The sequence below is a fragment of the Pseudarthrobacter sp. HLT1-7 genome (assembly GCF_059383435.1).
The window spans coordinates 1-57,228 of the sequence record NZ_JBWZCH010000005.1; the positions used below are offsets into that span (position 1 = coordinate 1).

General features: G+C 67.7%; 46 protein-coding genes, 1 rRNA gene and 1 riboswitch (1 of these 48 only partly in view). Of the genes, 16 read left to right on the forward strand and 31 right to left on the reverse strand.

Annotated features, from left to right (window positions below):
- Positions 1 to 144 precede the first annotated feature (144 nt).
- Together rrf and AC50X6_RS06195 are read left to right on the forward strand one after the other, a co-directional pair.
- Positions 145 to 261: ribosomal RNA gene (gene rrf / locus AC50X6_RS06190) — 5S ribosomal RNA — on the forward strand.
- Between the two features lie 168 nt (positions 262 to 429).
- The gene (locus tag AC50X6_RS06195; protein WP_494965376.1) at positions 430 to 1,278 is read left to right on the forward strand and encodes an SDR family NAD(P)-dependent oxidoreductase; all 849 of its coding nucleotides are present in this window, start codon (positions 430 to 432) and stop codon (positions 1,276 to 1,278) included.
- Positions 1,279 to 1,342: 64 nt separating this feature from the next.
- Here AC50X6_RS06195 and AC50X6_RS06200 read toward each other — a convergent pair whose 3' ends face one another.
- From AC50X6_RS06200 to AC50X6_RS06215, 4 genes are all read right to left on the reverse strand, one after another.
- Positions 1,343 to 3,190: a putative bifunctional diguanylate cyclase/phosphodiesterase gene (locus AC50X6_RS06200; protein ID WP_494965377.1), complete on the reverse strand. Its 1,848-nt coding sequence runs from the start codon at positions 3,188 to 3,190 to the stop codon at positions 1,343 to 1,345.
- 144 nt (positions 3,191 to 3,334) lie between these two features.
- On the reverse strand, positions 3,335 to 5,437 hold the full coding sequence (locus AC50X6_RS06205) for a putative bifunctional diguanylate cyclase/phosphodiesterase (protein WP_494965378.1): 2,103 nt from the start codon (positions 5,435 to 5,437) through the stop codon (positions 3,335 to 3,337).
- 150 nt (positions 5,438 to 5,587) lie between these two features.
- Positions 5,588 to 7,906: a sensor domain-containing protein gene (locus AC50X6_RS06210; protein ID WP_494965379.1), complete on the reverse strand. Its 2,319-nt coding sequence runs from the start codon at positions 7,904 to 7,906 to the stop codon at positions 5,588 to 5,590.
- Positions 7,907 to 8,028: 122 nt separating this feature from the next.
- A complete protein-coding gene (locus tag AC50X6_RS06215; RefSeq protein ID WP_494965380.1) occupies positions 8,029 to 9,237 on the reverse strand; it encodes a glycosyltransferase family 4 protein in 1,209 nt (402 codons plus the stop codon).
- A gap of 204 nt (positions 9,238 to 9,441) precedes the next feature.
- Here AC50X6_RS06215 and AC50X6_RS06220 point away from each other — a divergent pair, with 204 nt between their 5' ends.
- Entirely contained in the window at positions 9,442 to 10,035 is a 594-nt protein-coding gene (locus AC50X6_RS06220; RefSeq protein ID WP_494965381.1) for a hypothetical protein, read from the forward strand.
- On the opposite strand, the gene AC50X6_RS06225 is transcribed toward AC50X6_RS06220, so the two are convergent.
- The 4 genes from AC50X6_RS06225 to AC50X6_RS06240 all read right to left on the reverse strand — a co-directional run bounded on the left by AC50X6_RS06225 (position 10,032) and on the right by AC50X6_RS06240 (position 14,021).
- Positions 10,032 to 10,283 carry an NfeD C-terminal domain-containing protein gene (locus AC50X6_RS06225; protein WP_494965382.1) on the reverse strand — a complete coding sequence of 84 codons (252 nt, stop codon included), beginning with the start codon at positions 10,281 to 10,283 and terminating at the stop codon, positions 10,032 to 10,034. The two genes, AC50X6_RS06220 and AC50X6_RS06225, sit on opposite strands and share 4 nt — an antisense overlap.
- Positions 10,280 to 11,716 (reverse strand): flotillin family protein, encoded by a 1,437-nt coding sequence (locus AC50X6_RS06230; protein WP_494965383.1) that lies wholly within the window; start codon positions 11,714 to 11,716, stop codon positions 10,280 to 10,282. The genes AC50X6_RS06225 and AC50X6_RS06230 overlap by 4 nt, the downstream gene beginning before the upstream one ends.
- 194 nt (positions 11,717 to 11,910) lie before the next feature.
- A complete protein-coding gene (locus tag AC50X6_RS06235) occupies positions 11,911 to 12,774 on the reverse strand; it encodes an HNH endonuclease (RefSeq protein WP_494965384.1) in 864 nt (287 codons plus the stop codon).
- A gap of 785 nt (positions 12,775 to 13,559) precedes the next feature.
- The gene (locus AC50X6_RS06240; RefSeq protein ID WP_494965385.1) at positions 13,560 to 14,021 is read right to left on the reverse strand and encodes a DUF4383 domain-containing protein; all 462 of its coding nucleotides are present in this window, start codon (positions 14,019 to 14,021) and stop codon (positions 13,560 to 13,562) included.
- Positions 14,022 to 14,208: 187 nt separating this feature from the next.
- Between AC50X6_RS06240 and AC50X6_RS06245 the strand changes: the two genes are divergently transcribed.
- On the forward strand, positions 14,209 to 15,525 hold the full coding sequence (locus AC50X6_RS06245; protein WP_494965386.1) for a cell division protein PerM: 1,317 nt from the start codon (positions 14,209 to 14,211) through the stop codon (positions 15,523 to 15,525).
- Between the two features lie 30 nt (positions 15,526 to 15,555).
- Here AC50X6_RS06245 and AC50X6_RS06250 read toward each other — a convergent pair whose 3' ends face one another.
- Entirely contained in the window at positions 15,556 to 15,996 is a 441-nt protein-coding gene (locus AC50X6_RS06250; RefSeq protein WP_494965387.1) for a hypothetical protein, read from the reverse strand.
- 39 nt (positions 15,997 to 16,035) lie between these two features.
- Between AC50X6_RS06250 and purN the strand changes: the two genes are divergently transcribed.
- Positions 16,036 to 16,614, forward strand: coding sequence for a phosphoribosylglycinamide formyltransferase (gene purN, locus AC50X6_RS06255; protein WP_494965388.1), 579 nt, complete (start codon positions 16,036 to 16,038; stop codon positions 16,612 to 16,614).
- A 112-nt stretch (positions 16,615 to 16,726) separates the two neighbouring features.
- Here purN and AC50X6_RS06260 read toward each other — a convergent pair whose 3' ends face one another.
- Positions 16,727 to 18,079, reverse strand: a complete 1,353-nt coding sequence (locus AC50X6_RS06260) for an MFS transporter (protein WP_494965389.1) — start codon at positions 18,077 to 18,079, stop codon at positions 16,727 to 16,729.
- 175 nt (positions 18,080 to 18,254) lie between these two features.
- On the opposite strand from AC50X6_RS06260, the gene purH reads away from it, so the two are divergent.
- On the forward strand, positions 18,255 to 19,964 hold the full coding sequence (gene purH, locus AC50X6_RS06265) for a bifunctional phosphoribosylaminoimidazolecarboxamide formyltransferase/IMP cyclohydrolase (RefSeq protein ID WP_494965390.1): 1,710 nt from the start codon (positions 18,255 to 18,257) through the stop codon (positions 19,962 to 19,964).
- Positions 19,965 to 19,990: 26 nt separating this feature from the next.
- A complete protein-coding gene (locus AC50X6_RS06270; protein ID WP_494965391.1) occupies positions 19,991 to 21,250 on the forward strand; it encodes a mandelate racemase/muconate lactonizing enzyme family protein in 1,260 nt (419 codons plus the stop codon).
- Here AC50X6_RS06270 and AC50X6_RS06275 read toward each other — a convergent pair.
- From AC50X6_RS06275 to AC50X6_RS06305, 7 genes are read right to left on the reverse strand one after another with little or no spacing between them, the layout of a single operon-like run.
- Positions 21,234 to 22,163: a serine hydrolase gene (locus tag AC50X6_RS06275; protein ID WP_494965392.1), complete on the reverse strand. Its 930-nt coding sequence runs from the start codon at positions 22,161 to 22,163 to the stop codon at positions 21,234 to 21,236. The genes AC50X6_RS06270 and AC50X6_RS06275 overlap by 17 nt on opposite strands.
- A 9-nt stretch (positions 22,164 to 22,172) precedes the next feature.
- Complete coding sequence (locus AC50X6_RS06280; RefSeq protein WP_494965393.1) at positions 22,173 to 23,369, reverse strand: serine hydrolase domain-containing protein; 1,197 nt, start codon at positions 23,367 to 23,369, stop codon at positions 22,173 to 22,175.
- Positions 23,369 to 24,358, reverse strand: coding sequence for a S66 peptidase family protein (locus AC50X6_RS06285; protein ID WP_494965394.1), 990 nt, complete (start codon positions 24,356 to 24,358; stop codon positions 23,369 to 23,371). Before AC50X6_RS06285 ends, AC50X6_RS06280 begins: the two co-directional genes overlap by 1 nt.
- Entirely contained in the window at positions 24,355 to 26,058 is a 1,704-nt protein-coding gene (locus AC50X6_RS06290) for a dipeptide ABC transporter ATP-binding protein (RefSeq protein ID WP_494965395.1), read from the reverse strand. The genes AC50X6_RS06285 and AC50X6_RS06290 overlap by 4 nt, the downstream gene beginning before the upstream one ends.
- Positions 26,058 to 27,011: an ABC transporter permease gene (locus AC50X6_RS06295; RefSeq protein ID WP_494965396.1), complete on the reverse strand. Its 954-nt coding sequence runs from the start codon at positions 27,009 to 27,011 to the stop codon at positions 26,058 to 26,060. The genes AC50X6_RS06290 and AC50X6_RS06295 overlap by 1 nt, the downstream gene beginning before the upstream one ends.
- A complete protein-coding gene (locus AC50X6_RS06300; protein WP_494965397.1) occupies positions 27,008 to 28,051 on the reverse strand; it encodes an ABC transporter permease in 1,044 nt (347 codons plus the stop codon). The genes AC50X6_RS06295 and AC50X6_RS06300 overlap by 4 nt, the downstream gene beginning before the upstream one ends.
- 2 nt (positions 28,052 to 28,053) lie before the next feature.
- The gene (locus AC50X6_RS06305; protein WP_494965398.1) at positions 28,054 to 29,916 is read right to left on the reverse strand and encodes an ABC transporter substrate-binding protein; all 1,863 of its coding nucleotides are present in this window, start codon (positions 29,914 to 29,916) and stop codon (positions 28,054 to 28,056) included.
- 227 nt (positions 29,917 to 30,143) lie between these two features.
- Between AC50X6_RS06305 and AC50X6_RS06310 the strand changes: the two genes are divergently transcribed.
- The 3 genes from AC50X6_RS06310 to AC50X6_RS06320 all read left to right on the forward strand — a co-directional run bounded on the left by AC50X6_RS06310 (position 30,144) and on the right by AC50X6_RS06320 (position 34,177).
- Positions 30,144 to 31,511, forward strand: coding sequence for a M20/M25/M40 family metallo-hydrolase (locus AC50X6_RS06310; RefSeq protein WP_494965399.1), 1,368 nt, complete (start codon positions 30,144 to 30,146; stop codon positions 31,509 to 31,511).
- Positions 31,508 to 33,184, forward strand: coding sequence for a serine hydrolase domain-containing protein (locus AC50X6_RS06315; protein WP_494965400.1), 1,677 nt, complete (start codon positions 31,508 to 31,510; stop codon positions 33,182 to 33,184). The genes AC50X6_RS06310 and AC50X6_RS06315 overlap by 4 nt, the downstream gene beginning before the upstream one ends.
- Positions 33,185 to 33,268: 84 nt before the next feature.
- A complete protein-coding gene (locus AC50X6_RS06320) occupies positions 33,269 to 34,177 on the forward strand; it encodes a MurR/RpiR family transcriptional regulator (protein ID WP_494965401.1) in 909 nt (302 codons plus the stop codon).
- Here AC50X6_RS06320 and AC50X6_RS06325 read toward each other — a convergent pair.
- Positions 34,092 to 35,834: a glycoside hydrolase family 3 N-terminal domain-containing protein gene (locus tag AC50X6_RS06325; protein WP_494965402.1), complete on the reverse strand. Its 1,743-nt coding sequence runs from the start codon at positions 35,832 to 35,834 to the stop codon at positions 34,092 to 34,094. The two genes, AC50X6_RS06320 and AC50X6_RS06325, sit on opposite strands and share 86 nt — an antisense overlap.
- Positions 35,835 to 36,057: 223 nt before the next feature.
- Positions 36,058 to 37,068, reverse strand: a complete 1,011-nt coding sequence (locus AC50X6_RS06330) for a trypsin-like serine peptidase (protein ID WP_494965403.1) — start codon at positions 37,066 to 37,068, stop codon at positions 36,058 to 36,060.
- A gap of 248 nt (positions 37,069 to 37,316) precedes the next feature.
- On the opposite strand from AC50X6_RS06330, the gene AC50X6_RS06335 reads away from it, so the two are divergent.
- The 3 genes from AC50X6_RS06335 to AC50X6_RS06345 all read left to right on the forward strand — a co-directional run bounded on the left by AC50X6_RS06335 (position 37,317) and on the right by AC50X6_RS06345 (position 40,272).
- Positions 37,317 to 39,536, forward strand: a complete 2,220-nt coding sequence (locus tag AC50X6_RS06335) for an NADP-dependent isocitrate dehydrogenase (protein WP_494965404.1) — start codon at positions 37,317 to 37,319, stop codon at positions 39,534 to 39,536.
- A 140-nt stretch (positions 39,537 to 39,676) separates the two neighbouring features.
- Entirely contained in the window at positions 39,677 to 40,090 is a 414-nt protein-coding gene (locus tag AC50X6_RS06340; protein WP_494965405.1) for a type 1 glutamine amidotransferase family protein, read from the forward strand.
- A complete protein-coding gene (locus tag AC50X6_RS06345; RefSeq protein WP_494965406.1) occupies positions 40,048 to 40,272 on the forward strand; it encodes a hypothetical protein in 225 nt (74 codons plus the stop codon). Before AC50X6_RS06340 ends, AC50X6_RS06345 begins: the two co-directional genes overlap by 43 nt.
- Before the next feature lie 146 nt (positions 40,273 to 40,418).
- Here the strand turns inward: AC50X6_RS06345 and AC50X6_RS06350 are convergent, their stop codons facing one another.
- The 10 genes from AC50X6_RS06350 to AC50X6_RS06395 form a co-directional block, all read right to left on the reverse strand.
- Complete coding sequence (locus tag AC50X6_RS06350; RefSeq protein ID WP_326968041.1) at positions 40,419 to 40,973, reverse strand: hypothetical protein; 555 nt, start codon at positions 40,971 to 40,973, stop codon at positions 40,419 to 40,421.
- Between the two features lie 446 nt (positions 40,974 to 41,419).
- Positions 41,420 to 41,938: a mucin-associated surface protein gene (locus tag AC50X6_RS06355; RefSeq protein ID WP_494965407.1), complete on the reverse strand. Its 519-nt coding sequence runs from the start codon at positions 41,936 to 41,938 to the stop codon at positions 41,420 to 41,422.
- Entirely contained in the window at positions 41,935 to 43,077 is a 1,143-nt protein-coding gene (locus tag AC50X6_RS06360; protein ID WP_494965559.1) for a serine/threonine-protein kinase, read from the reverse strand. Before AC50X6_RS06360 ends, AC50X6_RS06355 begins: the two co-directional genes overlap by 4 nt.
- A 553-nt stretch (positions 43,078 to 43,630) precedes the next feature.
- On the reverse strand, positions 43,631 to 45,085 hold the full coding sequence (locus AC50X6_RS06365; protein ID WP_494965408.1) for a hypothetical protein: 1,455 nt from the start codon (positions 45,083 to 45,085) through the stop codon (positions 43,631 to 43,633).
- 114 nt (positions 45,086 to 45,199) lie between these two features.
- The gene (locus AC50X6_RS06370; protein ID WP_494965409.1) at positions 45,200 to 46,270 is read right to left on the reverse strand and encodes a Gfo/Idh/MocA family protein; all 1,071 of its coding nucleotides are present in this window, start codon (positions 46,268 to 46,270) and stop codon (positions 45,200 to 45,202) included.
- 164 nt (positions 46,271 to 46,434) lie between these two features.
- The gene (locus tag AC50X6_RS06375; protein WP_494965410.1) at positions 46,435 to 47,535 is read right to left on the reverse strand and encodes a substrate-binding domain-containing protein; all 1,101 of its coding nucleotides are present in this window, start codon (positions 47,533 to 47,535) and stop codon (positions 46,435 to 46,437) included.
- Positions 47,536 to 47,613: 78 nt separating this feature from the next.
- Positions 47,614 to 48,882, reverse strand: coding sequence for a multiple monosaccharide ABC transporter permease (gene mmsB, locus AC50X6_RS06380; RefSeq protein WP_494965411.1), 1,269 nt, complete (start codon positions 48,880 to 48,882; stop codon positions 47,614 to 47,616).
- A 55-nt stretch (positions 48,883 to 48,937) separates the two neighbouring features.
- Positions 48,938 to 50,494 (reverse strand): multiple monosaccharide ABC transporter ATP-binding protein, encoded by a 1,557-nt coding sequence (mmsA, locus tag AC50X6_RS06385; RefSeq protein ID WP_494965412.1) that lies wholly within the window; start codon positions 50,492 to 50,494, stop codon positions 48,938 to 48,940.
- A gap of 132 nt (positions 50,495 to 50,626) precedes the next feature.
- Positions 50,627 to 51,817, reverse strand: coding sequence for an ROK family transcriptional regulator (locus tag AC50X6_RS06390; protein ID WP_494965413.1), 1,191 nt, complete (start codon positions 51,815 to 51,817; stop codon positions 50,627 to 50,629).
- A 128-nt stretch (positions 51,818 to 51,945) separates the two neighbouring features.
- Positions 51,946 to 52,464, reverse strand: coding sequence for a gamma carbonic anhydrase family protein (locus tag AC50X6_RS06395; RefSeq protein WP_494965414.1), 519 nt, complete (start codon positions 52,462 to 52,464; stop codon positions 51,946 to 51,948).
- 190 nt (positions 52,465 to 52,654) lie between these two features.
- On the opposite strand from AC50X6_RS06395, the gene AC50X6_RS06400 reads away from it, so the two are divergent.
- Positions 52,655 to 53,179 carry a DUF2231 domain-containing protein gene (locus AC50X6_RS06400; RefSeq protein WP_494965415.1) on the forward strand — a complete coding sequence of 175 codons (525 nt, stop codon included), beginning with the start codon at positions 52,655 to 52,657 and terminating at the stop codon, positions 53,177 to 53,179.
- 145 nt (positions 53,180 to 53,324) lie between these two features.
- On the opposite strand, the gene AC50X6_RS06405 is transcribed toward AC50X6_RS06400, so the two are convergent.
- Positions 53,325 to 53,759 (reverse strand): class I SAM-dependent methyltransferase, encoded by a 435-nt coding sequence (locus AC50X6_RS06405; protein ID WP_494965416.1) that lies wholly within the window; start codon positions 53,757 to 53,759, stop codon positions 53,325 to 53,327.
- A 21-nt stretch (positions 53,760 to 53,780) separates the two neighbouring features.
- Positions 53,781 to 54,641 carry a formyltetrahydrofolate deformylase gene (gene purU / locus AC50X6_RS06410; RefSeq protein WP_494965417.1) on the reverse strand — a complete coding sequence of 287 codons (861 nt, stop codon included), beginning with the start codon at positions 54,639 to 54,641 and terminating at the stop codon, positions 53,781 to 53,783.
- Between the two features lie 42 nt (positions 54,642 to 54,683).
- Positions 54,684 to 54,769: riboswitch (ZMP/ZTP riboswitch) on the forward strand.
- 186 nt (positions 54,770 to 54,955) lie between these two features.
- On the opposite strand from purU, the gene glyA reads away from it, so the two are divergent.
- Positions 54,956 to 56,263 (forward strand): serine hydroxymethyltransferase, encoded by a 1,308-nt coding sequence (gene glyA / locus AC50X6_RS06415; RefSeq protein WP_494965418.1) that lies wholly within the window; start codon positions 54,956 to 54,958, stop codon positions 56,261 to 56,263.
- Positions 56,264 to 56,267: 4 nt separating this feature from the next.
- Positions 56,268 to 57,228, forward strand: partial view of a bifunctional methylenetetrahydrofolate dehydrogenase/methenyltetrahydrofolate cyclohydrolase gene (locus AC50X6_RS06420; RefSeq protein WP_494965419.1) — the 5' portion only. Its footprint extends 17 nt past the window's final position; only the first 961 of its 978 coding nucleotides appear in the window; it begins with the start codon at positions 56,268 to 56,270; its stop codon lies off the right edge, out of view.

The window sequence follows — 57,228 nt, forward strand, 5'->3', positions numbered from 1 at the left end:
CTATGTGGTTCCCGAACAACAAACCCGTCCCCGGACGGCTCGTTGCAGGGAACAAAACCACAACACAATAACAACACCACACATGTTGTAACCACAGATTTCCCACCCCCGCGCCCAGGCGCGGCAAGGTACGGGAGCAAAGGTTACGGCGGTCACAGCGTGGGGGAAACGCCCGGTCCCATCCCGAACCCGGAAGCTAAGACCCACAGCGCCGATGGTACTGCACCCGGGAGGGTGTGGGAGAGTAGGTCACCGCCGGACACTATTTACACCTCAGGCCCCGACAACGACAGTCGGGGCCTGAGCCATTTAACCCCCNAGCCATTTAACCCCCCAAACTGAGCGCCCCGGAGCGCAACGCTCCGGAACACAAATGGCCATGTCGGCGTTGTAAGAGCGACACCCTCCTCCATTCGAAGGACTACATTCATGACGCAGCGGACCATTGTTATCACCGGCGCCAGCGACGGCATCGGCGCCTCGGCGGCGCGGACCTTCGCGAAAGCAGGGGAGCGCGTGGTGGTGGTCGGGCGTTCCGCGGAGAAGACCCAGCGGATCGCCGCGGAGATCGGTGCGGACTTCTTCGTCGCCGACTTCGCGGTTCTGGCACAGGTGCGCCAGCTCGCAGTGCAGTTGAAGGAGAAGTACCCGCGGATCGACGTCCTGGCCAACAACGCCGGTGGGATCATGGGCAAGCGCGAGCTCACCGCGGACGGCCACGAGAAGACCTTCCAGATCAACCACCTGGCCCCGTTCCTGCTGACCACGGAGCTGATGGACGTGCTCACCGCCAGCAACTCCACCGTCATCAACACCTCCAGCGCCGCCAACGGCTTCGGCAGACTGGACCTGGAGGACCTGGACGCCGCGAAGAGCTACTCCACCAACCGGGCGTACGGCACCGCCAAGCTGGCCAACATTCTCTTCACGAGTGAACTCAATAACCGCTACGCGGCGGAAGGCATCACCACCGCGGCATTCCACCCCGGAGTGGTGGCCACCAACTTCGCCTCCGAGTCCACAAGCCCCATGCGGCATGCGTATAAGACCTTCCTGAACCGCTTCCTGCTCAGTCCCGAACAGGGCGCGGACACCCTCGTGTGGCTTGCCACGGCGATACCCGGTCAGGACTGGGTTTCCGGGGCGTACTACGCCAAGCGTGCGCTTGCCAAGGCCAACAAGCAGGCCTACGACCCCGAGATCGCACGGGAGCTGTGGGAGCGCAGCGAGGCGCTGGTGGGGGCGGCGGATCTCGGCGAGCTCGATCCCCTGGCCTAAGTGACCGGCCGCAGCTCACCGGCCGTAAATCGCCGGCCAGAGGCACCGGCCGTACCACCAGCGGTTACCGCGCGGCGTCGACCTTATCGATTGCGGTCAGGGCGCTCTCCATGGTCCCGGCCAGCTCACTGGCCGGGGCCGGCTTCGCGAACAGGTAGCCCTGTAGCGAGTCGCAGCCGCGGTCCATCAGGTATTTGGCCTGGGCCGGCGTTTCGATGCCCTCGGCAGTGACCAACAGGCCGAGGCTGTGCGCGGCGTTGATCATGGTGGCAAAGAAGGGCAGCCGTTCCTGGCCGGTCTTGATCATCGACACAAAGGAACGGTCGATCTTGACGTTGTCCAGCGGCAGCTCTTTGAGCCGCCCCAGCGAGGAGTAGCCCGTCCCGAAGTCGTCCATCGCAATCCGCACGCCGGCCGCCCGCAGTTGGCGGAGCTGGTTCAGGACGTCGGACCCGGCGTCGAAGAATACGCTTTCGGTCAACTCCAGCATGAGCTGGCGCGGGCTGACTCCGGTGGCTGCCACGATGGCGAGCACGTCCGTGGCGAAGTCACGGTTCTGGAACTGCAGGCCTGAGACGTTCACCGCGACGATGTGCGCGGGGTCGCCGGCGAGCCAGGGGCGGATCTCGGCGCAGGCGCGGCGCATAACCTCGTCGCCGATTTCGCGGATGAGCCCGCTCTGTTCGGCCACGGGCAGGAACTGGTTGGGCGGGACCAGCCGGCCGTGCCGTTCCCAGCGCGCGAACGCCTCGAACTGCACCACCGACCCGAGGCCCGGCGACACCACCGGCTGGTAGTGGACCGAGATCTGTCCCAGCTCCACGGCGCGCCGGAGCCCGGTCTCGCCGTCGGCCTTGTGCACCGCCGTAGTCAGCATTTCCGGCCGGAACCGCAGCCAGGTGCTCTTGCCTCCGGACTTCGCCGCGTTCATTGCCGCGTCCGCTTGCCGGAGCAGTTCGGCGCCGTCCAGAGTCTGCGGGGTTTTTGAGGCCAGGCCCATGCTCACGCCGGGCCGGACCACGGAGCCGCCGGCCCGCAGCGGCTGGTACAGTGACTCGGCGATCCGGGTGGCCACCGCGTCCGCGTTGAGGCATTCGGTCAGCAGCACCACGAATTCGTCGCCGCCCAGCCGGGCCACGGTGTCATGCGGGCGGACGCAGTTGCGCAGCCGGCTGGCGACCTCCACCAGCAGTTCATCCGCGGACGACCGGCCCAGCATGTCATTGAGGCTCTTGAAGTCGTCCAGATTCAGCAGCAGCACATCCACCGGGTCCGGCCGGCGCAGGGCGGCGGCGAGGCGTTCATTGAACAGGGTCCCGTTGGGCAGTGCGGTGAGCGGATCACGCAGCACGCCGGCCTTGAGTTCGTCGTCGTGCTCGGCGAAGGCCGCGGGAGCGGGAGCGGCGGTGGCAGCGACAGCAGTGCGACGGCGGTGCGTGACGGTGCCTGCTGCAGAGGCGTCTGCAGCGGCGTCTGCAGCGGCGTCTGCGTCGGCGTCTGCTGCGGCGGCGTAGCCCGGGCGGCTGCCCGACGACGGCACTGGACGGTTCGCCGTGCCGCGAACCGACACCGCGACGGACGGGGGATTGGAGCCCGCGGATGCCTGGGCGGGGATCCGCGAGCAGATGATTTCGACCGGCACCTCGGAGCCGTCGGCGCGGCGGCCGGAGCCGGCGAAGGCCCGGGGGAGGGTCGCCGCCTCGGCGCCCACACCGGTCAGGACCCGATGGAAATCCTCACGCGACGCCTCGGCCAGCAGCAGGCTGTGGTCGGCACCGATGAGCTGGGCGCGGGAGTAGCCGAAGAGCCGCTCCGCGGCGATGTTCAGGAAGGAAATGGATCCGTCCGGATCGAGGACCAGCAGTGCGTCCGGGCTGTGCTCCAGCAGTAGTTGTGCGAACCCTGGGTCCATGATGTTTTGCCTGCCCCCCAAGCGACGGATACGGATTGCAGGCACCTTGCGGAGAACAAGAGGGGCTGCGCTTCATAAACTATAGGCGGTGCAGCCCGCTGCAGCGTGATGCGCATCATGCGGCGCCGGAATGTTTCAGCGCGGTCACCCCGGCAGCGGGACGCCCTCGAGCGCTGCGATGGCCGCCACGGACTGGCGGATGGCGAGTTCCCGCCGGGGTTCGGGCTCCGGACGGGAGAACATAAAGCCCTGCAGGGCATCGCAGCCGTGGTCCATCAGGTACCGGGCCTGGGCTGGCGTCTCGATGCCCTCGGCTGTGACCTTCAGCCCCAGGCTCCGGGCCATGTGGATCATCGACGTCAGGATGGGCAGCTTCTCCGCGCCGGTGCGCAGCATGGAGACGAATGACTTGTCGATCTTGACGATGTCCACCGGGAGTTCCTGCAGCCGGCCCAGCGAGGAATAGCCCGTGCCGAAGTCGTCCAGAGCCACCTGGATCCCGGCGTTGCGCAGACCCTCTAACTGCTGGATGACCTGGGAGTGGGCATCGAAGAACACGCTTTCTGTCACCTCCAGGATCAGCTGGTGCGGATCGACGCTGCACCGGGCCGCGATAGCCAGGACACGGTCCGCGAAGTCTGCGTGCTGCAACTGCACGCCAGAGACGTTCACGGCCAGGGTCCGGCAGGGATCCGCCGCGAGCCACGGTGACAGCTCGGTGCAGCTTCGCCGCAGCACTTCGGCCCCGATGTCGCGGATCAGGCCGCTGCGCTCGGCGGTCTCGATGAAAGCGTCCGGGGCCATCAGCTGGCCGTCCCAATCCCAGCGGGCCAGGGCTTCAAACTGCACAACCTCCAGCAGTTTGGTGGAGACGACAGGCTGGTAGTGGACCACAATCTGGCCGAGCTCGACGGCGCGGCGCAGCCCCGCGGTGATCTGGGTGCGTTCCAGCAGTGCGGCGAGCATTTCCGGCCGGAAGCGGACGTAGCAGTTCTTTCCGGCTTCCTTGGCCGCGTACATGGCCAGGTCCGCCTGCCGCAGCAGCTCCGAGGACGTCAGGGTCCCCGCATCCCGCGAGGCCACCCCCAGGCTCAGGCCCGGGCGCATCAGGGTGCCCTCGATGGAGACCGGAGCATTCAGGGTCGCGACGATGCGCTGCGCGACGGAGTCGGCGTCCCGGCAGCCGACCAGCAGGACTACAAATTCATCGCCGCCCAGCCGTGCGACGGTGCCGTGGGGTCCCACGCAGTTCAACAGCCGCCGGGAAATTTCCACCAGCATCTCGTCCCCGGCATGGTGGCCGAGAACGTCGTTGACTTCCTTGAAATCGTCAAGGTCCAGCAACAGCATGTGCACGGGTCCTGGCTTGAGCAGCGCGGCGGCGGCGCGTTCGTTTAAGAGCATCCGGTTGGCCAGGCCCGTCAGCGGGTCCTGGAAGGCAAGTTCCTTGAGCTTGTCGGCCTGTTCGGCGAGTTCCTCCATGGCCCGGCGTGCCTGGTTCTGGGCACTGCGGTGGGAGGTGATGTCGCGGAAATTCCAGATCCTTCCCACGATCGTGTCCGCTACCTTCTGCGGGCGTGAGTAGAGTTCCACGGTGCGGCCGTCCTTGAACTCCAGCACGTCATGGCTGTGCATCACCCGGTCCGCGTGCAGGGCGGTCATCTTGGCCAGGAAGTACGCTGGATCGACCAGCTGTCCCGTGATGAAGCTGATCAGAGCCAGCGGGTCTTCGGCCGCGATGAGCTCCGGCGGCATGCCCCAGAGTTTGAGGTACTGATCGTTGATGCCGGTGATCTGCCCTTCGCTGGAGACCACAAGAATAGCGTCGGCGGTGGTTTCCAGGGTGGCGTCCAGCAAAGAGACGGCCAGGCGCCGGCCGGAATCGGCGTCGTTGCGGTGGCTGCCATCGCGGACGGCGGCCGCCACGGCGGTGCCGCCGTCGAACGTTACGAGCGAGCAGGTGATCTCCAGGGCCAGTTCGGTGCCGTCACTGCGGCGCCCTGCCGCCGCAAACGGGCGCTTTCCGGCTATGCTTCCCCGGCCCAGCCTGCCGAGGACGCGGAGGAATCCGCCGCGTTCGTCCTCGGAGAGCAGGATGTTGTGCTGGCTACCCACGAGCTGATCGCGCGGGTAGCCGAAAAGGCACTCCGCCGCCGAGTTCACCAGTGCGATGGTTCCGTCCATGGTCAGCAGCAAAAAAGCATCGGGACCCTGTTCCAGCAGGCTCTCTTCAATCCCAGGTCCCACGGCGATACCGGCCCCCAAAGCGACGGATGCAAACAGACCCGGCGGCGGCGCCGCGGGCAATACGTTCCCCTGAATCATAGGGTTCCCGGGCCCCTTGTCCAGCACCTCGGCGACCAGTTCATGGCGGTTTTTTTGCGGCGTGCGGCCGGGTCACCGGATTCCGGCGACCCGGCCGCCCCACAGCGCGGCAAATGCCTGGGCTGACCGGGCGATAGCGGGCTCCAACGCGGACCCCGGCTCGGGGCCGGAGAACAGGAAGCCCTGCAGGGAATCGCAGCCCAGGTTCATCAGGTACTCGGCCTGTGCTGCCGTCTCCACACCCTCCGCGGTGGCATTCAGGCCGAGCCCGTGGGCCATGCCGATCATGGCGCGCAGGATGGGCAGCTTCTCCTTACCCGTTTGGATCATGGAGACGAAGGACTGGTCGATCTTCAGGGTGTCCACGGGCAGGTCCTGAAGCCTGCCCAGCGAGGAGTAGCCGGTGCCGAAATCGTCGAGGGCCACCCGCGCCCCGGCGCTTCGGAGGGCGGTGAGCTGCTGGATCACGTGGCAGTCGTCGTCGAAAAAGACACTCTCGGTGACTTCCAGCACCAGCTGCCGCGGAGCAACGCCGCTGGACGCCGTCACCGCGAGCACCAGCTCGACAAAATCACCGTGCTGCAACTGCACTCCGGAGACGTTCACGGCGAGGGAGCGGGTGGCGTCTTCGGCGAGCCAGGGCTTCAGCTCGGTGCAGCCCCTGAGTAACACCTCGGTCCCGATCTCGACAATCAGCCCGCTGCGCTCGGCGGCCGGAATGAACTGCAGCGGCGGAACTATCTGGCCGTCGCGCCTCCAGCGGGCCAGGGCCTCGACCGTCCGGACGACGCCCAGCTTGGCGGAGACGATCGGCTGGTAGTGCACCTCGATCTGGCCGCTGTCCACGGCCACCCGCAGACCGGACACCATTTCCGTGCGCTGCACGAGGGACTTCATCATCTCCGGCAGGAACCGCAGGTACCTGTTTTTGCCGGCGGCTTTCGCGGCATACATTGCGACGTCGGCCCGGCGCAGCAGCCCGGAGGCGCCGCCGCCGTGGTGGTCGGCGTCGGGGTGGTGGGCGCTGGCGCGGAGGGCGCTGGGGTGGTAGGCGCTGGCATCGCCGGTGCCGGCGCCGTCGTCGTCGCCGATCGACGCCAGGCCGAGGCTCAGACTGGGCCGCAGCATGGTCCCGTCAATCCAGAGCGGCGCCCGCAGGGTCGCGACAATCCGCTCGGCGACAGCGTCGGGATCCAACGAGTCGACGAGGAGGACCACAAATTCGTCACCACCCAGGCGTGCTACAACGTCGACCGGGCGGACGCAGGTGCGCAACCGCCGCCCCACCTCGATCAGCATCTGGTCACCGGCGTGGTGGCCAAGGATGTCGTTGACTTCCTTGAAATCGTCTAGGTCCAGGAGCAGGACGTCGACGGCGGTGGCGGACGGTCCGCGCAGTGCGGCCGCGAGTTGGTCGTTGAAGAGCTGGCGGTTGGACAGGCCCGTCAGCGGGTCCTGGAAGGCAAGGGCCTTCAGCTGTGCCGCCTGCCCGGCCAGATCTGCCATGGCCTTGGTGATCTGGTCCTGCGCCATCAGGGTGGGCGTGACGTCGCGGAAGCTCCAGACGCGGCCGACCACCTTGTTCGCGACCAGCTGCGGGCGTGAGTAGCGTTCAAAGGTCCGTCCGTCGCGGAAGTCCAGAACATCATGGCTTTCCGCCAAGGGATCGGCGTAGAGCGCGGTGACTTTTTCGATGAACTGGGTGGGGTCCTTGAGCTGGTCCAGGACGAAGCCCAGCACGGCGTCGTCGTCCTGGGTCGCAAGCAGCTCCCGCGGGATCCCCCACATCGAGACGAACTGGTTATTGACGCCCGCGATCTGGCCCTCGGCGCCGACCACGAGGATGCCGTCGGCGGTGGATTCCAGCGTGGCGCTCAGCAGGGACATGGCCTCGCGCAGACCTGCGTCCGCGGCGAGCCGGTGCGAAATGTCCCGGACAGTGACGGCCATGCTGGTGGGTTCGGCGGGGTCGGCGTTGCGGTCCGGAGGCGCGCCGGTGCCGGGGTCCGGGCGCGCGCCGGTGCACGGGGCGAGCAGGGCGTACGTCAGTTCGCCATGGAACTCGGTGCCGTCGCGGCGCCGGCCGTAGGCCTCGACCGGCGGGGGACCGGTGGCCCCGGCGCCGGCGTCGAGCCCTTTGCGGAGCGCGAAAAACAGGCGCTGGAAGCCGCCGTGGTAGCCCTCCGTCAGGAGGATGCGGTGATCGCGACCCACCAAATCGTCCCGGGTGTAGCCGAACATGCGTTCCGTCGCGGCGTTGACACGGAGGATGGTGCCGTCTTCGGCGACCACCAGGAGGGCGTCGGGACTGGATTCCAGCGCTGCCTCGGGGCTTGGTACCGGGCGCGGGGTCGCCGTCACGCGGTTGCCGTCGTGCGGATGTGAGACCACTGATATTCCATTGAGAGTCCTCCCCTCAGGAAATCATAGGGGTCTCACCGGGCCACTGGTAGCAAGCCGGGGCACCGGCGTTTCAGCGGGGGTGGTTGGGCAAACCGAAACCCGCGGGGCGGTCAGCGGTGGTTGACGGCGGCGCCGTGTCCGGGGCCGGGGCCGGGGCCGGCGGTGCGGCGTCGAAGACCGGCGGTGAAGTGTTCGGGGCCGGCGGTGCTGGCCGAGACCACCTCACGGTAGTGCAGGACGAGTTCATCGCCCAGCGCTGACCAGGTCCGGCCCTGGACCGAAGCGTGGGCCGCGGCGGCGAACGCGCGGCGCTTGGCGTCGTCGCCCATCAGGTCCATCACCCGGGCCCGCAGTGCGGCGAGGTCGCCCGGTTCGTACAGCCAGCCGGTGCGGGAGTTCTCGACGAGGTCCAGCGGGCCGCCGCGGCCCGTGGCCACCACCGGCACGCCGGACGCCATGGCCTCCTGGATGGTCTGGCAGAAAGTCTCGAACTCGCCGGGATGGACGAAGAGGTCAAAGGAAGCGATGGCACGGGCCAGCTCCCCGCCGCCGAGGAAACCGGTGAACAGCGCGCCCGGCAGAGCTGACTCGAGGGCCCGCCGCTGCGGTCCGTCGCCCACGATCACCAGCCGGGTTCCGGGAACATCGGCCAGCACCGCGAGGTCCTGCACCTGCTTTTCGACGGCGAGCCGGCCCACGTAGCCGATGATGCGCTCGCCGCCGGGAGCGGCGGCGGCCCGCCAGCCGTCGTCGCGCTTGGCCGGGCAGAACCGTTGGGTGTCCACGCCGCGCCGCCACATTTCCACCCGCGGAATGCCGCGGCCGCGGAGCTGGTCGAGCGCGAAACTGGAGGGCACCAGGGTACGGGATGCGAGAAGGTGGATGTTCTCCACCCGGTTCCAGGCCCAGTTCTCCAGGAACGGGACCCCGTAGCGGCCGGCATAGCCGGGGACCTCGGTCTGGTAAATGGCGACGGTGGGGATCCCCAGCTGGTGCGCGGCCTGGGCCGCCCGCCAGCCGAGCACGAACGGCGACGCCAAGTGGACAACGTCCGGTGCGTAGTCGGCAAGGATTCGCTTGACCCGATAGACACCGCCCATCGCCACTCGCACATTCGTGTAGCCGGCCAGCGGAACCGAGGGAAGCCGGTGGACGTACGCGCCGTAGACCACGCTCGGGGCCTCGTTGTCCTGGGTGGAAGGCGCGATCACCAGCACCTCGTCGCCGCGCTCCTGGAGATGCTCCAGGACACGAAGGATTGAGTGCGTTACCCCGTTCATCAGCGGCAGGAATGATTCGGCCACAATTGCGATCCTCACACCTCCACGTTGCGGGGGCCGGCTGTCGGCACGGGGTTAGGCGTGTGGCTGGGGAGGGAAGAGTGGGTTAACACGGCGGGATGAAGGCTTGGCCACTGGACATGTCCCGCGCTCCTGCCGGCGCCACCCCGGCCGCTGGACATGTCCCTCGGCCATGCCAAGGGCTGGACATAGTCCCCATATGCCCCTTCGTGGCCGCGAAAAATGAGCATGTGCATTCTGGCCACCGCGTCGGCACCCGCACCCCCACCGCGGCCCCGGATGCTCCCGGGCGCGGCCGTCGATTCGCCAGAAAAGGCCGCTAAATCCATCCGCGAAGCGGCCAATTCCGACAAATGGGTGGGCCCGCACAACACGCGAGCTCTGATGCTCCCGGGCGCGGCCGTCGATTCGCCAGAAATGGCCGCTAAATCCATCCGCGAAGCGGTCAATTCCGAGAAATGGGTGGGCCCGCACAGCACGCGAGCCCTGATGCTCCCGGGCGCGGCCGTCGATTCGTCAGAAATGGCCGCTAAACCACCCTGCGAAGCGGCCAAGTCCGGCAAATGGGTGGGCCCGCACAACCGGGTGCGGACCGGCAGATCCGCCGTAAAATTGAAGCCAGGGGGTGTACGGGAAGTGTCCGGATCTATCGTCGTCGTACTCATTCTCCTGGCCGTCGTCGTGATGCTGGGAAGCATCGGCACGGTGGTACTGGTTCTGCGCGACGGCCGCGGCCGGAATCCGCGGGAGCCCACGGAACGGCCCTGGATGGCGGGCAACCTGCCGAGCGTGCCGTACTCGGTGTGGCGCTTCTAACCGCGGGTGTCTTTCCTCAGGACATCCGGCAGTTCGTCAACGTAAACGGTTTGCGGCGGCTCGTAGTAGATGACCAGGACCTCCTCGCCCACGGCGAAGGCACTGGTCTTGTCGAACGGGTGGGCGTGGAACGCGCTGGTTCCGCCTCGGAAAGCCATCATGACTTCGCCGATGGTGCCCGGCCCGATACGTCCGGTAACCCGTCCGATCCTGCCGGTGAGACTCCGGTCAACGTCCCTGTGCATCATGCATCCGGAGCTTTCGGGGGACGCTTGGGATCCGCCCGGCCGTTCCTGAGAGCGGATCTGAGTGCCGGAAGGTAGTCGCCCACCTGCGCCAGGATCCCGCCGACCATCCGGTTGATGCCCTCGCCGCCGTTGAGGACCGTCAGCTGTCCAACGTGGGCGAAGGGTTCCGCTGCTGCCGCGATGATGGCTGGCATGTTTTCCGCCAACTGCTGGGAAATGACGGCCTCCTGATTGGTTCCCAGGGCTTCGGCGCGTGCCTTGATGCCGTCCGCCTCGGCCAGGGCCTTGGCCTTGATGGCGGAGGCGGCCGCATCACCGCGGGCCTTCGTGGCCGCCGCCTCCGCTTCGCCGGTCACCCGGGTGGCTCCGGCCGCGGCGGCCGCCGCCGTGGCGTTGGCCTGGGCCTGCAGCTCCGTCCGCCGGGCGTTGACCTGTGCTTCGAGTTCGGTGCGCCGGGCCAGCGCTTCGGCTGCGCTGATGTCGGCGGCCTTCTGGCCTTCGGCGTCGGTGCGCTTGGCATAGGCTTTGGCATCCGCCGGCTTCCGGACGCTGGTCTGCAGTTTCTGTTCCTCACGGTCCGCCTCGAGCTTGGCCACTTCAGTTTCCTGGACCACCACCTGCTGGCGGGCTGTCGCGTCGGCGAGGGGCCCCGCCTGGGCGGCTTCTGCCTTGGCCCGTTCGGCGTTTGCCTGGGCCACGGATTGCCGGATCGCTGAGATGCTCTGGGCGTCCGCAATCAGCGCCTCCGCTTCCGCTTCCTTTTCCGCGGCCTCACGGTTCCTGGTGGCCTCGGCGATCCGTGCTTCCATTTTGACCTGGGCGATATGTGGTTTGGCGATGTTCTCGATGTAGCCGGTGGGGTCCTGCAGGTCCTTGATCTGGAGCGAATCGACCACCAGGCCGAGCTTTTCCATTTCAACCCCGCTGGCGCTGCGGACCTGTGAACCGAGCTTGTCGCGCTCGCGGATGATTTCCTCCATGGTCATGCTGCCGATGATCGAGCGCAGATGCCCCTCGAAAACGTTGTAGACCTGGCTTTCCATTTTCGGCTGCTGGCCCAGGAAGCGCCGCGCCGCGTTGGCGATGAAGGGCGGGGCGTCCCCGATCTTGTAGATGACAACACCTTCCACAATCACCTGGATGCCCTGCGACGTCACGCACGACACCTTGAGTTCAGTTTCATTGAGGGTCAGGGAGAGTGTCCTGACGGTTTGCAGCCCGGGAAACACGAGCGCGCCTTTGCCGGTGACGATCTTGAAGTCCATGCCTTCCCGGGTGTTCAGTGTGCCCCGTGTCAGGCCGGAAATGATGAGGGCCTCATTGGGTTCAGCCACTTTCCACATCAGCTTGGTGGCCAGCCACAGGACGCCGACGACGACTACCGCCCCAATGAGCGTGGCAAAAAGCGGGAGGAAGGCTGACAAGTCCGGCATAACCAGGTCCTTTCACGATGTTGGAAAAGGCGTTGCGGCAAGGCCCCCGACTGTGCCGCAGATAGAACCCGGCTGGACTCGAACACGGAAATGCGGGGCCGCGAAGCCAGCTGTTGTAGTCAGTCTGATGTGCTCCCCTCCGGTAAGTCCAGCGATTCGCCCCGGCGGGCCCGCCGGGCCCGCCGGGGGCGGGGCTACTGCTGGTCCAGCATCCGCCGGGCCACCCGTTCGGCTTCAAGTTCACCGGGGGACACCGTAGCTCCGGCCAGGAATCCGGCCCCGGCAATAGTCCGCCGCAGTTCGGCGACTGTCCGGGGTGTGTCCACGCCCTGGTGGGCCATGGCGTGGCAGTTGGCGCAGAGCGGCACCAGGTCCGTGATGGGATCCAACTCGTAGCCGCTGCCGAGCCGGGGGACGGGCACGAGGTGGTGGATGTGGGTGAAGTCCTTGCCGATCCCGCCATAGGTGACCTCGAAAGAGAACCCGCAGGCGGCGCAGCTGGTGCCGTGGTGCGCGATGCAGGCCCGCCGGGCTTCCGGGCTCCGCTCGTACCGGTTCACTTCGACCCGGGTGATGGCGTCTTCCGGGTAGGTGCCGGGAACGGGCTGCGTGGGGTCGGGGCCCGGGGGAGGCCCGAAACGACCCCACAGGGCGCGGATGTTCGCCTCTTCGGCGGGTTCGACGGCCAGCCCGGAGCCGCCAACTCTGCCCCATGGGACGGCTGGCACAGCCCCCGCGAGAACGTCGACGGCGATCTGCTCGCCGAGAGGGAGGACAGCGTCGAAGTCCACCTGAACGTACAGCGCGATCTTCCCCGGCTCGCCGGATTGCGGGCCGGGCGCCGGGCGCTCCGACACCACGACGCCGTGCCCGATCAGACCCCGGCCGCGGGCCCCCTGCAGCAGCAGCCAGGCATCCGCGCCGGCGGGGATGGTGCGGTGCAGGCCCACGCTCCACGGCTCCACATGGCGTCCGGCCTCGGCCACCTGCCCGACGACCGCAGGGTAGTTCCATTCGTTCCAGCGGTCCGGGTTCCAGCCCAGGATGATGGCGGTCATAGGCTCATTGTCGCAGGGCGGCTGGCACCGGTGCCGGCGATTGGACGCGAACGGCCGCTAGTCGGCGGTGAGTAGCGGCCATTTGTGGCGAATCGGCGGCAGAAGTCCAGGAGGAGCGGCCTCAGGGACGACGGTTTCGGACAGCGATTCGCCGGAGATGGCCGCTATACGGGGTTCATGGCGGCCATCTCCGGCGAATGGGCGGCAGATCCAGGAGTAGCAGGGCATCGCGACCTCCGAAACACCGTGTCCCGTTGTTATCCCCGGTCGACCGCCGTCGTTGCCCGTCGGCCGACGTCGACCCAGGTCTTACGCCGTTGTAAGTTCGCCCAGACAGGTGTTTAGCCGGCTGCGGAGTGCTTGGCTGCGATTCGCCGTTGATGGCCGCTATGCCGGGGTTCATGGCGGCCATTTGTGGCGAATGGACGGGATTTATGTCGAACCAGGCGCATCGGCCTCAGGGACGACGGTTTCGGACAGCGATTCGCCGGAGATGGCCGTTCAGGGCGGGCTCATAGCGGCCATTTGTGGCGAATGGGTGGGATTTAGACCGCTCCGGCGCGGTTCGAGGCACCTGCCGGCGGAGGCACCTGCCGCCACGCGCCGCGCCCACGAGGCGCCAGCAGGCACCCCGGCGCAACCCCAACGGCCTAAAACACAAAGAAAGCTGGTGCAGCCGCTGCGTTTCCGCGAGGCGACTGCACCAGCAGGTAGTACGAATTTTCTGATTGCTATGAAACGTTACTCATTCGCGGCTCCCTTTGTCCCGGTGGTTACTTACCGGGTTATTTTGCGTCGTCAGCCAAATGCCTCGACATCAGCCAGCCGGCGCCAACCATTGCTACGCCCAGCACCATAAAGGTCCAGTTGTCCATGGTGTTCAGCGACAGGAAGTTGGCCGCCGACCCCACACCGACGATGAGCCCATAGACGCTAAGGACGATGTACAGCAGGCCGAAGCCCATGAGGAAATTCCGGGCACCCATAGCGTTCCGGGACATGGTCCAGCCTGCGGCTCCAATGGCGAGCTGAACGATGTTCAGCAACATCGACACCTGGAACAGGCCCAGGAACAGGGCTGTGGAACCAGGTCCGAGGAACGCCAACGAGCTGTATTGCGTCGTGATGCCCGGGATGAACCCCAGGATGCCCACGACAACAAGGACAATACCTACACCCATGCCGACATTCTGAACATCTGTTCGTCCGAAGTGAATGCCATGTGCATGTGGAGATGCGGTAGTCATTTTTTTGCCTCCAACCACTGATTGCGGACACTCCCATTTTACGGCGGACGTCCGAAAAAAGCTCCGGCGGGGAGTGGCCCTGAATTCCGGACTGGTAGTCCCGGAAAAGGGCGGGATGCCGGCGAAATCCCCTGGTTGAGCCTGTCGGAACGGGCAGGAACCGCCGTACGTGGCACCATGGAACACGATGAAACTGCGCGCTGATCAGACCGGAGACCGTGGACTTCCGATGCCCTTGTGGCTGCAGGGGGCCCTCGAATCCGCGCAGGCCGCCGTCATCTCCGCCCTGATTGTGGCCGCCCCGATCATCGCGGTATGGGCCACGGCCGGCTTCCGGAACAGCGGCGCCGACGTCCTCGCCCGCCTCGCCGGCCAGGCCTGGCTGCTGATCCACGGCGTTCCGCTACTGTTGGACACCGCCGTCGCCGGCTCCGCGTCCCAGCGTGAGCCGGGCACACTCTCGTTGATTCCACTCGGCCTGAGCCTCATCCCGTTCCTGCTCGCATGGCGCGCCGGCCGCCGGCTGGCCCGCGCGTCCTACACTGACCAGCTCTGGCAGGCACTGCTCGGCTCCTGGCTCGTATACGCCGGATTCGGCCTGAGTACGGGTTTCATCTGCCGCACGGACGACGTCGGCATCGGCCTCTGGTCCGCCGCCCTCATCCCGCTGGTGCCCTTCGCGCTCGGCATGGTGATCGGCGCCCGCCGCGAGGCAGGGTCCTGGAGCCGTCTGATCGGCGTCGACGCCGTCGCGTGGCTCGCGCGCACCAGCCAGCACTCGCGCTGGGCCGGGTCCTACCTCGGCTCCGCGGTCAAGGCCGGCTTCGTGGCGCTGATGGCGAGCCTGGCTATGTCCGCCGTGCTGCTCGCCGCCACCCTTTTTGTGCACTGGAACCTGATCATCGCCGTCTATGAAGCGCTCGACGCCGGAGCGGCGGGAGGCGCCGTGCTCACCATCGTGCAGCTGGGCTTTTTGCCCAACCTCGCGGTGTTCGCGCTCGCCTGGACCTCCGGTTCGGGCTTCGCCCTGGGCATTGGCTCGCAGGCCGGGGCGCTCGGGACCGCCGTCGGGCCGCTGCCGTCCATTCCGGTGTTCGCGGCTGTGCCGGCGGGCTCGCTGGAGTACGGTTTCGCGGCACTGGTGGTGCCGGTGCTCGCGGGTACTCTGGCTGGCTGGTGGTTCCTGCGCGAAGGCGAAAACCACTTCGACGAATGGCTCTCGATCAAGGTCCGGGCCCGCTGGTTCACCGCCACGGTCTCCACCCTCGCCCTGGGTGTTATGGTCGGTGCCGTCGCCGGGCTGCTGGCCGCCGGGCTGGCCTGGCTCGCCCGCGGCTCCGCCGGCATCGGACGGCTCACCGACATCGGCCCGGACCCGCTCCGGACGGCACTGTTTGTCGCCGCCGAGGTGGGGATCGGCGTCGTGATCGGTTACACGGCCGGACCCTGGCTGGAACGCCGGCAGAAACTGCGCGAGGCGGACCTGGAGCCGGCGTCCTCGTGACGCGGCACGCTGCCTGGCGGACCTGCGCGATTAGCGGAACTGCGGCAGGGACTTTTCCAGCTGGGTCTGGCATTTAGCGGCGGCCTGCTGGGTGAGGGACTGGCGGCTGCACTCCTGGTAATCCCGGACCTGGTTGAAGAACAGCGCCGAGGTGAAGAGCAGCAGCACCTGCACGGCCACGACCACCAACCCGGAAATCGTCCCGAACAGCACGAACTTTGATTCCTTGAGTTTGGCGAACCGGACAAGCACCATGACGCCCAGCACAATGGCGATCACCGTCAGGAGCGCACTCAGCCACAGGTAGTTCAGGTCCAGCTGGTAGACGAAGAACGATCCCAGCACCGCCACGATGAAGCTGCGGAACAGCGTGTGGGTCTTGGCCTGCGAGGCCTTGGCCGCGTCGCTGAGCGGGTGCTGGGCTTGCGGCTGGCCGCCCGGGCTGCCGCCGGCGTCGTTCGGTGGATTCATGTTTTCCAGCCTACGCGAGCGGCCCCATAAGGTGGGACCATGCGCATCGTCGTCCTCGTCTCCGGTACCGGTTCCAACCTCCAGGCTGTCATCGACGCCGTGAAAGAGGGCAGGCTCGACGTCGAGATCGCCGCCGTTGGCGCGGACCGGCCGGGGACGTATGGGGTGGAGCGCTCCGCAGCCGCCGGAATCCCGACCTTCGTGGCGGACTTCATGGCCTACCCTGACCGGGCGGCGTGGAACACCGCACTGACCGAGGCCGTGGCCGCGTACCAGCCCGACGTGGTGGTTTCTTCCGGATTCATGCGGATCGTCAGCGCAGACTTCATCGCGGTCTTTGGCGGTAAATACCTCAACACGCATCCGGCGCTGTTACCGGCCTTCCCCGGCGCCCACGGGGTGCGCGACGCCCTGGCCTACGGCGTGAAGGTCACCGGCTGCACAGTGCACTGGGCCGACGCCGGAGTGGACACGGGCCCCATCATCGAGCAGGAGGCCGTGTCAATCGGGGCCGGTGAGAACGAGGAATCGCTGCACGAACGTATCAAAGTGGTGGAGCGCCGGCTGCTGGTGTCCACGCTGGCTTCGCTCGCCGCCGGGCAGCACACACCCGAGTAGCCCGAAACACCCCGTTGAGCTATCACTTATGGTGCTTCCCAGAGGCTCAGAAGCACCAAAAGTGATAGCGCATCCGCCGGGGAGGAGGTGGGGCGGGGAGGGGCGCAGCGCGCTACTCGAGGCGGCGCTGCTTGGTTTCGGGGGAGAAAAACACCATCCACAGCACTGAGATCAGCACGAGGCCGCCGGCGAGGGCGAACGAGGTCGCCAGCCCCAGAGCTGGCCACAGGATTGCGGCAAAGATGAGCGGTCCGAAGCCGGCACCGAGCCGGGAAAACGTCGACGCCCAGCCGAAGCCCGAGCCGCGCAGCTCGGTCGGGTAGAGCTCGGAGACATAGGCGTAGAGCACGGGGATGGCCACCTGCACCACGAAGCCGAAGGCCAGCAGCCAGAACACGGCCGCGGTGGGGATGTCCACCACGATCGCCACGACCACCAGGGTCAGCGCGGACAGCGGGCCGGTGACAGCCAGGATCCACTTCCGGCCCACCCGCTCCACCAGCAGCGCGGCCACCACCACACCGAGGAGCCCGACGGCGGCCATCGAGGCGGTGGTGAGGAAAGCCTTGTACTCCTCGAAACCCGCGCCGATCAGGATCCGCGGCATCCAGGTCAGGGACAGGTAGTAGACCAGCAGGATGCTGAAGAAGAGGGACCAGGCCGCCGTCGTGATCTTCCAGCTGAACTGCCACAGGGCGCGGAGCTGGGTCCAGGCGCTGCCGGCGGAGAGCCGGGGAGCGTCCTGCGGCTGGGGCAGGCTGTAGACCCGTGGTTCGGCGCCGGTGGCCTGGACCAGGTCATCGATCACCCGGGCGGCTTCCTCGTGGCGGCCCTTGCGGATCAGGAAGAGCGGGGATTCGGGGACGCTGCGGCGGACCCAGAACACTAACAGTGCGGGGAGCACCATCACCAGCATGGTCAGGCGCCAGTCCCCGTAGAGTGCGATGAGTCCGGCGGAGACGAAGCCGCACAGCGCCGCGCCGATGGGCCACCAGCCGTCCATCGCGGTGAGGACCCTGCCGCGCTGCTTGCGGGGCGTGAACTCGCCCACCAGCGCATAGTCCACCGGGATGCAGCCGCCCAGGCCGACGCCGGCCATAAACCGGAAGGCGCAGAACCAGAGGAAATCAGGGGAGAAGGCACCCAGGACGGTGAAGACGGAGAATATCAGCAGGGTCGCGGTGAACGCCTTCTTGCGCCCGATCGTGTCTGCGATGGTGCCCCAGATGAAGGCGCCGAGGGCCATGCCGATCAGGTTCGAGGCGCCGATCCACGCGGCCTCGCCCGGGGTCAGGGACCAGTGCCTGGACAGCAGCGGAATGAGGATGCCGTTGAGCGTCACGTCCCAGGCGTCGAACATAAAGCCCAGGCCGCCGATCAGGAAGATCCTGCCCTGCACCCTCCAGCGCCAGGGCAGTTCCTGGACCACCTGTTCGCCGCTGGGCACAGTGGTGTACGTATTCATTTTCGCCTCCTGGGAAAACTCTACGTGGCGCAGCCCGCCGGCGCGCTGCGCTTCACACGCCGGCGCGCTGGAAGGCCCGGCGCCGTGACGCGATAAACTGACCCCATCCCCACCACCCGCGGCCGCGCCGCGATATAAGACGGAGACCTTTGTGAGCTTTACGCAGCCTGACGGTATGTCCATCGACCGTGTACTAATCGACCGCGTCCCCATCCGCCGGGCCCTGATTTCGGTCTACGACAAGACCGGTCTGGAGGAGCTCGCGAGGGGCCTGCACAACGCCGGGGTCACGATCATCTCCACCGGTTCCACCGCCAAGAAAATCGCTGCAGCCGGCATCCCGGTGCAGGAAGTCGAAGACGTCACCGGCTCCCCGGAGATGCTGGACGGCCGCGTCAAGACCCTCCACCCGCGCGTCCACGGCGGCATCCTCGCCGACCGCCGCGTCCCGGCCCACATGCAGACCCTGACGGACATGGACATCGAGCCGTTCGACCTCGTCGTCGTGAACCTCTACCCCTTCGTGGAGACGGTCAAGTCCGGCGCCGCGCAGGACGACGTCGTCGAGCAGATCGACATCGGCGGCCCCGCGATGGTGCGCTCTGCCGCGAAAAACCACGCCGCCGTCGCCATTGTGGTGGACCCGTCCTCCTATCACGACGTCGTTGCTGCCGCCGCGGCCGGCGGGTTTGACCTGAAAACCCGGCGCAGGCTCGCCGCCAGGGCTTTCGCGCATACCGCCAGCTACGACAACGCCGTGGCCACCTGGACCGCGGGCCAGTTCCTCGACGAGGACGGCGACGGCGTGATCGACTGGCCCGCCTACGCCGGCCTGGCCCTGGAACGCTCCGAGGTGCTCCGCTACGGCGAAAACCCGCACCAGCAGGCCGCCCTGTACGTGGACAAGGCCGCCCCGGCCGGCATCGCCCAGGCCGACCAGCTGCACGGCAAGGCCATGAGCTACAACAACTTCGTCGACGCCGACGCCGCCCTCCGCGCGGCCTTCGACTTCGCCGGGCCGGCCGTCGCGATCATCAAACACGCCAACCCCTGCGGCGTGGCCGTGGGCTCCGCCTCGGCCGCGGACCCGATCGCCGACGCCCATTCCAAGGCCCACGCGTGCGATCCGGTCTCTGCATTCGGCGGCGTGATCGCGGCCAACCGCACGGTCACCGCCGGGATGGCCCGGACCGTAGCGGGCATCTTCACCGAGGTGGTCATCGCCCCGGGCTTCGAGGACGAGGCGGTGGAGATCCTGTCGAAGAAGAAGAATGTCCGCCTGCTGGCCCTGCCCGAGGGCTACGGCCGCTACCCGTCGGAGGTCCGCCAGGTTTCCGGTGGTGTGCTGGTGCAGGAATCGGACAAGGTGGACGCCGAGGGCGACAACCCCGCCAACTGGACCCTCGCCGCGGGTGCTGCCGCCGACGCGGCCACCCTGGCAGACCTCGCCTTCGCCTGGACCGCGTGCCGGGCCGCGAAGTCCAACGCCATCCTGCTGGCCGCCGACGGTGCCGCCGTCGGCATCGGCATGGGCCAGGTCAACCGGCTCGATTCGTGCAAGCTCGCCGTCGAACGCGCCAACACGCTGGGCGTCACCGTGACGTCCGGCGTCGATGCCCCCGGCGGTGCTTCCGGTGCTTCCGGTGCTTCCGGCTCCGATGCGGGCAAGGCGCCCGGGCGCGACGCACCGGAGCGTGCCCGCGGTGCTGTGGCGGCGTCGGACGCGTTCTTCCCGTTCGCCGACGGGCTGCAGATCCTGATCGACGCCGGCGTCCGCGCCGTGGTGCAGCCGGGCGGCTCGGTCCGGGACGAGGAAGTCATCGCCGCGGCCAACGCCGCGGGCATCACGATGTACTTCACCGGCGCCCGCCACTTCTTCCACTAGGCCGAGCGTAGGCATTGGGGAGCCAGATGACGACGCCGGCGGCGGCACTGACAGGGCTGCGGGTCCACCGCGTGCGCGTTCCGCTGGTGGGGCACTTCACCACCGCAGTCCGCAGCGCCACCGAACTGGAAACGGTGCTCGTGGAGGCCATCGATTCCGAGGGCCGGAGCGGTTGGGGCGAGGCGCCGATCAGCCGGGTCACCCGGCTCAGCACGGAGCAGGCGGTGGCCAGTATCGAGGGGCCGCTGGCTGCCCTGGTGCTGGGCAGGAGCTCGAGGAGGGCCGGCATCACGACGGCGGGGATCACGACGGCGGGCACCGCGACGGCGGGGGGCCTGCCGGCGGGCGGTCAGCCGGAGGAACTCGACGGTGTCCTGGCCAGGCTGGAGCAAAGCAGTGAGCCTGCAGCAGCGCGGATGGCGGTGGACTGTGCCCTGCATGATCTGGCCGCCCAGCAGCTTGGGCTGACGCTGGCGGCATACCTTGCCGGGCCGGGCAACGCCCTGCAGGCAACCGGCGACGGCGCCCGCGGGGTCGTCCGCGGTGCTGCCGGCATCCCCGTGACCGTCGAAACCGACATGACGCTCTCGGTGGCACCGCCGGCGGAGCTTGCCGCCAAGGCCGCCGCGCACGCGGCCGCCGGCTTCCGTTGCCTCAAGGTGAAACTGGACGGGAAGATGGACGTGCTCGCCTCGATGCGGGCGGTCCGGGAGGCCGCAGGACCGGATATGGTGCTCCGTGTCGATGCGAACCAGGCGTTCGACGCCGGCACGGCCATCCGGCTGATCCGGAAACTCGAGGACGCCGGGTTGGGCATCGAATTCGCGGAACAGCCAGTGCCGGCTGGCGACTGGGCCGGCCTGGCCGCGGTTAGCGCCGCCGTCGACACCCCCATCATGGCCGACGAAAGCCTGTGGACCCTGGCTGACCTGGACCGGCTGCTGGCACGCCGGGCCGCGGCCATGGTGAACATCAAATTGGCCAAAGCCGGCGGGCTGTTTCACGCCCGCCGGCTGCTGGGGCGCGCCCGGGCCGAGGGTCTGGGCGTGGTGATCGGCTGCATGCTGGAAAGCCCGGTGGGGATCGCTGCGGCTGCCTCGCTGGCCGCGCTGATTCCCTCGCCGACGGACCGGTCCACGGCGCAGTCCACGGCGCAGTCCACGGCGCAGGATCTCGACGGCGGGCTCTGGCTCGCCGCGTCCCCGGTGGCCGGGGGTGCGTCCTATGAGGGGCGGACCATCAGGCTGGCCACGGCGCCGGGTTTGGGGATCAGCGGGCTGAGCTGAGGTCCGCGGGCCCCGGGGCCGCGGCGTTCCCGGCCGCAGCATTCACACCGTGCAACTCCCAGACCAGCCGCGAAATTGACTGGATCCCCGGCAACGCGTCCTGCTCCGCGTAGCCGCGGGTGCAGACCGCCAGGACATAGCCCGCACCGAACCGGCCGCCGCTGAGCCGGCCTTCACTGAGTCGTCCTTCACTGAGCCGGCCGCCGCGCGGGCTGCCGGCGCGAGGGGCGACGAATGCGACGTCGTGGTGGATGCCGGTGACCCAGCCCGATTTACTGCCCCACACAACGTCGGCTTCCGCGGTGTCCAGTTCGGCGCCGAGGTCGCCGAATTCCTGCGCCACCAGCCACTCGATCATCAGGGCAGTCAGTTCCGGGCCGGCCACGGCTCCGTTCACGATCGCGCGGACCATGGCGGTCAGGTCGCGGGGCGTGACCTGGTGGGACCGCCCGGCCCGGAGCGCCGGGATGTCGCCGATCAGCCGGTCCATCCGGGCCGAGGACGTTCCGCAGGCTGCGAGGGCCGCATTGACGGCCGGCAACCCGACCAGCTGCACGGCCAGATTGGTGGCCTCGTTGGAGGACACCGTGATCATGCGGCGCAGCACTGCGTGCAGGGGCATCGCGGATCCGGGGGCGGGCATGCCGGCGTCGCGCTCGTCGGGGTCAAAGGTGAAAGTTTCCCCGCCGCCGACGCCGGAGGCGAAGGTATGCGCTGCGGTGACGGGCTGCTCCAGGTCCAGTGCGCCGCGCTCCACCGCCCGGATCACCGCCACCAGGACCCCGAGTTTGATGGTGCTCGCGGAATAGAACGGCACGTCCGCGGCCCGTTGCGCCAGCACCCTGCCGTCCATCGCGGTCAGGCAATAGGCGATGACGGGGACGCCGTCGCTGTAATCGGAGATGACGGGCACGGCGGGCTCCTAGCTGACGGCTGCGTAGACGGTCCGGGAGACGGCCAGGCGGAGACCGCCGACGTCGGAGTATTCGCGGCGGGGGTGGACGCGGTTGCTCAGCAGGGCGATGCTGATGCCGGCCCCGCGGTCTACCAGCAGCGAGGTCCCGGTAAAGCCGTTGTGCCCCCGGGCGTCGGAGGATCCCATCCAGGCCGTCTGGCCGATCCGCAGGCCCAGCCCGTGGCCGTATTCGGCGCCGGAGCTAGGCAGCGAATCACCCAGCAGGGCCGGGAGCTGGTCCGTCCACATGGCCTCGGCCAGCCCGGGCGAAAGGATGCCGGCCAGTCCGGCCCGCAGGGATTCGCCGAAGTCCAGCAATGCCGGGGCGGTGCCGAACAGCCCCGCGTTGCCGGCGGCGCCGCCGAGGGACCAGGCTGCTTCGTCGTGCACGGTGCCGCAGACCATTCCGCGGCCGTGTTCGGGCTGATGCTCGGTGGCGGCGCAGCGGGCCGCGCCAGGGAAAAATATCAGGCCTGATTCACCGGCCAGCTTGGCGAGGACATGCGCCCTGACGAGTTCTGGCCAGGACTGTCCGGTGGCGTGCTCGGCCAGGGCCATGATGGTGTTGAAGCCGGTGCAGGAGTATTCGAAGCGGGTGGCCGGGGCGTAGGCCAGCTCGGTGGACAGGAGGTCCGCGAGCAGGGTCTCCCGGTCAAACGGCAGGCCGGCAGCCAGGGGCACGCGCCAGCCCGGCCAGATGGCGGGCAGGCCCGAGGTGTGGGTGAGCAAGTGCCGGAGCGTGACGGTTTCCTTGCCGCCGGCCTTGGTGACGGCGTTGCCGCCCTCCTTACCGCCCGCGTTGGTGACGGCGTTGCCGCCGGCCTCACCTCCGACGTCGGGCGCCCAGCCCGGCAGTAAATCAGCCACCGGTTCATCGAGTTGCAGCACGCCGCCGTCGACCAGGGCGAGGGCGGTGACTGCGGTGACAGTCTTGGTGACCGAGGCCAGATCGTAGAACGTGCCGGCGTCGGCCGGGGTGCGCTGCCCGGCCGGAAGTTCGACGCCGCCAGCGCCGAACCGCACCGCGTCGCCAACCGTGATGACCGGCAGGCGCTCGCCGTCCACGGCGACGGCACAGACCGCCGACGGCGTGATTCCGGACTCCACCGCGGACCCGAGCAGGCGCGTGAGCTCGGCGTCGAGCTGGTCCAGGGTGGTGCCCATCAGTCGAGCACCAGGCTGGGCTGGCCGTGACCGGGACCGCTGTGACCGGGCCCGCCGCGGCCGGGACCGCCGCCGGACGGCGCGTTCAGGGTGGCCGGCACGCCGAGCGGGATGCTGTGGGCCGCCGGTCCGTGGCCGAAGCCGAGCTCCCAGACCAGCGGGATTCCCAGCGGTGCCAGCAGCTCCACGCACAGTTCCCTGATCTTGGCGGGCTCGCCGCAGTCCTGCCAGGAACCCAGGGCCAGCCCGGCCAGTCCGTCGAACCAGCCGGCCCGCAGGAGGGAATGGAGCATCCCGTCAATCTTGTAGGGTGCCTCGGTGACGTCCTCGAGCAGGCCGATCCGGCCGGCGTTGGACAGCGGCGGCCGGCTCCGGGCAGCCAGGGTCATCGCCAGCAGGCTCAGGTTCCCGCCGGTCAGGATGCCGTGCGCGGTTCCCGGGACGAGGGTCTCGGCCGAGTCCGCCGTGTAGCTGCGGCCGGAGAACGGTTCAAAGACCGCCCGCCGCAGGCTGGCGGTCGCGGCCGGGTCATCCAGGAGCGCACTGGTGGCGAGCATCGGCGTGAACCAGGTGGACATGTCCAGCCGTTCGGCCCAGAATTCGTGGATCCCGGTGACGTCCGAGGAGCCGAACAGCGGCTTCGGTGCGGCGGCGCGCAGCTTGTCGACGTCGAGCAGGTCCAGCAGGCGCACGGCGCCGTAGCCGCCGCGGACGACGAACACCGCGGCGAGCGTGGGATCGCACCAGGCGTTCTGCAGGTCGGCGGCGCGCCGGGCGTCCTCGCCGGCGAGGTATACGGCGCGCGGATGCGTGGCCCGGAGGTTTTCCCCCGGCACCGGAACGAGCCCCCAGGACTCCAGCAGCGCGATGGACCGGCCCAGCAGTTCGGGCACGGGCGGGCCGGAGCTCGCCACAAGGCCCACCCGGTCCCCGGGCTTGAGTGGGGCCAGCGCTGAGCGGGACATGTCCAGCGGATGCCGGGCCGTCATGCGCCTGCGCCGATCGCGACGGGCGCATCGTCCTCGACGACGTTGTTCGTGGGCACCACGCTGAGCAGCTTCCGGGTGTAGAGGTGCTGCGGGTTGAGCAGCACCTCTTCCACCGGCCCCTCCTCGACGATCCGGCCCTCGAACATCACCACCACGCGGTCGGCGATGTTCCACGCCAGGCCAAGGTCATGGGTGATCACCAGGGCGCCCAGGCCCAGTTCGCAGCGCAACCGGAGCAGCAGGGCCAGGATTTCGGCCCGGACCGAAGCGTCCAGGCTGGCCACCGGTTCGTCGGCCACCAGGAATTCCGGCTCCAGGGCCAGCGCCCCGGCAATAACAACGCGCTGGCGCTGGCCGCCGGAGAGCTCCTGCGGGATGGCCGCCAGGAAGCGCTCCGGCGGGTTCAGTTCCGCCTTCCGCAGCGCCGCCGTGACGATGTCCCGCTCGTTGCCCGGCAGCTTGTGCAGCCGCGGGCCCTCGGCGACAGCCTCGTAGACCGAGTGTTTCGGGTTCAGGGCCGCGGACGGATCCTGCAGCACAAACTGGACGCTGCGGCGGTAGTCCTTGAGGGCCTTCCGCTGCCGGGACAGGGCCTTGCCCTCGAAGAGCACCTCGCCCGACGTGGGGCGCTGCAGGGCCAGCATGGCCCGGGCCAGCGTGGTTTTGCCGGAGCCTGACTGGCCGACGAGGGCCACGATCTCACCCCGCCCGCACACCAGGTTCACCGAGTCGACGGCCTTGACGTTGCCGCCGCGGCCGGCGAAGGTCACGGACAGGTTCCTGGCCTCGAGCACCACATCGTCCGGATCCGGGGCGTTGAAGGCGCCTGCCTTTTCGGCCGGTGTGGCCGCTGGGGCATCCGGTGCCGTGTAGGCGGGCAGCCGCAGCCGTGACGCCGGGTCCCCGATCAGGGGGAAGGCGGAGGCCAGTGCCTTCGTGTGCGGGTGCTTCGGGTTGCGCATGACCTCGGCGGAGGGTCCGTCCTCCACGATCTTGCCCTGCTGCATCACGACGATCCGTTCGCAGGTGGCGGCCAGCACGGAGAGGTCGTGGCTGATCATGATGAGCGACAGCCCGCGGGAGGCCACCAGTGCGGTCAGCACGTTGAGGACCTGCGCCTGCACAATGACGTCCAGGGCCGTGGTCGGCTCATCGGCGATGATCAGTTCCGGGTCGCAGGCCAGGGCCATCGCGATCATCACGCGCTGCTTCTGCCCGCCGGAGAGTTCGTGCGGGTAGGAGCCGCCCTTGGCCGGGGAGAGGTCCACCAGGTCCAGCAGTTCGGCAACCCGGGCGTCCCGGGCGGCGTCGTCCCGGTAGGGGAGCGACTTCGCATGGATCCGCAACGCCTCGGTGATCTGCTCGCGGACCTTCCGCACCGGGTTGAGCGAATGCATGGCGCCCTGGAATACGATCGATGCCTCGGTCCAGCGGACCGTGCGCAGGCGCCCCCAGCTGAGGTCCTGGACGCTCTCCCCGCCGAGCAGGATGCTGCCTTCGATCCTCGCATTGGAGGGCAGCAGGCGGAGCACGGACATTGCCAGGGTGGATTTCCCGCAGCCGGACTCGCCGGCCAGGCCGAGCGTTGAGCCGGGTTCGACGACCAGATTGACGCCGTCGACCGCGGTCAGCGTGCCGGGGCCGTCCTCGCCCTGCGTCGCGTAGGTGACGCGGAGGTCCTTGAATTCAAGACGCGGCATTAGCGGCCTCTCAGGGTGGGATTGATGACTGATTCGAAGGCACGGCCCACCAGCGTGAAGCACAGCACAACGAGAACGATCGCGATGCCGGGGCTCAGCACGAACCACCAGTACCCGCCGGTCGCGGCGCCGGTGTCGAGGGCGGTCTTGAGCATGGAGCCCCAGGAGATCTGCCCGGGGTCTCCCATGCCGAGGAAGGACAGTGTCGATTCGGCGATGATCGCGGAGCCGACCGTGAGCGTGGTGTTGGCCAGGACCAGCGGCATGACGGCGGGCAGCACGTGTTTGCCGATGATGTGCGCGTCGGAGGCGCCGAGCGCCCAGCTGCGCTCGATGTAGGCGCGGGATTCCACGCTGAGGGTCTGGGCGCGGACCAGGCGTGCCGTGCCGGCCCAGGAGGTGATGCCGATGGCGATCACAATCGTGGCGACGCCGGGGCCGATCACCGAGGACAGCACGATTGCCAGCACCAGGCTGGGCACCACGAGGAAGAAGTCGATGATGCGCATCAGCACACCCTGCGTGACGCCGGTGAAGTGTCCGGCGGCCATGCCCACCACGGTGCCGATCACCATGGACACGGCGGTGGCGGCGAAGCCGACCAGCAGCGAGATCCGGGCGCCCCAGACGAGCATCGCCAGCACGGAGCGCCCGGCGGGGTCGGTGCCCAGCGGGTTGGCCCAGGTGGGGGCCTCGTTCTGGGCGGAGGTGATCCGGGTGACGTTGAGCGTGTCCTCCGGCGCCAGCACAGGGGCCAGGAACGCCAGGAGGATGACGGCGGCGAGCAGGATCAGCCCGGTCAGCCCGGCCCGGTTGGCGGCAAATTCGGCCCAGACCTCGCCGGCGCGCTGGATCCGGCGGGCAGTGGCCACGCTGCGCCTGCCGGCGCCGGTACGCTGGCCGGCGCCGGACGACGGCGGCTGGTCCGGCGTCGTCCGCGCGGAAGGACTCATGACGCACGCAGCCGGGGGTCGAGGATGCGGTAGACGATGTCGGCGAAGAAATTCATGATGATCACAATCGAGGAGAAGACAACGAAGGTTCCCTGCAGCAGCGGGAAGTCCGGCGCGGACAGGGCCTGGAAGGTCAGGTAGCCCAGGCCCGGCCAGGAGAAGACGGTCTCCACAGTCACGGCTCCGCCCACCAGTCCGCCGAGGGTCAGGAAGATCAGCGTCACGGTGGGCAGCAGGGCATTGGGGACGGCATGTTTGCGGCGCACCTCGTCCTCGCGCAGGCCCTTGGCGCGGGCGGTGACGAGGTAGTCGGCGCTCATCTCCTCCAGCAGGGAGGCACGCATCACCATGAGGTACTGGGCGTAGACGACGGCGACCATGGTCAGGACGGGCAGGACCAGGTGCCGCGCAACATCCCAGACATAGCCGAAGCCGGTGGGCGGCACGCCCGCCGTCACCATGCCGCCGGTGGGGAACCAGTGCAGGCCGCCGGCGAAGACCAACAACATCAGCAGGCCCAGCCAGAAGGTGGGCACGGACCAGAAAATCAGCGCAAGCCCGGTCTGGGTCTTGTCAAAGGTGCTGCCGCGCCGCCACGCCGCCCGCTGCCCCAGCCAGAGGCCCAGGACGACGGACAGTGCGGCGGCGGTGCCGGTGAGCAGGAGGGTGGGGCCGATCCGGTCCAGGATCAGCTCCATCACAGGCCGGTTGTAGGTGTAGGAATCGCCCAGTTTGCCCTGGAACAGGTCCGTCAGATAGCGCCAGAACTGCGCCGGGAGCGGCTGGTCCAGGCCGTACTGCCGGCGCAGGATGTCCATCTGTTCCGGCGTGACCTGCCGGCCGTCCGCAAGTGAACGGACGGGGTCGCCCGGCAGGATACGGAAGGCGAAGAAGCCGAGGACCACCACCATCACGAGGGACACCGCCGCGCCGCCGGCTTTGGCGCCGGCGTAGCGCAGCCAGGAACCCCCGCGGCGGGGTTCGTCCGTGTCCTTCTGCGGTGCCCGGCCCGTGACGGGGTCACTGAGCGTTGAATCCATTGTTACTCGCGGTCTCCTGCGGTGGCGCTGCGGCGGCGGTACAGCAGATAGCCGCCGGCCGCCACGGCCAGGACGACGACGGGAACGATCACCAGGGCGGGGTTGAAACCGGCGGAGGCTTCCGCCGTCGTGCTGGTCTTCAGGCCGACAGGGGTGGCACTGTAGTAGCCCCAGGGTCCGTTCTGGCCGGTGATGACGCCGCCCTTGCTGGGCTGGGTGACGAACGGTTCGAATTTGTCTGAGCGGTAGGCCTCGAGCGTGTTGGCGTAGTACATCACGTTGTTGACGGCGGCGTTGTAGATCATTTCCTGGGACTTCTTGACCAGTCCGCTGCGCTTGTTCTGGTCCAGTTCCTCGTGCTGCTTCTTGAACAGGGCGTCGAACTCGGGGGAGCAGTAGTTGTTCTCCGACGTGGCGCCGGTGCCGTCAGCGTTGGGGCGGGAGGCACAGGTGTTGATGGAGAGCTGGAAGTCCGGGTCCGGTCCCATGCCCCAGCCGGTGAAGTAGAGGTCGTAGTTGCCCACCGTGGAATCATCGTTGACCTGGGCGGAGGACTTCATCACTGTGGCGACTTCGACGCCGATTTCCTTCAGCCACGGCTTGACGTAATCGGCCATCTGCTGGTGGGCAGGGTCGGTGTTGCGGCCCATCAGGCGCAGCTTGAGCGGGTTGCCGGCCTTATCCAGGCGGATGCCGTCGGCGCCCTTGGTGTAGCCGGCCTTGTCGAGCAGCTCGTTGGCGGCCTTCGGGTTGTACTTGAGCGGAAGGTCCGTGGTGTCCCAGTTGTACTGCGGGTACGCGGCCGGAACCTCGCCGGTTGCTTCCTGGCCGAGGCCCTGGAGCACCTTTTCCAGGAGGGTCTTGTTGTCCACCGCCATCACGATCGCGCGGCGCAGCTCGACGTCGTGCAGGGCCGTGCTGCCGTCACCGATCGGGGTGTTGTCCGGGGTCTGGGTGCCCGGGTTGATGCCGATGGCCTGGTAGCGGCGGCCGGTGCCGGCGTTGGTGGTGATGCCGGGCTGGTTCTGCAGCGCCTTGTACTGGGCCGGTGTCAGGCCGCTGATGAGGTCCACTTCGCCGGTTTTGAGGGCCTGGACGGCGGCGTCGCTGTTCTTGTAGGGCGCGTACGTAATGGCGTCCACCTTGGCCTTGCCCTGCCAGTAGTAGGGGTTGGACTTCATCGTGACGCCGGCGGCCTTGTCGTAGCTGGTGACCGTGAAGGGGCCGGATCCCACCGTGGCCTTGTCGTTGGTGAACGTGGCCGGGTTCTCCACCTTGGACCAGACGTGTTCGGGCATGATGGGCAGCTGGGTGCCCGGGTTCGGTGCCTGCGGTGCCTTGAGCGTGATGACCAGGGTCTCGTCGTCCCTGGCTTCCACCGAGGAGACGGAGGACAGCAGCGAACCGTTGGCCTGCTTGAGCTGATCGTTCGTCTGGATGGCTTTGAACGTCCAGGCGCCGTCCTTGGCGGTGATCGGCTGGCCGTCGGACCATTTGCGGTCCTTGGGCAGATGGAAGGTCCAGACCTTGCCGTCGGTGGAGGTTTCCCAGGTGTCCGCCATGTTAGGGACGTCCTCGTTGTTCTTGGGCCCGTAGGCCACCAGGGACTGGTATTGCAGGGCGAGGATGCCGGTGCTGCTGGCGAGGATCGCCTTGAACGGGTTCAGCGAGTCGATGTCCCCGGTCAGGGCGAGCTTGAGGGTGGTGCCGCCCGCGGTGGAGCCGGTGGCCGTTGCCGGTACGGCCATCACGGCCGGGGCCAGTACGACGACGGCGGCAGCTACGAGCGCGGGCAGGCGCACCCCGGACGGTTTCTTCCGCTGCCGCGGTGGTGTTGTCGCTGTGGCGGTCCGAGTCGGTGACATCGCGTTCCCCTTTTGGTTCTGTGATCCGTTTGGTGCTGTGACCAGTGCATCTGATGGCAGCTGGCGCCTGCCGCCGTGGTGCGTGGGACGGCTTCGAGGTATCCGGGAGATCTGTCGCGGATGCAGCCAGCGTGTAAATGAATTACCGCATTGTAAAACGTGATGCAATTCACTTACGCTCACCCTATAGCCGTGATGGGCAGAAAACCACTCAAGGAGATCCAACCGTGACTATTGATTCGCCGACCACCACTGCATCGACTCGCGAGGGGGCCAGCGCGCCGGCCTTTGATGCGGCCGCGCTGTGCGCACGGCTGATCCGTTTCGATACGACCAACCACGGCGAAGGCAGAAGCGCCGGCGAACGCGAGTGCGCGGAATTCATCGCCGCCCGGCTTGAGGCCGCGGGCTACAGCCCCGCCCTGCTGGGACCGTCGGCGGAACGCTGTTCGGTGGTGGTCCGGGTGGAAGGCCGGGACCGGAAACTGCCGGGCCTTTTGGTCCATGCCCACCTCGACGTCGTCCCGGCCGAACCGGAGCAGTGGAGCCGTGACCCGTTTTCCGGCGTGATCGAGGACGGCTACATCCACGGCCGGGGCGCCGCGGACATGAAGGACATGGTGGCCATGACCCTGGCCACGCTGCTGCAGTGGGCTGTGGCGGGCACACAGCCGCAGCGCGACGTCGTCGTGGCCTTCGTCGCGGATGAGGAGGACAAAGGCGAGCACGGCGCACTCTGGCTCGTAGCCGAACATCCTGAACTGTTCGGGGGGATCGGGGCGGCCATCGGCGAATCCGGCGGGCACGCTACGGAACTGACCGCGGCCGACGGCGCGCCGGTGCGGCTGTACCCGGTTGCGGTGGCGGAGCGCGGAACCCTGCACCTGCGGGTCCGTGCCGAAGGGAACTCCGGCCACGGCTCCCGGCCCGTGCCGGAAAACGCCGTCAAGACCCTGATTTCCGCGCTCGACCGGGTGGGAAACCATGACTGGCCGCTCACGCTGACCCCCGCGGTGCGGTCCTACATTGAGCAGACCACCAGGGCACTGGGCCACGATGCCGATCTTGAAACAGAGTCCGGGGTGAACGCGGCGATCGACGCGATGGGCGAGGCCGGGACGGTGGCGGGGGTGACCATCCGGTGCTCGTCGACCCCCACCGTGCTCCGGGCCGGGTACAAGGTCAACGTGATTCCCGGCGTGGCCGAGGCGGACATCGACATCCGCTGCCTGCCGGGCACCGAGGACTCCACGATGGCGGCCATCGACGCGCTGCTGGGGCCGGGAATCTCCCGCGAGTTCCTCTCGCACCAAATGCCCACCCAGTCGGATGCGGATTCGCACTGGTTCGGGTCCATGCGGGACGCGCTGCTGCGGCATGACCCGGCCGCCGTTGTGGTGCCTTACTGCATGGGCGGCGGGACCGATGCCAAAGCCTTCGCCCCGCTCGGGATATCCTGCTTCGGGTTCTCGCCGCTGGGTGCCGACCCGCAGCGGCGCACCGTCCAGGGTGTGCATGGCGTGGACGAGCGTGTTCCGGTGGCCAGCGTCCGCAGCGGGCAACTGGTGCTGCAGGATTTCCTGGAAAACGTATGAGGGCCGGACTGGCCGGGGGCGACGCACGGCTGGACGCACGGCTCGACGCCCGGGTGGCGGACCGGCTGGCCGCGGAAACGGCGCCCGCGCTCGCCGTCGGCGTCTTTCGCGGCGGGACACTGACCGCGAAGGCGCTGCACGGCACCATCGAGTCGGAGAGCGGCAACGGCACGGGCGACGTCGGTGACGGCAGATTCGTCGGTGGCGGCAGAGGCAGCGCCGGCCGGACGCCGCGGGCGGACACCGCATTCAGGATCGCCTCCTGCACTAAGTCGTTCACGGCCGCCGCCGTCCTGATCCTGCGCGACCGGGGACTGCTGGACTTGGACAGCGGAGTGGCGGAGCACCTCCCGTACCTTCGCCTGCTCGGGCCGGGGGAGGACATGTCCAGCGGTCCGCTGACCCTGCGGATGCTGCTGACCATGTCCGGCGGACTGCCCGCCGACGACCCCTGGGCCGACCGGCTGGAAGCGATGTCCCACGTTGGGCTGCAGACGCTGCTCGGCGCCGGGGTGCGGCTGGTCCGGACACCCGGAACGGCCTACGAATACTCGAACCTGGGCTACGCCATGCTGGGCGCCGTGATCTCGGCGGTCTCGGGCCGGGAATACACCGACTTTGTCCGGGAGGAACTCCTGGCGCCGCTGGGGCTGCGGAGCACCGGATTCGACGCGGGTGTCCCGGCGGCCGGGGGAGTCGCGCGCGGGTATTGCCGGCGTGGCTCGGCGTGGGAGCTACAGCCGTTCAGCGCGCCCGGCGCGTTTTCGGCGATCGGCGGACTGTTCAGCACCCTGGCGGACCTCGGACGCTGGGCGGAGTGGCTCGCCGACGGCTTCACGGGCGGTGGCGAGGCGGCCGGGCAGCCCCTGACCCGGGCGGGCCGACGCGAAATGCAGCAGTTGCACCGGGTTGCCGGGCCGGAGACACTCGAACCCGCGGGGGCGGACGGTGGCGAGACCGGGCAACCTGCCGGGACCGGCGTCGGCGGGTACGGCTTCGGGCTGCGGATCCTGGAAGATCCCCGGCGGGGGCTGATCGTTGGCCATTCGGGCGGTTATCCAGGGTTCAGCTCGCATATGACCTGGCACCCGGCCAGCCGAACCGCCGTGATCGGGTTCGAGAACGCCAGCTATGCGAAGGTCGGCGCGCTGGTCCGCGGAGTGCTGGCCGACGCGCTTCAGGCGCCGTCCGGGACTGCGCCGGGGACACCGTCCTTGACTGCCTCGGGGACGGTGCCCGGGGCGTCGGCTCAGAATGTGCCGGGGACGGTGCCCGGGACGGCCGCGGGGGTGGTTCCGTGGCCCGAAGTCCTGGCCGCGCGCGCCGTCGTCGAACGCCTGGTGTTGTCCTGGCACGATGAGCCTGGCCGCTCCATTTTCGCCGAAAACGTGGAGCTGGACGAACCGCTGGCGGACCGCCGCCGCCGGCTCGAGGAAGCGCTCGCCGAAGCCGGTCCGCTTCAGCGAGTCCCCCGTGATGAGGGCTTCAGCGCGACGGCCGCTCGGCTCGAGTGGCTGATGCCGGGCACACGCGGCGCGCTTAAATGCGCGCTGTCCATGACGCCGGAAGCACACCCCAGGGTCCAGACGCTCTGCTTCGCGTTTGAGCCGTCCGCGGCCGCCCCAGAGCCGGGCGGTGCGGCGGCCAGTGCGGCGGCTCCCGCGTCGGCATAGAATGCCGGAAGCGCTGTCCGGCCGGCACAGAGGCAACCGGCCAGGCAAACGTCACCTCGGCCCCGCACCGGAGGGAACCTCTTCGTGAGTATCCAGTCCACCATCCATTCGCTCCTGCCCACGCTCGCGCCTGCCGCCAGGCGCGTGGCCGATGTCATCGTGGCCAATCCGGGCCTCGTGGTGAGCCATACGATTTCCGAACTCGCCGTCCTGTGCAGCACCTCGGAGCCCTCCGTGGTGCGGTTCTGCCGGGCCATCGGATTCAGCGGATACTCCCAGCTGCGCATGGCGATGGCCACAGAACTTGGCCGGGAGCACACCGCCGGCAGCACGGGACGGAACTTCGGCGAAGACATCCGGCCGGAGGATTCCCTTGCCGACGCCGTCGCTAAGGTCAGGTACACCGAGATGATGGGTATCCAGGAGACACTGGACGGGCTGGACCTGGGCGTCCTCGAGGCGGTCGCGGAGAAGATCAACGCCGCCCCGGGCACGCTCATCTACGGGGTGGGCGCCGGAGCCATCGTCGCGGACGATCTCCGCTACAAGCTCTTCCGGATCCGGCGGTCGGCGGTTTCCTTCCGCGACCAGCACGACGCGCTGATGGGGGCCGCACTGATGGGGCCGGACGATGTAGCCATTGCGTTTTCGCACAGCGGCCGGACCCGCGAAACCCTGGAGTTCCTCCGCCGGGCCAAGGCATCGGCGGCCACCACCGTAGCCGTCAGCAACGCCGCGGGCTCGCCGATCGTGCAGGAGGCGGACCTCAGCCTGTTCACCGTGGTGCGTGAGACGGCGTTCCGCTCGGGCGCGATGGTCTCCCGGATTGCGCAGCTCTCGGTGGTGGACTGCCTGTTCGTCAGCGTGGCACGCCTGAGCTACGAGTCCACGCTGGAAGCGCTCGAAACTACCCGCGAAGCGGTGCGGGGGCGGCCGGATCCGCGCAGGGATCCAGGTCCGCGGCGAGAATCAGCGCCACGGCACGCGCTGTAGCCCGGGAATAGCCGAAGCAGTTGACGGTGGGCAGCGGCGGGTCGACGGACCCGCTGAACCCGGTGTTGATATAGACCGCCCCGGGCATGGCCTGGGCGGCTTCGGCCGTTGCGAGCCCCGGACTGGCTTCGGCGAGGCTCCCCACCAGCACGACGACGGCACGCCCCGGTGCGTCGCCGGCCGGGGCTGCGGTTTGGTCGTTGGTGCAGTGCAGAGCTGACGCAGACAGCCGGGTCACAGTGACGAACTCCGCCAATGCCGCGGCAAAGAAGTCCGGGGTGCGGCCCGCGGCCTGATGGTGGCCGCGCCTGGCATCGACCAGCAACACCTCGCGGGTGTGTTCCGGCAGGGCAATTGGGTGGTCCGGCCCGGCAGACGTCGGATGGCTGAATGTACAGGCTTCGCCGGCGATCCTGACCCAGTCGGGAGCCGGTTGGGTGGGCAGGGATGACGCGGCAGCCGACGCCGTGCGGGTCCACCGGGCAAAGTCCGCCACCCGTCTGCCGGCGCTTGCGAGCACGCCCACGGGCAGGCTGCCGTCGTGCACGGCTGCCAGCAGGGCGCCGCGTACCTCGAGGTAGGCGGACTCGTCGAGGCGGGGGCTGCCGGCGCTGGTGCCGCTGGTGCCGCTGGTGCCGCCGTCGTCCCCGGTGCCGGCCGGACCGCCCGGATTTCCGCGGGTGCCGCCGTCGTCGTCGGTGCCGCCGGCGTCGATGACGCCGGGGCTGGCCGGACTTCCGGGATTTCCGAGGCAGAGCAGGTCCGCGCCGGCCAGCAGGGCCAGGACGGCGCCGCGGCCCGGCCCGGTTGTGGTCCGGATTGCCGCCATATCCAGCGCATCGGTGACCTGCAGCCCGTCGAATCCGAGGCCGCGCAGCAGCGAGCCCGCGGCCGGGTTGAGGGTTGCCGGAGCCGGGCCCCATGCGGGGATGACGAGGTGGGCGGTCATCACGGATTTCACGCCGGCGGCGATTGCATCCCGGAACGGCGGCAGGTGCTCCGCGGTGAGGTCTTCCATTGGGACTCCAAGGGTCGGCAGCTCCAGATGCGAGTCCGTCTCGGTGTCCCCATGGCCCGGAAAGTGCTTGGCGCAGGCCCCGACGCCGGCAGACTGGATTCCGGTGATCATGGCCGCGGCATGCCTGCCCGCCAGCCCGGCACTCGCGCCGAAGGACCGCACTCCGATCACGGGATTGAGGGGATTGGTGTTCACATCGGCAACCGGGGCCAGTGCCAGGTTGATCCCGGCGTTACGGCACATCTCGCCGATGGCGCGGCCGGCCGCTTCGGTGAGCTCGACGTCGTCGATCCTTCCGAGAATGGCGGCACCGGGAATCGATGAACCGCGGAGGGCTTCCAGCCGGGTGACATTGCCGCCCTCCTCGTCGCAGCCGATGACGGCGAGCGGGTTGGCTTCCCTGATCGAGGCCGAGAGCCGGGGCAGCTGGGCGGGATCATCGGGATCGATGTTCTGGCTGAAATAGGCGACGCCGGCGAGCCCCTGGCGCAGGGCCGCCTCAAGCCACTGTGGCACGGTGCGGCCGGAGAAGCCGGGCCAGATGACCGCGTTGACGAGGCGCTCGAGTTCGGCCCCGGCTGGCCATCGGTCGGCGCTGGCCAGGGTCTCGGAGGTGTGGATGTCGTCCCGGGTCGTCATGGACCCACCCTACTGACGGGATCGGGGGGACATGTCCATTCTTTGGGCCCAGAAATGGGCACAGTGGGACTATGTCCAGGCGTCGGGGCCAAGGGAGGGCATGTCCCGTGGTGGATTGGCGCGGCGTGAAAAAAAGGAGCAACGCGGGGTCACTTGCGGCCCATCCCACGGTGTGGAATGGGCCGCAAGTGACCCCGCGTTGCCTTAGCTGGTGGGGCAGGGGCTAGGCAGCGGCTGCCGAATTGTAGGTCTGCTGGATGACCGAACCCCAGTAGGGTCCGTACATCGAGGTGGAGTTGCTGCCGTAGCCGTAGCTGTTGACGGAATTCTGGTATCCCGTGGAACTGGAGCCGATGAACCACGGGCCGCCTGAGGATCCACCGGTCATGTTGCAGGGGATGCCCTGGGTCATGAAGGAGGAGTTGTTGGGGTCGTTCGTGGCGGTGCCGCTGCAGCTCTTGAGCGACTCACCGTTGAACGGGGCCCCCGCGGGGTAGCCGAACGCCTTGTAGCTCAGGCCGCGGGCGGCGTTGAACCGCACGCCGGAGGCACCCACCACGTCGGATAGGTTCTGGCCGTTGAGCGTTGACATGACGGCGAAGCCGGTGTCGTACGCCATGTTGCCGGCGGAGCTCCACTGGGTGGGGGCGTAGAGGCTCTTGGCCGTCCACTGGCCGTAGGGTGCGGCGCCGTTCAGGTAGGCCGGGACAAAGGTCCACTTGGTGGCGAAGGCGCCGGGGCCCTCATTGATGCAGTGGCCCGCCGTGGAGACGGTGCTCCTGTTGCCGGAGGAGATGGAGTTGCCAGAGCAGACATAGTTGGCGCCGCCCAGGGTAAAGAAGACCTTACCGATGTGCTTGACGGGGGATTCGCTCGCATTTGCCATTGGCTGGATCGGCTGGGCCTGCTTGGCCTGCAGTGACGGTGCCGCAGCCTCAACGGTGCTGGGTGCCCCAGCGTCTACCGCACGGCTCAAGGCCGCCTTGGAGTTGTTGTTGCGATTCATGGCTTTCTCTGCCAGGACATCGCCGGGGATGGCGTTCCGCATCCGCTCTTCGGTCCAGTAGCCTGCCGTGCCGGTCTCGACGACGCTATGGCTGGTGACACCCGAGGGGTCCGCCGGTGCATTGCCGGGCGCCGGGGCGGCCGTGGCTGCGCCCGCGGCGCTCAGCGCCAACAGCGCCGCTGCCGAGAGACTGAGGAGGGCGGTGGCCAGAGTCTTGGGTGTTCTCATGGTTGTCCTAACCGGTGGAAAGCGGGGGCGGTCACCGGTGGGTGGCCGCCGTCATGGAAACGAACCTACTGCAGTTTGACTGACCTGTAAAGCAGTTTGTCAATTATTGTCATAAGATGCTGCAAGGTCATTGAGTCCGGGGCGTCCGACGCCGGTAGGCGGCAACCGGGGTCCCTCGGGTAAGTTAGGGGTGCTGAGCCAACACAAAATTCCGCAAATACCCAGACCTTCAGGGAGACGCCCGAGCAATGGCAAAGATTATCTATACCCACACCGACGAAGCGCCGATGCTGGCCACCTATTCGTTCTTGCCGATAGTCGAAGCCTTCGCTTCGACGGCCGGTGTGGAAGTGGAAACCCGCGACATTTCGCTGGCCGGCCGCATCATCGCCGCGTTCGGCGACTACCTTACCGAGGATCAGCACATCGGCGACGCCCTGGCCGAGCTGGGCGCCCTCGTGAAGAACCCCGAAGCCAACATCATCAAGCTGCCGAACATCAGCGCCTCGACGCCGCAGCTCAAGGCCGCCATCGCGGAGCTCCAGGACAAAGGCTATGCGCTGCCGGACTACCCGGACAACCCCTCCTCCGACGTGGAGACGGACGTCCGCTCCCGCTTCGACAAGATCAAGGGCTCCGCCGTCAACCCGGTGCTGCGCGAAGGTAACTCTGACCGCCGCGCCCCGCTCTCGGTCAAGGCGTACGCCCGCCAGAACCCGCACAGCATGGGCGCCTGGACCCCCGCGTCCAAGACCAACGTCGCCACTATGGACAGCGATGACTTTGCCTCGAACGAGAAGTCCGTGGTCATCGAAGCCGACGGCACCATCAAAATCCAGCTGGTTAAGGACGATGGCACGGTCAAGGTCCTCAAGCGGGCCTTCCCCGTCCTCGCCGGCGAGGTCATCGACGGCACCGTGATGCGCGCCGCCGCCCTGGACACGTTCCTCGCCGCCCAGGTTGCCCGCGCCAAGGAAGAGGGCGTGCTGTTCTCCGCCCACCTCAAGGCCACCATGATGAAGGTCTCGGACCCGATCATCTTCGGCCACGTCGTCACGGCGTACTTCTCCGAGCTCTTCGACAGTTACGGCGCCCAGATCGCCGCCGCCGGGCTGAGCCCCAACAACGGCCTGGCCTCGATCCTGAACGGACTCGAGGAGCTCCCGGAAGAGATCCGCGGCGACGTGGAGACGGCCATCAAGAAGGGCCTGAACGACGGCCCCGAGCTGGCCATGGTGGATTCCGACAGGGGCATCACCAACTTGCACGTGCCCTCCGATGTGATCGTCGACGCCTCGATGCCGGCCATGATCCGCAGCTCCGGGCACATGTGGGGCCGTGACGGACAGGAAGCCGACACGCTCGCCGTCCTCCCGGACAGCAGCTACGCCGGCATCTACCAGGTTGTCATTGACGACTGCCGTGCCTACGGCGCCTTTGACCCGACCACCATGGGCACCGTCCCAAACGTCGGCCTGATGGCCCAGGCCGCCGAGGAATACGGCAGCCACGACAAGACGTTCGAAATCCCGTCCGCCGGTACCGTGCAGGTTGTCGACGCCGCCGGCACCGTGCTGATCGACCACCAGGTGGCCCCGGGCGACATCTGGCGTGCCTGCCAGACCAAGGATGTGCCGATCCGCGACTGGGTCAAGCTGGCCGTTACCCGTGCCCGCGCCTCCGCCATGCCGGCCGTGTTCTGGCTGGACCAGGGCCGCGCCCACGACGCCCGGATGATCGCCAAGGTCGAGGAATACCTCAAGGACTACGACACCGAGGGCCTGCAGATCGAAATCATGTCCCCGAATGAGGCCACGGCCTTCACCCTGGAGCGGATCCGCAAGGGCGAGGACACCATCTCGGTGACCGGCAACGTGCTGCGCGACTACCTCACGGACCTGTTCCCGATCCTCGAACTCGGCACCAGCGCCAAGATGCTCTCCGTGGTCCCGCTGATCAACGGCGGCGGCCTCTTCGAAACCGGCGCCGGCGGGTCAGCCCCGAAGCACGTCCAGCAGCTGCTGAAGGAAAACCACCTGCGCTGGGACAGCCTGGGTGAGTTCCTTGCCCTGGCCGTGAGCTTCGAGCACCTTGCCACCTCCACCGGCAATGCCCGTGCCCAGGTCCTGGCGGACACCCTGGACCGCGCCACCGGCACCTTCCTGCTGGAGAACAAGTCCCCCAAGCGCAAGGCCGGCGAGCTCGACAACCGGGGAAGCCACTTTTATCTCGCCAAGTTCTGGGCCCAGGAGCTCTCCCGCCAGAGCGACGACGCCGGGCTGGCTGCCGCTTTCGCTGCGGTATCCGGCGCGCTGGACGCCGGCGAGGAGACCATCGTCGGCGAGCTTCTCGCCGTGCAGGGATCCCCGGTTGATCTGGGCGGCTACTACCGCCCGGACGAAGCCAAGATCACCGCCGTGATGCGCCCTTCCGCGAAGTTCCGCGACGTGCTGTCCATGCTGGGGTAGCTCACGCTGAGCCGGCATCCCACCGGCGGTGTGGCACAACGAACGGCGCTCCGGAAATGTCCAGGGCGCCGTTCGGTCTTTTCTGGTCCGGTCTTTTTCTGGCCCGGTTTCCGGTTTCCGGGTTGCTGTTGTCTTTGCGGATGCTGCCGACTAAGGTGCTAAGCAAGCTTAGCTTCGGCGGAGGCGGCAGACGGCCGCCGCTGGGTGGTTCCTGGCCGGTGGCCGGCCGGGTGGTGGGCATCATCGTCGACGAGGACAGTGATCTGGACTCCGTTCGGACCGCGCGGGCCGCCCTCGACGCGGCCGGAATCGTCCCGCTCGTGATCGACCCGGCCGGAGGTGTTCTCGGCGGGCCCGACGGCGGGATCCCGGTCCAGCGGAGCTACCTCACGGCCCGATCGACCGAGTTCGATACCGTGCTGGTGGCAGGTTCCGGCGCGCCGGCTCCGGACGCCGCGCAGGGTAGGGACGCCAAGGCCGGTGAGTCGGGGCGACGGTTGACCCGAGAGTTGTGTCGCTGCTTTCCGAGACGTTCCGTCACGCCAAGGCAATAGGCGGCTGGGGGCCTGCCGTCACCTGCCTGGAACGGTCGAGCATCCCGCAGGACGCAGCGGGCGTCGCTGTAGGACCCATCCCCGCCGACGTCGTTGCGCAGCTGACCGGATTCCTCGCAACCCACCGGGCCTGGGACAGGTTTCCGGCGACCGGGGCATCGACCGGACATTGGGACGCCTGAGACGCTTGGGACGTGGGAGGATCCCGCGGGGCTCCTCCCGCCGGAGCGGGGTCGGCACCCGCGATCTCGCGCCAGTCGGCCTGGGCGCCGGCCCCGAACATCTGAGTCCCGCCGCGGACCGGTGTTGCGAGAGATCCAGGCTCTGTTCAATCGGTTGCTACCGTTTTCAGTAGGGCAGCAGCTACGCACAACACTGCCAGGATGATGCCCAGCAGGAGGGTCCGCACTGATACGCGCTCTCCTCGTAGGTGTCCAACAACCCATCCCAGTCCGGCGAGCCGAATCACTGTCACCAGGATTGCCAGCTGAAGAGCTAAGTCCGGACCGATCCAGCCCAACAAAGCAGCCACCATGAATAATGTTGGACCCAGCGCTGCCGAAGCGATCGGTGCAGCGTGCCACACTTCCTGCCGCAGGTGCCCGCCCAGGGGGTGATCGTCAGTTTCCACTGAAGAACCGATGGATTGCGCCAAGACATGGGCAAAGTAGGTCGATACACCGGTTCCAACGATATAGCTTACTGCTTTCAGACCGAGTAAATCCTCGGGGTATAACGCAATTAGAGCAGCAAGAATCAGAATGTCCCCGTAGACGAATGCGGAAATTCTGCTAGATGCGTCCTGTCGGCTTAAAGGTCGTTCGGATCGCAAATGAAAGATTTGATAAACGCCCTGCTTAATAGCTCGGTAAAACAAGGTCACGCTTGCAACTCTACCAGCAGGTTTTCCCCTGCCTCAGCCCGAAGATGAACACGTGACTCGACGCCGGATTGACCGGGTGCTTCAGCGCTGGCGGGCTCTTTCGGCAGATAGAACCGAGCTTCGCATAGAGGTTGAACGCGCTGAGGCCTGCCAAACATCTTGTGCTGGTCTGCGCTGTTGGCACCGGCATTGCCCGGAAGTATCAGCGCGGCCAGGACCTCCCCGGAGCCGAATGGTACCCAGTGCTGGTGGCAATTTTCGCTGCTTTGTCGGCGGTCTATCGGGGCCTGGTCCTTTCCGGTTCGCGGGGGGACATGCTCATTCTTCGCGCCGGGACTGGGCATAGTGGCACAATGTCCATCCGCTGGCCCCGGCGCGGGGCATGTCCCTGAATCCGGACGCATCAGCGCGGCCAGGACCTCTCCAGAGCCGACCGAAACCCGGTGCTAGTCGTCGCTTTTGTCTTTGTCTTGGCCCTTGCCTTTGGCTTTGTCATTGTCGACCGGGACGGGTTCCGGCGCTACCGGTGCCGACGTCGCGGCCGCTGCGGCCGCCGCCGCGGCCGCAGCCTGCGCCGCCGCTTCCTGTTCTGCGGTCACCCGGGCCGCCTCGGCGGCGGCCTGCTGGGCCGTCAGATCCGCGCGGACAGCATCGATTGATGCCCTGATGCTCTGGTGGCGCTTGAAGGACACGTCCCCGCTGGCGGCAGCCGCGTCCAGTCTCTCCACGAGCCCGTCGAGGAGCTTGAGGGAACCGGCCGGGTCATTGGCCGCCGCGGCCTCGGTGACCGCAAAGACCTGGGATTGAAGCTGCTGGGCCGCGTCGCGGCCCAGCTCAGGAGCGGTGGTGCCGCAGCCTGCCAGCGTGCCGGTGAGCAGTGCGGTGCCGAGCAGGCATCCTGTGAGCTTTGCTGCCGCTTTTCCGGTGCGGGTCCCGTTGCCCCGGGGCGCTGAGACTCGAGTCATGGTTCCACACTCTTTTGCAGTTGTGCGAGGCGTTCGCCCAGGCTTCCGGTCACGGCGGGATAGGGTACGACGGCGGGTGCCGGCGGTGCGGCGGCCGCGATTGTGACGGCGATTCCCGCGGCAACGACGGCAAGAATGGCGAGCATCACGACGATTCGGGCCCGGCGGCCGGTCTGCCGGAGGTGCGCGAGCGGCCGGGCCACGAAGGAGCCCCGGCCCGTCCGGGCCGCGGTGACCGCATCGGGGTCCAACTGGTGCAGGGGGCGCGTTCCGGCGTCGGCCTTCGTGGTGGCGTTGGCCAGCCGCGGGGGCCCGGCAGGCGGTGCGGGAAGCACCCTGGTGCGCTCTGCGACCAGCACGCCAGGAAGCGACGCGGAGGAGATCAGGGCGTGGCGCAACGCCACCGCCAAGTCAGCGGCCGCCGGCCGTTCCAGCGGCTCCAAGGCTGTCATCGCCCGAATCAGCCGGGCCCATTCGGCGGGCACAGCGGCCGGAATCGTCGGGGCCCGATGCAGCCGGGCCACGGCAGACTCCACCGCGCTGCCCGGGTATTCGATCTCGCCCTTGATGCATTCAAGCAGCACGAGCCCCAGCGAGTAGATGTCGCTCGCCGGGCCAAGATCGGCGCCCCGTGCCTGCTCCGGGCTCAGATAGGCGGCGGTCCCCACCATGGTGCCAGTCGCTGTGAGCCGGGTCCCGTCCATGATCCGGGCAATTCCGAAGTCGGTGAGTTTTGGCCGCAGCGGTTCGCCTGGCCGGACCGGAACCAGCAAGATATTGGCCGGTTTGATGTCCCGGTGGATGATGCCCAGCGAATGAACATAGGCCAGGCCGTCAGCCACGCCGGCACCGATGACTGCCACCTCGTTGAGAGGCAACGGGCTGTGCCGGATCCGCACCCTGAGGTCTTGTCCGTCCACCAGTTCCATGGTCAGGAACGGTCGGGGTTCCTCGGGGATACGGGTGTCCGTCCCGGCATCGAAGAGTGTCACGAGACTGGGATGATTCAGGGTCGCCAGGAGTTGAATCTCCGCTTCCTGGCGCCTGAGCTCGTCAGGATCAGCTGACTGTGGTGCGAAGAGTTTGAGGGCCACGTGACGGCCGAGATTTAAGTCCCTGGCGGTATACACCGACGCCATGCCGCCCCGGCCGATCAATTCGCCCAGCTGATAGCGTCCGCTCAACAGCTCCGACGTGACGTTATTGGACGAAATGTCCACGTTGTACCCGTCCCTTCCCCGTGCGCCACAGCGGCGTCACTCAAGAATGATACCGGGATGGGTATCCGCCGCCCTCACGGCGCAACCTGAATCAGCAGGCCGCGCCGTGGGCGGGTAGCCGCCGGAGCCAGTGAATGCCGTTGAGTCCCCCAGCGGACCCAACGACTTCGCTCCGGCGGTCAGGGGACCTCAACGGGAGCGACTGGCTTCACTAGGGCGGGTGGGCCTCGTGTTGCAGCCATGATTTTCGCTTCGATGGCAGGCTGGCCGTTAGGGTGCGCCGGGACGGCGTCGGAAGAAGCGGAGAAGACGCCGAAAGCGTCGGGCCCGGGGCGATGGGGGCGTGGGAAATTGGGTTGCCAAAAAATGGGTCGCGGACGGTGGTGTCCATTGGGGAATCTCCTGATTGACTGTTGGCGGGCGCCCAAGGCAACCCAATTGGCCGTGCTCTGTGGAGGGCAGAGGCGGCTAACTAGTCAGGAGATGAGCCGGGGTCGGCTGAGACGGCTGAGTGCTCGTGCTGCAGCGGGCCGCGGATGGGGTCGTCGCCGGCCGTGGGGATGACCAGGTAGAGGCTGGGGATCCAGGCGACTGCACCCGAGGGACCGTTGGCGGAGCTCATATTGCCGGAGCCCGAGCCGGGAGCCGGCGGAAGGGCATTCGGAGCGGGCAGACCTGTCCCTCCGGGCAAGGGGCTCGGGTCGCCCTGGCCGCTGGGCGTTGTTGTCTCCCCGGCTCCAGGGGCGGGGACAGCCGGCGGGGCCGCACCGGGCGGGCCGGAGGGCTGCTGGGCATCTCCCGGTCGATCGGTGGAAGGCTCTGGCATCAAGGCGTACCCGGAGCGAAGCTTGCGGGCATAGGGATCGGCCGGCTGTTCAGTCGCAACCGGCTCACTTACCACCCCGTAGTCTTCGAGGGCTCCGGAGTCCGACGCGCCTACCGCCACCGGGAATGGCACGGTTACGGCGCCGGCCAGGTCCAGTGGAGGCGCGATGGGATCAGCAGACGGAATGACAAAGAGTCCGGGTGCGGGCAACGCCGGGTCAACAACCGGCAGCGTGGGGTCGGCGGGCAACGCCGGGTCAACAACCGGCAGCGTGGGGTCGGCGGGCAACGCCGGGTCAATAACCGGCAGCGTGGGGTCGGCGGGCAACGCCGGGTCAACAACCGGCAGCGTGGGGTCGCCCGGCAGCCCGGGGCCTGGAACCCCCGAACCAGGCGCTGGTAAATCCGGAACGGGGTCCGGGCCGGGAAGCGTGGGGACCGGTGCGGGCGTCGGGTCTGCCGGAGACGGCGACGGACGCGGTGGGCTAGCAGGGTGCGTAGGATCCGGGGCCGGCGCGGGATTCACCGGGCTCGGCGCGGGATTCACCGGGGCCGGCGGCACGGCCGGTGACGGGGCCGGCGCGGGAACCACCGGGGCCGGCGGAACGGCCGGTGGCGGGCTCGGAGCGGGCGGAACGACCGGGGCCGGAGCAGGATCGACGGGGCTCGGCACGGGCGGAACAGGGACGGGAACCACAGGATCCGGGGCAGGAAGCGGCGGCGCCGTTGGAAGGACAAAAACGGCATCCGGCGCGGTCACCGCCGTCGGCACCGGAACAGCGGCCCAGGGCGTGCCTCCGGCAGCGAATCCGGACGGAACGGGTACTGGCGCGTTCTCCGCGGTGGCCGCCCCGGCTGTGGTGTCCGCCGGTGCTGCGGGTGTTGCCGGCGCTGCGGCGATCGCAAGGTTAGGGGCGACGGCAAGGCTCGCGGCGATCGTAACCGTCGCGCCGGGATCCGTCGCGCCGGGAGCCGATGCGGCGGCGTCGTCGGCGTTGGCAGCTGTCGCAGAGAGCGCCAGCCAGGCGATTCCGGTGACGCCGCCCAGAAGCACCCGCCGGATGGGGCGGCGCGCGCGCAGCGGGACTGATGCTGGGTCCATGCGCACACCCCATTTCCCGGAAACTCGACGGTTGTCTACAGGGTAAGTCCGTGCGCCGGGGCGAGTCCAGAGTCTACGCCAAATTCGGCGGCCCCCAAGCGCCGAATCGCAGGGTCAGCGGGCGTCGTTGGGGTAGCTGACACCCAGTTGCGCGCGGACCCCGTCGAACAGCCGCATGGTGTTGAGGGAGTCCTCCAGTGGCATGACCGGGCTCTCGGTGAGCCCCTGCTGGATGCAACGGATGACCTCGCGGAGTTCGTAGCTGTAACCCCTCCCGACCACCGTGAAGTGCTCGCTTCGCGGCTCATCGAAGCCGACCCGCACCTGGAGCTCCTGGGGGTTGTTGATCGAGCCGGTGGTCTGCAGGAACCCGAGGCTGCCTGCCACGGTCGCCGTGCGGGGGCCGTGCGCCAGCAGGGACGAGGTCAGCTGCGCCTGGGCCCCGTGGTGATACCCGAGGGTCAGCGCGTTCTGGGCGTCCACGCCGTCGTCGTTGAGCCATCCGGTGGCGCTGACGGTCTGCGGGAAACCCAGCGTGCCGAGCGCCCACAGCAACGGATAGACGGTCAGGTCCAGCAGGGCGCCGCCGCCATCTCCGGGTGCCCAGAGCCTCGAGGTGGGCGAATACGGTGCCGGGAACCCCAGGTCCGCGCTGACCCACTTGACCTCGCCCACCTCTCCCGAGGCTGCGATCTCGAAGGCCCGCTGCATGCTCGGCAGGAAGCGGCTCCACATCGCCTCCATCAGGAACAGCCCCTTGTCCCTGGCCAATGACACCAGCTCAGTGGCCTCCCGGGCGTTGACGGTGAACGACTTCTCGCAGAGGACATGCCTGCCGGCGGTGAGGGCCGCCAGTGCTATCTCGTGGTGTTGGGCGTGCGGGGTCGCGATGTAGACGACGTCGACGGCGTCGTCTGCGAGCAGCCGCCGGTAGCCGGCCTGCCCGTTCTGGTCCCCGTAGGCCCTCGCGAAGCCGTAGTCGGCGGCGAAGGCGTCCGCCGCTGCCTGGGTCCGGGAACTGACCGCGTAGAGCTCGGCATCGGCCAGGAGCCTGAGGTCGCGGGTGACGGCCGCCGCAATGCCGCCGGTGGCGATGACGCCCCAGCGCAGTGGTGCGCCGGTGGCGGTGCGGGGATCCTGGTGGGGCTGGCTGAACAGCCACGGCTTGGCGATGAGGGCAGTCATGGAGACATCTTCTCACCCGCTCCGGCGCAGCGTCCGGTCAGCAAAAAGCCCCGGTCCGCCAAAAGGCGGAGCCGGGGCTCTTCGCGGTGCTGTCTAAGCGGCCAACGCGTGTTCAGGGACTGCCTGATCAGGGACTGCCTGATCGGGGAGCAACCGTACAGGTATTACTTCGTCAGCGGTCCGAGTACCGGATCGTCGGCGTAGGCGGTCTTGACGTTTTCCTTCGTCACGATGACCGGCTCCAGCAGGTAGGCCGGAACGGTCTTGACCTTGTTGTTGTAGGACTTGTCATCGTTGATCTCGGGCTTTTTGCCGGCCTGGATGTCCTTGACCATGGTGATTGCATGCTCAACGAGCTTGCGGGTGTCCTTGTTAATGGTGGAGTACTGCTCACCGGCGAGGATGGACTTGACGGATTCAACCTCGGAGTCCTGACCGGTGATCACCGGAAGCGGCTTGCCGGCGGCCTTGACCGAGGTCAGGACTGCGCGGGCGAGCGTGTCATTCGGGGACAGCACGCCGTCGAGGGTTGCACTGCCGTAGCTGCCGGTCAGCAGGGTGTCAGCACGACGCTGGGCGTTCTCTGCCTTCCAGCCCTGGGTGACTGCCTGCTCGAAGGACGTCTGGCCGGAGACTACCTTGAGGGTGCCGTCGTCGATCTTCGGCTTCAGGATGCTCATGGCGCCGTCGAAGAAGACCTTCGCGTTGGCGTCATCCGGGGAACCGGCGAACAGCTCGATGTTGTACGGACCGGTGGCCTTCTTGGCCTTCATGCCGTCCAGCAGGGCCTGGCCCTGGAGGACGCCGACCTTGAAGTTATCGTAGGCCACGTAGTAGTCCACGTTGGCGGTGTTCAGCAGCAGGCGGTCATACGCGATGATCGTGGCGCCGGATTCCTTGGCCTGCTGCAGCTGGGTCCCCAGCTGCGCACCGTCGATGGCGCCGACGATGATGACCTTGGCGCCCTTGGTGACCATGGCGCTGATCTGGTTCTGCTGCTCCGAGACGCCGCCGTTGGCGAACTGCACATCTGCCTTGAAGCCGGCACCGTTGAGGCCGTCGTTGAACAGCTTCTCGGCCAGGACCCAGTTTTCGCTGGTCTTCTGGGGGAGCGCGACGCCGATCGAGGAGTTCTTGGGGAACGCCTCGCCGCCGGCGGTGGAACCACCGGATGTTCCGGTATCGGAACGGCCGCAGGCTGTCAGCGCCAGTGCCGCAATAGCAGCGATCGCTGCTGCCTTTCCTGCTTTACCAATCAGTTGCATTGCTTGGTTCACTTTCTATAGATGGTGTGCGGAGAATCTTCGGGAGGCGGGACCGGAGTCCGGGACCAGGGGAGACGCTCAGGCTCCCCTGGAGATGACCTCTTTGGTGGACGTGGTCTCGTCGGGCTTGATTTCGTTGTTGCGGCCGAAGTTCTTCATCATCAGGCCGATAATCGACTTTTTGCCCTGGGTCTTGTTGTACACATCGAAGGCGACGGCGATCAGGAGCACCAGGCCCTTGATGATCTGGGTGAGGTCGGCGCCGACGCCGAGGAGCTGCAGGCCGTTGTTCAGCACGGCCATCACAAGGCCGCCGACGATCGAGCCGATCACGGTGCCCACGCCGCCGGTCACGGCGGCACCGCCGATGAACACGGCCGCGATGGCGTCCAGTTCCCAGCCGACGCCGTCGAACGGGCCCGAAGCGGTGGAGCGGCCGACGAAGATCATGCCGGCGAGGCCGGCCAGGATCGACATGTTCATCATGACCAGGAAGTTGACCTTCTTGGACTGTACGCCGGAGAGCTCCGCGGCGTGCCGGTTGCCGCCCACCGCGTAGATGTGGCGGCCGATGATGGTCTTGGCGGAGATAAAGCCGTAGATGATGACCAGGACCGCGAGGATCAGGCCCGGGATGGGGAAGGACGTGCCCGGGCGGCCGGTGGCGAACAGGTACGTGGCGTAGAGGATGGCGCCGCAGACCAGGACCAGCTTGGTGATCGTGACCCAGCTTTCGGGCACCTCCGCGCCCAGGGCCTTGGCCGTGCGGCGGGAACGGAGTTCGCTGAAGACCACGAAGGCAACAGCGAGCAGGCCCAGCAGAACGGTCAGGTTGTTGAAGCCGGTGTCGGGTCCGAGCTCAGGCAGGTAGCCGGACCCGATGTACTGGAAATCCGCCGGAACCGGGATGGTGTTGGACTTGCCGACGAACTGGTTGAAGCCGCGGAACAGGAGCATGCCGGCCAGTGTGACGATGAACGCCGGGATGCCCACATAGGCCGTCCAGAAGCCCTGCCAGGCGCCGATCAACACGCCCAGCAGCAGCCCGAAGAGGACGCCGAGGTACCACGGGATGCCCCAGTCCCGGACCATGAGCGCCACGCTGACGCCCACGAAGGCCGCCACCGAGCCGACTGAGAGATCGATGTGGCCGGCGATGATCACCAGGACCATGCCGATCGCGAGGATCAGGATGTAGGAGTTGCCGTTGAAGAGGTTGATGACATTGCCCGGGGTGAGCGTGCGGCCCTCTGTGAAAATCTGGAAGAAGACGATCAGCGCAACCAGGGCGAAGATCATGCCGAATTGACGGGTGTTGCCGCCAAAGAGCTTCTTGAGCGCGTTCATTGTTTCAGTCCTTGTTTCCGTCAGTGATCGGAGTGTTCTTGATGGTCCCAGCGGGTCAGGCGGTCTTGCGGGCGGACGTCATGAGTTTCATGAGGCTCTCCTGGCTGGCGTCGTCCTTGTCGAGCACGCCGGTGATGGCGCCCTCGAAGATGGTGTAGATGCGGTCCGAAAGGCCCAGCAGCTCGGGCAGCTCCGAGGAGATGACAATGACGCCCTTTCCCTGGTTGGCCAACTGCTGGATGATGCCGTAGATCTCATACTTGGCGCCGACGTCGATCCCGCGGGTGGGTTCGTCCAGGATCAGGAGGTCCGGGTCGGTGAACATCCACTTCGCCAGCACCACCTTTTGCTGGTTGCCGCCGGACAGTTTGGCCACCCCCTCCTCCACGGACGGCGCCTTGGTCCGCAATGACTTGCGGTACTGCTCGGCGACGGTGAATTCCTGGTTGGCGTCCACGACGTTGTGCTTGCTGATCTTCTTCAGCGCGGCCGACACCGTGGTGGCCTTGATGTCGTCCAGCAGGTTCAGCCCGAGGGACTTGCGGTCCTCGGTCACGTAGCCCAGCCCGGCGTCGATGGCCTGCTTGACGTTGCGGAGGGTGATCTCCTTGCCGTCCTTGTATGCGTGGCCGGAGATGAACCGGCCGTAGGAGCGGCCGAAGACGGAACGCGCAAGTTCGGTGCGCCCGGCCCCCATCAGCCCGGCGAAGCCGACGATCTCGCCGCGGCGGACAAAGAAGTTCGAGTTCTTGCAGACCAGGCGGTCCTGGATTTGCGGGTGGCCCACGTTCCAGTCCTTGACCTCGAAGAAGACCTCGCCGATCTGGGGTTCGTGCTCCGGGAAACGGGATTCCAGCGTCCGGCCCACCATGCCCTTGATGATGCGGTCCTCGTCGACGCCGTCGGCCTTGACATCGAGCGTCTCGATCGACTTTCCGTCGCGGATGATGGTGATGGAATCCGCGATCTGCTCGATCTCATTGAGTTTGTGGGAAATGATGATGGAGGTGATGCCGCGGCCCTTGAGGCCCAGCATGAGATCCAGCAGGTGCTGGGAGTCGGATTCGTTCAGCGCGGCGGTGGGCTCGTCCAGGATCAGGAGTTTCACGGACTTGTTGAGCGCCTTGGCGATTTCGACGAGCTGCTGCTTGCCGACGCCGATTTCCTTCACCGGGGTTTGCGGATCCTCGCGGAGCCCCACCCTGGCCAGCAGTTCGGTGGAGCGGGTCCGGGCCTGGGCCCAGTCGATCACGCCGCGTTTGGTGGGTTCGTTGCCGAGGAAGATGTTCTCCATGATCGAGAGTTCCGGGATGAGTGCGAGCTCCTGGTGGATGATCACGATTCCGGCGTGTTCGCTGGCCCGGATGTCCTTGAATTCCTGGACTTCCGCCTGGTAGACGATGTCTCCCGTGTAGCTGCCGTGGGGGTAGACGCCGGAGAGTACCTTCATCAGCGTGGACTTGCCGGCGCCGTTTTCACCGCAGATGGCGTGGATTTCACCGGCCTTCACCCGCAGGGTCACTTCCGACAGCGCTTTGACGCCGGGGAACTCTTTGGTGATGGAGCGCATCTCGAGAATTACCGGATCGCTGTGCGTGTTGAGGGACGTCATCTGCCCTTACGCCTCCAATGCATGACTTCGTTGTCCGGCCCCTGCAAACCGCAAGGCCGTCTGATGAAAAAGTAAACTGGATCACAGGCCTTGTCGTCAAGTCTTTAACGCAACGGGGTGGTAACAAATAACTTAGCTGCGCCGGATTCCGGCATGTTGGAAGACCAGTGAGGTGGCACCCAGGGCCTCCGCCCGGTTTCCCAACGAGGACATTGTGAGCGTGGTGGTCTCACCGATGACGGGTACGGCATGGCGGACCAGACCCCGCCGGATCGGGTCCAGGAGCAGCTCTCCGAGTCCGGCCAGCGGGCCGCCCACCACAATCACTTCCGGGTTGATCAGGTTCGCCACATTGCCCAGCGCACGTCCGACGGCGAGTCCGGCGTCGTCCACCACGCGCAGCGTTGCGGAGTCCTTGACGAGGGCCTTGCGGACGATGTCCTCCGGCGTCAACGGCCTGTCTTCGCCGCGGCTCAACAGCTCGATCATGGTGGTGGTGGACGCGATGGTTTCCAGGCAGCCGCGGTTGCCGCAGCGGCAGACCAGCCCGTGTTCGTGGATGGTGGCGTGGCCGATTTCGCCGGTGATCCCGACGTTGCCGTAGTAGGGCACCCCGTTGAGGATCAATCCGGCGCCGATGCCTGAACCGATCTTGAGGAACATCAGGTTGCCGATGCCGCTGTGTGGTCCCCAGGTGACCTCGGACAGCGCGCCGAGGTTGGCGTCGTTGTCCACAAAAACGGGGAGATTCAGGGCTTCCTCCAGTCGCTGCTGGATATTGATGCCTACCCATTCGGGCAGGATGGCACCCTGCGCCACGGTCCCCGTGCGGCGGTTGATGGGGCCGGGGATGCCGACGCCGGCGCCCACCAGGGCGCTGCGTTCGACGCCGCTGTCCGCCAGCAGCCGGTCCAGCACCCCGACGGCGGCGGTGATGCCTTCCTCGGCGTGGTGGCCCAAGGGCAGCAGGACGGATTCCTCGGCGATCACGTGGTAGCTGAGCGAGGCGAGGACCACACGCAGGTGCCGGCGGCCGAAGTCGATTCCGACGGCCACGGCCCCGTTGCTGTTGAGCCGGACGTTCAGTGCACGCCGTCCGGAGCTGGTGATCGGCTCGGTGGACGCCAGTCCGGCGTCCTGCATGATCCTGACGATGTTGGAGACCGTGGCGGTGGAGAGACCGGTCTGACGTGCCAGTTCGGCCTGCGTGGAGGGGCCGGCCAGGAGGCATTCGATGATCCGCTGCTGGTTCAGATGCCGGAGTGCGGATTGTGATCCGGGGTTTTTGGTTCGGCTCCTCGTTGAGCGCGTTGGTGAGGGCATGACATGAAGCGTGACGCATTGGAGGCTTGCAGTCAAGAAGTTAACGCAAGGAGGGTCAGGAGGTCTACTGGAAGGTCCGCTGGCATGTCCGCCGCGGCCGCCGGCTGCTGGAGCCGGCGGATCGAACGTCAGCCGTGCAGTTCGCGGTGTGCCCGGGCCAATTCCCGGTAGTGCGCGGCGTTCTGCTGGACGCCGGCGAATTCCTCGTCGCTCAATTCGCGACGGACCTTTGCCGGCACGCCGGCGACCAGCGAGCGGGGCGGTACGACGGTCCCTTCCAGCACCACCGCGCCGGCGGCGATGAGGGAGCCGGCGCCGATCACCGCGCCGTTGAGGATCGTGGCGCTCATGCCGATCAGGCAGTCGTCTTCGACCGTGCAGCCGTGCACGACGGCGCTGTGGCCGACGCTGACCCGGGCGCCGACGGTGCAGGGGAAGCCGGGGTCTGCGTGCAGCACCACGTTGTCCTGCAGATTGGTGCCGGCGCCGACGGTGATCGCTGCGGTGTCGGCGCGGACCGATACGCCGTAGAAGGCGCTGGAATCCTCGGCCAAGGTGGCGTTGCCGATCACCGAGGCGGTGGGCGCGATGAAGGCGGAGGGGTGGACGGCCGGGGTGTCGCCGGCGAAAGCGTAGAGGGGAGCCATGCCTTCAGCCTAGGACACGCCCCCTCCGCGCCCGGCCCGTCCCAATCAACTCCCGGCACGGGCCGTGTTGGCACGCCGTTCTGGGCGCCCAGAACGGCACCTGCTACCAAGTTGGGTGGCAGGGGTTGAACGGCGGCCCGGGCTGAGTAGGATCGGGCCAACAACCGCGCTGTCCGGGAGGTGGTCCGTAGTGACTCAAAACGGGATGTTCCTGCGAATGATGCGGCGGCTGGAGGAATCTGACCGCCTCGACCCGGCCGTTCGGGCCGCCGGACCCCTCGCGGGCCGGCTCGTGGCCAAGCCCCGGCTGCGGCGCTTCTTCCACGGCGACGCCACCGGCATTCCACCGCACGTCATTGCCACGGACGTGCCATTTGGTGCCTGGTTTATGGCGATCTTTTTGGACCTCTTCCCGGATGCCGGCTCCCGGCGGGCAGCCGCCCGACTCGTGGCGCTCGGCGTCGTCGCGGCCGGCCCCACCGGACTCAGCGGCTGGGCCGAGTGGGCCCGGGCCGACCGCGCCGCCCAACGCATCGGCGTCGTCCACGCCGCAGCCAACCTCGTCGCCACGCTCATCTTCCTGGCGTCTTGGGCCGCGCGGACCCGGGACCGCCACCGTTTGGGTGTGCGCCTGGCCCGGCTGGGCGGCGTCGTGCTGATCCTCGGAGGTTTCCTGGGCGGGTACATGCGCAGCGTGCGCCGCTCCAGACGTTAGCTCGCAGCGGAGACGGTTTGAGCCGTTTTGAGCGCCCCAAACGGCCCCTGCTGCTGGAGGACACACGCCCTCCCGTTGAGCTATCAGTTGGAGTCCTTCTGGGGAGCTGGAAACGACCACAAGTGATAGCGCAACGGGAGTTTCTTCAAGCGGGGGAACGGAGGACCGTGAAGCCCCCGCCTTCTCCGGCGCCGTGCGGACCCGATTCGGGGAGGCCCTCTCCGGGGAGTACGACGGCGATCGGGCCGCCGGGCGCCGTGACCCTGCCCAGTTCGCGGACCACGTCGTCCCGCTGCTCCGGGGGCAGGCCGGCCAGGGCGCCCACTGCCCACACCGAAGGGAAAGCGGAGTCTGCGAACGGCAGCGACCCGGCGTGCGCCACTGTTGCCTCGAGGCCCCGGGCGCGTGCCGAATGGATGTTCTCCTCGGACGGGTCCACCCCGGTGAAATGGATGCCGGCCCGGACAAAGCGCAGCCCGTCCGCGCCCGGGCCGCAATCGAGGCCGAGCACGGACCGCCGGCCTTCGGTTTTGAGCAGGGCCACGAACTCCGCCAACTGGTCGTCCTGTAGAGGTGCCATGGCTCTAGTCAATGACCTGCGTCAGTTAAAGACAACCGTCCGGTTGCCGTCCAGCAGCACGCGGTGCTCGGCATGCCACTGCACGGCCTGGGCGAGCGTGCGGCCCTCCACATCGCGTCCCATCTGGACGAACTGTTCGGCGGTGCGCCGGTGGTCCACCCGGATGACTTCCTGTTCGATGATCGGGCCCTCGTCGAGGGCGGCCGTCACGTAGTGCGCCGTGGCGCCGACCAGCTTGACGCCGCGGGCGTGCGCCTGGTGGTACGGCCTGGCGCCCTTGAAGGACGGCAGGAAGGAGTGATGGATGTTGATGGCCTTGCCCGTCAACTCGTCGCAGAGTTCGTTGGAGATGATCTGCATGTAGCGGGCCAGCACCGTAAGTTCGATGGTGTGCTCCGCCATCAGGGCCCGCAGCTTGTCCTCGGCCTGGACCTTGGTGTCCGGGGTGACCGGAATATGGTGGAAGGGGATGCCGTAGAACTCGGCCAGGCCGGCAAGATCCTTGTGGTTGGACACAATGGCCGGGATCTCAATCGGCAGGGTGCCCGAACGCTGCAGGAAGAGCAGGTCGTTGAGGCAGTGCGCCGAGGTGCTCGCCATCAACAGGGTGCGGACCTTCCGGCCTTCCGGGTTGAGGCTCCACTGCATGCCGAACGCCCGCGCCACAGGCTCCAGCGCCGCGTGGAGTTCAATCAGGGACGCCGCCGTCGTGGCCTCCACCCGCATGAAGAATGTGCCGGTACTTTGGCTGCCGTACTGCTGGGAGTCCGTAATATTGCCGCCCGCCACGAGGAGCGCGCCGGCGACGGCGTGCACGATCCCGGGCCGGTCGGGGCAGGAGAGGGTCAGGATGTAGGAAGCAGTCAGGTTCTGGTCAGTCACGATGACCAGCCTACCCGCGCGCGGGCAGGGGCTGGGGTAGCATTGAACGGTCGCAACTGGCGTTGGGTGGCTAACCACCAGGGAGCGGCACTCACGAAGACCACGGATCGTACGCCTGGGCCGAGGGTCATGTTTTGCCGGTTGGCAGCCTGGCTGCCGGCCCGTCGTCGGTCCTCCCGCGGGGGTGCTGATCCTTGAAGTGCGCCCCGTCTTCCGCGTCCCCGTCTTCGGGGCCGTAATCTAGGGGCGACGCAGCGGGCCAGCCGGTAACCTGACCTTAAAAGCAGTGCCCGTTGCCAAGCCAGGAGTTTTCCGTGACTACTTCCGTCCGCCTCACCTCAGCCGCCGTGAGCAATCAGCCGCTGGCCGAACTTGATCCCGAAATCGCCGCCGTACTGGCGCAGGAACTGGGCCGCCAGCGCGGCACCCTGGAAATGATCGCCTCCGAAAACTTCGCACCGCGCGCGGTGATGGAAGCCCAGGGCTCGGTCCTGACCAACAAGTACGCCGAGGGCTACCCCGGCCGCCGTTACTACGGCGGCTGCGAATACGTCGACGTTGCCGAACAGCTCGCGATCGACCGGGTCAAGGACCTTTTCGGCGCCGAATACGCCAACGTTCAGCCGCACTCCGGCGCGCAGGCAAACGCCGCGGCGCTCTCGGCCATGATCACCCCGGGGGAAAAGATCCTGGGACTGTCGCTGGCCCACGGCGGCCACCTGACCCACGGCATGAAGCTTAACTTCTCCGGCAAGCTCTACCAGGTTGCCGCCTACCAGGTCGAGGAAGATCACTTCCGGATCGACATGGACAAACTGCGCGAACAGGCCATAGCCGAGAAGCCGAAGGTCATCATCGCCGGCTGGTCCGCCTACCCGCGGCAGCTCGACTTCGCGGCCTTCCGCTCGATCGCCGACGAGGTCGGCGCCCTGCTGTGGACCGACATGGCGCACTTCGCCGGCCTCGTGGCCGCCGGCCTGCACCCCAGCCCGGTGCCGCACTCCGACGTCGTCACCTCCACTGTGCACAAGACCCTCGCGGGTCCCCGCTCCGGCGTGATCCTGGCCAAGCAGGAATGGGCTAAGAAGATCAACTCCAACGTCTTCCCCGGCCAGCAGGGCGGACCCCTCATGCACGTGATCGCCGCCAAGGCCGTTGCCTTCAAGATCGCCGGCACGGAGGAATTCAAGGAACGCCAGGAGCGCGTCCTGGAAGGCGCCCGGATCATCGCCGACCGACTGAACCAGGCCGACGTGTCCGACGCCGGCGTCTCCGTCCTCACCGGCGGCACCGATGTGCACCTGGTCCTGGTGGATCTGCGGAACTCCCGGTTGGACGGCCAGCAGGCAGAAGACCTGCTTCACTCCGTGGGCATCACCGTGAACCGCAACGCCGTGCCGTTCGACCCCCGCCCGCCGATGGTCACCTCCGGCCTGCGGATCGGCACCCCGGCCCTGGCCACCCGCGGCTTCGGCGCCGAGGAGTTCACCGAGGTGGCCGACATCATCGCCACCGCTCTGGTAGGGGGCACCGCCGGCAGCGTCAATGTCGAAGCCCTGCAGGCCCGCGTGGACACGCTCGCCGCCGACTTCCCGCTGTACCCGCAGCACGAGCAGTGGTGACCGGATGACGATTGAAACCGCCGGCACGGCGACATCAGACAGCGGCCACACCGCGAGGATTCTGGACGGCAGGGCCACCTCCGCCACGATCAAGGCCGAACTGGCCGGGCGCGTCGCCGCGCTGAAAGCCAGGGGCATCGTGCCCGGCCTCGGCACCGTTCTGGTGGGCTCGGACCCGGGCAGCACCTGGTACGTGGGCGGCAAACACAAGGACTGTGCGGAGGTGGGCATCACCTCCATCCGCCGTGACCTGCCGGCGGAAACCACTCAGGAGGAGCTCCTGGCAGTGGTCCGGGAGCTCAACGGGAACCCGGAGTGCACCGGCTACATCGTCCAGTTGCCGCTGCCCGGGCACATCGACCAGGACATCATCCTGGAGGCCATGGATCCCGAAAAGGACGCCGACGGCCTGCACCCGATGAACCTCGGCCGGCTCGTGGCCAACGTCAGCGGCCCCATGAAGTCCCCGCTGCCGTGCACGCCGAAGGGCTGCGTGGAGCTGCTGACCCGGCACGGGATCAGCCTCAGCGGCAAGCGTGTGCTCGTGGTGGGCCGCGGCGTCACCATCGGCCGCCCGGCGGGGCTGCTGCTCACCCGCAAGGACGTCAACGCCACTGTCATCCTGGCCCACACCGGCACCGTGGACCTGCCCGCCGAACTCCGGCAGGCCGACGTCGTGATCGCCGCGGCCGGCCAGCCGCACATGATCAAGGCGGCGGACCTCAAGCCGGGCGCGATAGTGCTCGACGTCGGCGTGAGCCGGGTGGACGACGGCTCCGGCAAGGCCGTGGTCACCGGAGACGTTGAACCCGCCGCCGCCGGCGTCGCCGCCTGGCTTTCGCCTAATCCCGGGGGAGTGGGCCCCATGACCCGGGCCATGCTGCTGGCCAACGTGGTGGAAACAGCGGAACGCCACGCGGCAGCGGAAGGCACCTCCGGTGCCCTGAACCGTTTAACCCCCGGAC

Excerpts from the sequence above, each read along its gene's own strand:
- AC50X6_RS06195 (WP_494965376.1), top strand. The coding sequence starts at position 430 with ATGACGCAGCGGACCATTGTTATCACCGGCGCCAGCGACGGCATCGGC.
- AC50X6_RS06200 (WP_494965377.1), bottom strand. The coding sequence starts at position 3,190 with ATGGACCCAGGGTTCGCACAACTACTGCTGGAGCACAGCCCGGACGCA.
- AC50X6_RS06220 (WP_494965381.1), top strand. The coding sequence starts at position 9,442 with ATGAGCATGTGCATTCTGGCCACCGCGTCGGCACCCGCACCCCCACCG.
- AC50X6_RS06225 (WP_494965382.1), bottom strand. The coding sequence starts at position 10,283 with ATGATGCACAGGGACGTTGACCGGAGTCTCACCGGCAGGATCGGACGG.
- AC50X6_RS06230 (WP_494965383.1), bottom strand. The coding sequence starts at position 11,716 with ATGCCGGACTTGTCAGCCTTCCTCCCGCTTTTTGCCACGCTCATTGGG.
- AC50X6_RS06235 (WP_494965384.1), bottom strand. The coding sequence starts at position 12,774 with ATGACCGCCATCATCCTGGGCTGGAACCCGGACCGCTGGAACGAATGG.
- AC50X6_RS06240 (WP_494965385.1), bottom strand. The coding sequence starts at position 14,021 with ATGACTACCGCATCTCCACATGCACATGGCATTCACTTCGGACGAACA.
- AC50X6_RS06245 (WP_494965386.1), top strand. The coding sequence starts at position 14,209 with ATGAAACTGCGCGCTGATCAGACCGGAGACCGTGGACTTCCGATGCCC.
- AC50X6_RS06250 (WP_494965387.1), bottom strand. The coding sequence starts at position 15,996 with ATGAATCCACCGAACGACGCCGGCGGCAGCCCGGGCGGCCAGCCGCAA.
- purN (WP_494965388.1), top strand. The coding sequence starts at position 16,036 with ATGCGCATCGTCGTCCTCGTCTCCGGTACCGGTTCCAACCTCCAGGCT.
- AC50X6_RS06260 (WP_494965389.1), bottom strand. The coding sequence starts at position 18,079 with ATGAATACGTACACCACTGTGCCCAGCGGCGAACAGGTGGTCCAGGAA.
- purH (WP_494965390.1), top strand. The coding sequence starts at position 18,255 with ATGTCCATCGACCGTGTACTAATCGACCGCGTCCCCATCCGCCGGGCC.
- AC50X6_RS06270 (WP_494965391.1), top strand. The coding sequence starts at position 19,991 with ATGACGACGCCGGCGGCGGCACTGACAGGGCTGCGGGTCCACCGCGTG.
- AC50X6_RS06280 (WP_494965393.1), bottom strand. The coding sequence starts at position 23,369 with ATGGGCACCACCCTGGACCAGCTCGACGCCGAGCTCACGCGCCTGCTC.
- AC50X6_RS06285 (WP_494965394.1), bottom strand. The coding sequence starts at position 24,358 with ATGACGGCCCGGCATCCGCTGGACATGTCCCGCTCAGCGCTGGCCCCA.
- AC50X6_RS06290 (WP_494965395.1), bottom strand. The coding sequence starts at position 26,058 with ATGCCGCGTCTTGAATTCAAGGACCTCCGCGTCACCTACGCGACGCAG.
- AC50X6_RS06295 (WP_494965396.1), bottom strand. The coding sequence starts at position 27,011 with ATGAGTCCTTCCGCGCGGACGACGCCGGACCAGCCGCCGTCGTCCGGC.
- AC50X6_RS06300 (WP_494965397.1), bottom strand. The coding sequence starts at position 28,051 with ATGGATTCAACGCTCAGTGACCCCGTCACGGGCCGGGCACCGCAGAAG.
- AC50X6_RS06305 (WP_494965398.1), bottom strand. The coding sequence starts at position 29,916 with ATGTCACCGACTCGGACCGCCACAGCGACAACACCACCGCGGCAGCGG.
- AC50X6_RS06315 (WP_494965400.1), top strand. The coding sequence starts at position 31,508 with ATGAGGGCCGGACTGGCCGGGGGCGACGCACGGCTGGACGCACGGCTC.
- AC50X6_RS06325 (WP_494965402.1), bottom strand. The coding sequence starts at position 35,834 with ATGACGACCCGGGACGACATCCACACCTCCGAGACCCTGGCCAGCGCC.
- AC50X6_RS06330 (WP_494965403.1), bottom strand. The coding sequence starts at position 37,068 with ATGAGAACACCCAAGACTCTGGCCACCGCCCTCCTCAGTCTCTCGGCA.
- AC50X6_RS06335 (WP_494965404.1), top strand. The coding sequence starts at position 37,317 with ATGGCAAAGATTATCTATACCCACACCGACGAAGCGCCGATGCTGGCC.
- AC50X6_RS06340 (WP_494965405.1), top strand. The coding sequence starts at position 39,677 with ATGCTGCCGACTAAGGTGCTAAGCAAGCTTAGCTTCGGCGGAGGCGGC.
- AC50X6_RS06355 (WP_494965407.1), bottom strand. The coding sequence starts at position 41,938 with ATGACTCGAGTCTCAGCGCCCCGGGGCAACGGGACCCGCACCGGAAAA.
- AC50X6_RS06360 (WP_494965559.1), bottom strand. The coding sequence starts at position 43,077 with ATGGCGTCGGTGTATACCGCCAGGGACTTAAATCTCGGCCGTCACGTG.
- AC50X6_RS06365 (WP_494965408.1), bottom strand. The coding sequence starts at position 45,085 with ATGGACCCAGCATCAGTCCCGCTGCGCGCGCGCCGCCCCATCCGGCGG.
- AC50X6_RS06370 (WP_494965409.1), bottom strand. The coding sequence starts at position 46,270 with ATGACTGCCCTCATCGCCAAGCCGTGGCTGTTCAGCCAGCCCCACCAG.
- AC50X6_RS06375 (WP_494965410.1), bottom strand. The coding sequence starts at position 47,535 with ATGCAACTGATTGGTAAAGCAGGAAAGGCAGCAGCGATCGCTGCTATT.
- mmsB (WP_494965411.1), bottom strand. The coding sequence starts at position 48,882 with ATGAACGCGCTCAAGAAGCTCTTTGGCGGCAACACCCGTCAATTCGGC.
- mmsA (WP_494965412.1), bottom strand. The coding sequence starts at position 50,494 with ATGACGTCCCTCAACACGCACAGCGATCCGGTAATTCTCGAGATGCGC.
- AC50X6_RS06390 (WP_494965413.1), bottom strand. The coding sequence starts at position 51,817 with ATGCCCTCACCAACGCGCTCAACGAGGAGCCGAACCAAAAACCCCGGA.
- AC50X6_RS06395 (WP_494965414.1), bottom strand. The coding sequence starts at position 52,464 with ATGGCTCCCCTCTACGCTTTCGCCGGCGACACCCCGGCCGTCCACCCC.
- AC50X6_RS06405 (WP_494965416.1), bottom strand. The coding sequence starts at position 53,759 with ATGGCACCTCTACAGGACGACCAGTTGGCGGAGTTCGTGGCCCTGCTC.